Annotated in this window: 53 protein-coding genes, 1 tRNA gene and 3 pseudogenes (2 of these 57 only partly in view); 20 read left to right on the forward strand and 37 right to left on the reverse strand. The window is 43.9% G+C overall.

Going from position 1 to position 57,671, the window contains the following annotated elements:
• Window positions 1-2,826: the 3' portion of a carbamoyl-phosphate synthase large subunit gene (gene carB / locus N0824_RS05510; RefSeq protein WP_108936009.1), read on the forward strand. It extends 420 nt beyond the left edge of the window; the window shows 2,826 of its 3,246 coding nt (coding positions 421-3,246); the start codon falls outside the window, past its left edge; the stop codon is at window positions 2,824-2,826.
• Between the two features lie 162 nt (window positions 2,827-2,988).
• Window positions 2,989-4,389, forward strand: a complete 1,401-nt coding sequence (locus tag N0824_RS05515; protein ID WP_108936010.1) for a TldD/PmbA family protein — start codon at window positions 2,989-2,991, stop codon at window positions 4,387-4,389.
• Window positions 4,390-4,760: 371 nt separating this feature from the next.
• On the opposite strand, the gene tatA is transcribed toward N0824_RS05515, so the two are convergent.
• The 4 genes from tatA to N0824_RS05535 all read right to left on the reverse strand — a co-directional run bounded on the left by tatA (window position 4,761) and on the right by N0824_RS05535 (window position 8,323).
• Window positions 4,761-4,937 (reverse strand): twin-arginine translocase TatA/TatE family subunit, encoded by a 177-nt coding sequence (gene tatA / locus N0824_RS05520; protein WP_002769654.1) that lies wholly within the window; start codon window positions 4,935-4,937, stop codon window positions 4,761-4,763.
• A 166-nt stretch (window positions 4,938-5,103) separates the two neighbouring features.
• A complete protein-coding gene (gene lpdA, locus N0824_RS05525; RefSeq protein ID WP_108936011.1) occupies window positions 5,104-6,534 on the reverse strand; it encodes a dihydrolipoyl dehydrogenase in 1,431 nt (476 codons plus the stop codon).
• A gap of 429 nt (window positions 6,535-6,963) precedes the next feature.
• Window positions 6,964-7,575, reverse strand: a complete 612-nt coding sequence (locus N0824_RS05530) for a DUF3782 domain-containing protein (RefSeq protein ID WP_108936012.1) — start codon at window positions 7,573-7,575, stop codon at window positions 6,964-6,966.
• Window positions 7,576-7,837: 262 nt separating this feature from the next.
• Window positions 7,838-8,323 carry an orange carotenoid protein N-terminal domain-containing protein gene (locus N0824_RS05535; RefSeq protein ID WP_108936013.1) on the reverse strand — a complete coding sequence of 162 codons (486 nt, stop codon included), beginning with the start codon at window positions 8,321-8,323 and terminating at the stop codon, window positions 7,838-7,840.
• Window positions 8,324-8,456: 133 nt separating this feature from the next.
• On the opposite strand from N0824_RS05535, the gene queG reads away from it, so the two are divergent.
• Both queG and N0824_RS05545 read left to right on the forward strand, forming a co-directional pair.
• Window positions 8,457-9,404: a tRNA epoxyqueuosine(34) reductase QueG gene (gene queG / locus N0824_RS05540; protein ID WP_108936014.1), complete on the forward strand. Its 948-nt coding sequence runs from the start codon at window positions 8,457-8,459 to the stop codon at window positions 9,402-9,404.
• Window positions 9,394-10,032, forward strand: coding sequence for an HAD-IA family hydrolase (locus N0824_RS05545; protein WP_108936015.1), 639 nt, complete (start codon window positions 9,394-9,396; stop codon window positions 10,030-10,032). Before queG ends, N0824_RS05545 begins: the two co-directional genes overlap by 11 nt.
• Window positions 10,033-10,106: 74 nt before the next feature.
• On the opposite strand, the gene N0824_RS05550 is transcribed toward N0824_RS05545, so the two are convergent.
• A tRNA-Leu gene (locus N0824_RS05550) sits at window positions 10,107-10,192 on the reverse strand.
• A gap of 171 nt (window positions 10,193-10,363) precedes the next feature.
• On the opposite strand from N0824_RS05550, the gene ndhL reads away from it, so the two are divergent.
• The 6 genes from ndhL (at window position 10,364) to N0824_RS05580 (ending at window position 14,213) form a co-directional block, all read left to right on the forward strand.
• Window positions 10,364-10,603 (forward strand): NAD(P)H-quinone oxidoreductase subunit L, encoded by a 240-nt coding sequence (gene ndhL / locus N0824_RS05555; protein ID WP_108936016.1) that lies wholly within the window; start codon window positions 10,364-10,366, stop codon window positions 10,601-10,603.
• Window positions 10,604-10,622: 19 nt separating this feature from the next.
• A complete protein-coding gene (locus N0824_RS05560) occupies window positions 10,623-10,928 on the forward strand; it encodes a DUF3007 family protein (protein ID WP_002763321.1) in 306 nt (101 codons plus the stop codon).
• Window positions 10,929-10,932: 4 nt separating this feature from the next.
• Window positions 10,933-11,361: an ATP-dependent zinc protease gene (locus N0824_RS05565; RefSeq protein ID WP_108936017.1), complete on the forward strand. Its 429-nt coding sequence runs from the start codon at window positions 10,933-10,935 to the stop codon at window positions 11,359-11,361.
• Window positions 11,362-11,612: 251 nt separating this feature from the next.
• Window positions 11,613-12,536 (forward strand): restriction endonuclease, encoded by a 924-nt coding sequence (locus tag N0824_RS05570; RefSeq protein ID WP_108936018.1) that lies wholly within the window; start codon window positions 11,613-11,615, stop codon window positions 12,534-12,536.
• Between the two features lie 75 nt (window positions 12,537-12,611).
• On the forward strand, window positions 12,612-13,193 hold the full coding sequence (locus tag N0824_RS05575) for a phycobiliprotein lyase (protein ID WP_108936019.1): 582 nt from the start codon (window positions 12,612-12,614) through the stop codon (window positions 13,191-13,193).
• Window positions 13,194-13,460: 267 nt separating this feature from the next.
• The gene (locus N0824_RS05580; RefSeq protein ID WP_002760473.1) at window positions 13,461-14,213 is read left to right on the forward strand and encodes a phycobilisome rod-core linker polypeptide; all 753 of its coding nucleotides are present in this window, start codon (window positions 13,461-13,463) and stop codon (window positions 14,211-14,213) included.
• Window positions 14,214-14,302: 89 nt separating this feature from the next.
• Here the strand turns inward: N0824_RS05580 and mnmA are convergent, their stop codons facing one another.
• Window positions 14,303-15,361: a tRNA 2-thiouridine(34) synthase MnmA gene (gene mnmA / locus N0824_RS05585; RefSeq protein WP_108936020.1), complete on the reverse strand. Its 1,059-nt coding sequence runs from the start codon at window positions 15,359-15,361 to the stop codon at window positions 14,303-14,305.
• 105 nt (window positions 15,362-15,466) lie between these two features.
• Between mnmA and N0824_RS05590 the strand changes: the two genes are divergently transcribed.
• The gene (locus tag N0824_RS05590) at window positions 15,467-16,099 is read left to right on the forward strand and encodes a hypothetical protein (RefSeq protein WP_108936021.1); all 633 of its coding nucleotides are present in this window, start codon (window positions 15,467-15,469) and stop codon (window positions 16,097-16,099) included.
• Between the two features lie 385 nt (window positions 16,100-16,484).
• Here the strand turns inward: N0824_RS05590 and N0824_RS05595 are convergent, their stop codons facing one another.
• On the reverse strand, window positions 16,485-17,462 hold the full coding sequence (locus N0824_RS05595; RefSeq protein WP_108936022.1) for an alpha/beta fold hydrolase: 978 nt from the start codon (window positions 17,460-17,462) through the stop codon (window positions 16,485-16,487).
• 347 nt (window positions 17,463-17,809) lie between these two features.
• On the opposite strand from N0824_RS05595, the gene N0824_RS05600 reads away from it, so the two are divergent.
• Entirely contained in the window at window positions 17,810-18,664 is an 855-nt protein-coding gene (locus N0824_RS05600; RefSeq protein WP_108936023.1) for a universal stress protein, read from the forward strand.
• 3 nt (window positions 18,665-18,667) lie between these two features.
• On the opposite strand, the gene N0824_RS05605 is transcribed toward N0824_RS05600, so the two are convergent.
• From N0824_RS05605 to N0824_RS05615, 3 genes and pseudogenes are all read right to left on the reverse strand, one after another.
• Complete coding sequence (locus N0824_RS05605) at window positions 18,668-18,910, reverse strand: hypothetical protein (RefSeq protein ID WP_016515549.1); 243 nt, start codon at window positions 18,908-18,910, stop codon at window positions 18,668-18,670.
• A gap of 82 nt (window positions 18,911-18,992) precedes the next feature.
• Window positions 18,993-19,492 (reverse strand): annotated as a pseudogene (locus tag N0824_RS05610) (IS1 family transposase); the annotation flags it as partial.
• Between the two features lie 153 nt (window positions 19,493-19,645).
• Window positions 19,646-19,858, reverse strand: a pseudogene (locus N0824_RS05615) (IS1 family transposase); the annotation flags it as partial.
• Between the two features lie 28 nt (window positions 19,859-19,886).
• On the opposite strand from N0824_RS05615, the gene N0824_RS21240 reads away from it, so the two are divergent.
• A complete protein-coding gene (locus N0824_RS21240) occupies window positions 19,887-20,237 on the forward strand; it encodes a hypothetical protein (RefSeq protein WP_108936024.1) in 351 nt (116 codons plus the stop codon).
• 229 nt (window positions 20,238-20,466) lie between these two features.
• Here the strand turns inward: N0824_RS21240 and N0824_RS05625 are convergent, their stop codons facing one another.
• On the reverse strand, window positions 20,467-24,231 hold the full coding sequence (locus tag N0824_RS05625; RefSeq protein WP_199224882.1) for an FAD-dependent oxidoreductase: 3,765 nt from the start codon (window positions 24,229-24,231) through the stop codon (window positions 20,467-20,469).
• A 575-nt stretch (window positions 24,232-24,806) separates the two neighbouring features.
• On the opposite strand from N0824_RS05625, the gene N0824_RS05630 reads away from it, so the two are divergent.
• Window positions 24,807-25,775 carry an integron integrase gene (locus tag N0824_RS05630; protein WP_108936026.1) on the forward strand — a complete coding sequence of 323 codons (969 nt, stop codon included), beginning with the start codon at window positions 24,807-24,809 and terminating at the stop codon, window positions 25,773-25,775.
• Window positions 25,776-26,735: 960 nt separating this feature from the next.
• Here the strand turns inward: N0824_RS05630 and N0824_RS05640 are convergent.
• From N0824_RS05640 to N0824_RS05655, 5 genes and pseudogenes are all read right to left on the reverse strand, one after another.
• A pseudogene (locus N0824_RS05640) lies at window positions 26,736-28,250 on the reverse strand (hypothetical protein); the annotation flags it as partial.
• A 55-nt stretch (window positions 28,251-28,305) separates the two neighbouring features.
• On the reverse strand, window positions 28,306-28,482 hold the full coding sequence (locus N0824_RS20920; RefSeq protein WP_002735384.1) for a hypothetical protein: 177 nt from the start codon (window positions 28,480-28,482) through the stop codon (window positions 28,306-28,308).
• Window positions 28,483-28,546: 64 nt separating this feature from the next.
• Window positions 28,547-29,101, reverse strand: a complete 555-nt coding sequence (locus tag N0824_RS21245; protein WP_233256365.1) for a hypothetical protein — start codon at window positions 29,099-29,101, stop codon at window positions 28,547-28,549.
• Window positions 29,102-29,307: 206 nt separating this feature from the next.
• Complete coding sequence (locus N0824_RS21250) at window positions 29,308-30,099, reverse strand: biotin/lipoyl-binding protein (protein ID WP_233256366.1); 792 nt, start codon at window positions 30,097-30,099, stop codon at window positions 29,308-29,310.
• Between the two features lie 554 nt (window positions 30,100-30,653).
• The gene (locus N0824_RS05655) at window positions 30,654-31,175 is read right to left on the reverse strand and encodes a DUF2062 domain-containing protein (RefSeq protein WP_108936028.1); all 522 of its coding nucleotides are present in this window, start codon (window positions 31,173-31,175) and stop codon (window positions 30,654-30,656) included.
• 64 nt (window positions 31,176-31,239) lie between these two features.
• Here N0824_RS05655 and mnmE point away from each other — a divergent pair, with 64 nt between their 5' ends.
• Window positions 31,240-32,613 carry a tRNA uridine-5-carboxymethylaminomethyl(34) synthesis GTPase MnmE gene (mnmE, locus tag N0824_RS05660; RefSeq protein ID WP_108936029.1) on the forward strand — a complete coding sequence of 458 codons (1,374 nt, stop codon included), beginning with the start codon at window positions 31,240-31,242 and terminating at the stop codon, window positions 32,611-32,613.
• Window positions 32,614-32,675: 62 nt separating this feature from the next.
• Here mnmE and N0824_RS05665 read toward each other — a convergent pair whose 3' ends face one another.
• From N0824_RS05665 to N0824_RS05675, 3 genes are all read right to left on the reverse strand, one after another.
• The gene (locus N0824_RS05665) at window positions 32,676-32,972 is read right to left on the reverse strand and encodes a hypothetical protein (protein ID WP_002738090.1); all 297 of its coding nucleotides are present in this window, start codon (window positions 32,970-32,972) and stop codon (window positions 32,676-32,678) included.
• Window positions 32,973-33,084: 112 nt separating this feature from the next.
• Window positions 33,085-33,393 carry a DUF4164 family protein gene (locus tag N0824_RS05670; protein ID WP_002760170.1) on the reverse strand — a complete coding sequence of 103 codons (309 nt, stop codon included), beginning with the start codon at window positions 33,391-33,393 and terminating at the stop codon, window positions 33,085-33,087.
• Window positions 33,394-33,506: 113 nt separating this feature from the next.
• Window positions 33,507-33,782 carry a hypothetical protein gene (locus N0824_RS05675; RefSeq protein WP_002737292.1) on the reverse strand — a complete coding sequence of 92 codons (276 nt, stop codon included), beginning with the start codon at window positions 33,780-33,782 and terminating at the stop codon, window positions 33,507-33,509.
• 346 nt (window positions 33,783-34,128) lie between these two features.
• On the opposite strand from N0824_RS05675, the gene alr reads away from it, so the two are divergent.
• Both alr and N0824_RS05685 read left to right on the forward strand, forming a co-directional pair.
• The gene (gene alr / locus N0824_RS05680) at window positions 34,129-35,325 is read left to right on the forward strand and encodes an alanine racemase (RefSeq protein ID WP_108936030.1); all 1,197 of its coding nucleotides are present in this window, start codon (window positions 34,129-34,131) and stop codon (window positions 35,323-35,325) included.
• Window positions 35,326-35,748: 423 nt separating this feature from the next.
• Window positions 35,749-37,053, forward strand: a complete 1,305-nt coding sequence (locus N0824_RS05685; protein ID WP_108936059.1) for a cytochrome P450 — start codon at window positions 35,749-35,751, stop codon at window positions 37,051-37,053.
• Window positions 37,054-37,143: 90 nt separating this feature from the next.
• Here N0824_RS05685 and N0824_RS05690 read toward each other — a convergent pair whose 3' ends face one another.
• The 5 genes from N0824_RS05690 to glyS form a co-directional block, all read right to left on the reverse strand.
• A complete protein-coding gene (locus N0824_RS05690; protein WP_108936031.1) occupies window positions 37,144-39,135 on the reverse strand; it encodes an AarF/ABC1/UbiB kinase family protein in 1,992 nt (663 codons plus the stop codon).
• A gap of 121 nt (window positions 39,136-39,256) precedes the next feature.
• Window positions 39,257-40,348, reverse strand: coding sequence for a glycosyl transferase (locus N0824_RS05695; protein WP_108936032.1), 1,092 nt, complete (start codon window positions 40,346-40,348; stop codon window positions 39,257-39,259).
• A gap of 224 nt (window positions 40,349-40,572) precedes the next feature.
• Window positions 40,573-41,646, reverse strand: a complete 1,074-nt coding sequence (bchI, locus tag N0824_RS05700; RefSeq protein ID WP_108936033.1) for a magnesium chelatase ATPase subunit I — start codon at window positions 41,644-41,646, stop codon at window positions 40,573-40,575.
• A gap of 83 nt (window positions 41,647-41,729) precedes the next feature.
• Window positions 41,730-42,119, reverse strand: a complete 390-nt coding sequence (locus tag N0824_RS05705; protein WP_108936034.1) for a hypothetical protein — start codon at window positions 42,117-42,119, stop codon at window positions 41,730-41,732.
• A 1-nt stretch (window position 42,120) separates the two neighbouring features.
• The gene (gene glyS, locus N0824_RS05710) at window positions 42,121-44,250 is read right to left on the reverse strand and encodes a glycine--tRNA ligase subunit beta (RefSeq protein ID WP_108936035.1); all 2,130 of its coding nucleotides are present in this window, start codon (window positions 44,248-44,250) and stop codon (window positions 42,121-42,123) included.
• A 132-nt stretch (window positions 44,251-44,382) separates the two neighbouring features.
• Here glyS and N0824_RS05715 point away from each other — a divergent pair, with 132 nt between their 5' ends.
• A complete protein-coding gene (locus N0824_RS05715; protein WP_108936036.1) occupies window positions 44,383-44,967 on the forward strand; it encodes a tRNA-(ms[2]io[6]A)-hydroxylase in 585 nt (194 codons plus the stop codon).
• A gap of 28 nt (window positions 44,968-44,995) precedes the next feature.
• On the opposite strand, the gene N0824_RS05720 is transcribed toward N0824_RS05715, so the two are convergent.
• Complete coding sequence (locus N0824_RS05720; protein ID WP_108936037.1) at window positions 44,996-46,186, reverse strand: GNAT family N-acetyltransferase; 1,191 nt, start codon at window positions 46,184-46,186, stop codon at window positions 44,996-44,998.
• Window positions 46,187-46,222: 36 nt separating this feature from the next.
• The gene (locus N0824_RS05725; protein ID WP_108936038.1) at window positions 46,223-46,903 is read right to left on the reverse strand and encodes a RibD family protein; all 681 of its coding nucleotides are present in this window, start codon (window positions 46,901-46,903) and stop codon (window positions 46,223-46,225) included.
• A 91-nt stretch (window positions 46,904-46,994) separates the two neighbouring features.
• Here N0824_RS05725 and N0824_RS05730 point away from each other — a divergent pair, with 91 nt between their 5' ends.
• Entirely contained in the window at window positions 46,995-48,920 is a 1,926-nt protein-coding gene (locus N0824_RS05730) for an ATP-binding protein (RefSeq protein ID WP_108936039.1), read from the forward strand.
• A gap of 41 nt (window positions 48,921-48,961) precedes the next feature.
• On the opposite strand, the gene pheA is transcribed toward N0824_RS05730, so the two are convergent.
• From pheA to N0824_RS21545, 3 genes are all read right to left on the reverse strand, one after another.
• Window positions 48,962-49,816, reverse strand: coding sequence for a prephenate dehydratase (gene pheA, locus N0824_RS05735; RefSeq protein WP_108936040.1), 855 nt, complete (start codon window positions 49,814-49,816; stop codon window positions 48,962-48,964).
• Between the two features lie 114 nt (window positions 49,817-49,930).
• Window positions 49,931-50,497, reverse strand: coding sequence for a hypothetical protein (locus N0824_RS21540; protein ID WP_306438737.1), 567 nt, complete (start codon window positions 50,495-50,497; stop codon window positions 49,931-49,933).
• Window positions 50,498-50,600: 103 nt separating this feature from the next.
• Window positions 50,601-50,963 (reverse strand): hypothetical protein, encoded by a 363-nt coding sequence (locus N0824_RS21545; protein WP_255420511.1) that lies wholly within the window; start codon window positions 50,961-50,963, stop codon window positions 50,601-50,603.
• A gap of 18 nt (window positions 50,964-50,981) precedes the next feature.
• Between N0824_RS21545 and N0824_RS05750 the strand changes: the two genes are divergently transcribed.
• Window positions 50,982-51,470, forward strand: a complete 489-nt coding sequence (locus N0824_RS05750) for a universal stress protein (protein WP_108936041.1) — start codon at window positions 50,982-50,984, stop codon at window positions 51,468-51,470.
• Window positions 51,471-51,479: 9 nt separating this feature from the next.
• Here the strand turns inward: N0824_RS05750 and lepB are convergent, their stop codons facing one another.
• The 8 genes from lepB to N0824_RS05795 form a co-directional block, all read right to left on the reverse strand.
• On the reverse strand, window positions 51,480-52,055 hold the full coding sequence (gene lepB, locus N0824_RS05755) for a signal peptidase I (protein WP_108936042.1): 576 nt from the start codon (window positions 52,053-52,055) through the stop codon (window positions 51,480-51,482).
• On the reverse strand, window positions 52,055-52,888 hold the full coding sequence (mazG, locus tag N0824_RS05760; RefSeq protein WP_108936043.1) for a nucleoside triphosphate pyrophosphohydrolase: 834 nt from the start codon (window positions 52,886-52,888) through the stop codon (window positions 52,055-52,057). The genes lepB and mazG overlap by 1 nt, the downstream gene beginning before the upstream one ends.
• Window positions 52,889-53,379: 491 nt before the next feature.
• The gene (locus N0824_RS05765) at window positions 53,380-53,751 is read right to left on the reverse strand and encodes a hypothetical protein (protein WP_108936044.1); all 372 of its coding nucleotides are present in this window, start codon (window positions 53,749-53,751) and stop codon (window positions 53,380-53,382) included.
• 694 nt (window positions 53,752-54,445) lie between these two features.
• On the reverse strand, window positions 54,446-54,847 hold the full coding sequence (locus N0824_RS05775) for a phosphomannose isomerase type II C-terminal cupin domain (RefSeq protein WP_108936046.1): 402 nt from the start codon (window positions 54,845-54,847) through the stop codon (window positions 54,446-54,448).
• 125 nt (window positions 54,848-54,972) lie between these two features.
• Entirely contained in the window at window positions 54,973-55,269 is a 297-nt protein-coding gene (gene gatC / locus N0824_RS05780; protein ID WP_108936047.1) for an Asp-tRNA(Asn)/Glu-tRNA(Gln) amidotransferase subunit GatC, read from the reverse strand.
• Window positions 55,270-55,430: 161 nt separating this feature from the next.
• Window positions 55,431-55,952: a photosystem I assembly protein Ycf3 gene (locus tag N0824_RS05785; RefSeq protein ID WP_002803355.1), complete on the reverse strand. Its 522-nt coding sequence runs from the start codon at window positions 55,950-55,952 to the stop codon at window positions 55,431-55,433.
• 255 nt (window positions 55,953-56,207) lie between these two features.
• The gene (locus N0824_RS05790; protein WP_108936048.1) at window positions 56,208-56,879 is read right to left on the reverse strand and encodes a discoidin domain-containing protein; all 672 of its coding nucleotides are present in this window, start codon (window positions 56,877-56,879) and stop codon (window positions 56,208-56,210) included.
• 397 nt (window positions 56,880-57,276) lie between these two features.
• Window positions 57,277-57,671, reverse strand: the end of a protein-coding gene (locus N0824_RS05795; RefSeq protein ID WP_108936049.1) for a hypothetical protein. 772 nt of this gene lie beyond the right edge of the window; only the last 395 of its 1,167 coding nucleotides appear in the window; its start codon lies off the right edge, out of view — the gene reads right to left on this strand; the stop codon is at window positions 57,277-57,279.

Genomic DNA, 57,671 nt, shown 5'->3' on the forward strand with positions numbered 1-57,671 from the left:
GTTCCCGTCTGTCCTTCGGGGATTGCCAACAATTTAGAAGAGGCAAAAGCGATCGCCCATCAGATCGGTTCCTATCCCCTCATTATCCGGCCGGCCTTCACTTTGGGGGGAACGGGGGGCGGTATTGCCTATAACCAAGAAGAATTTGAACCGATGGCCCAGTATGGTCTAGATTGTTCGCCCACATCGCAAATTCTCGTCGAAAAATCTCTAATTGGCTGGAAAGAATACGAATTAGAGGTAATGCGCGATCTAGCCGATAACGTGGTGATCATCTGTTCGATCGAAAACTTTGACGCTATGGGGGTCCATACCGGCGACTCGATTACGGTTGCGCCCGCCCAAACCCTAACCGATAAAGAATACCAACGCCTCCGGGACTATTCTAAGGCAATTATTCGGGAAATTGGCGTAGAAACCGGCGGATCGAACATCCAATTCTCGGTTAATCCCACTAACGGCGACGTAATCGTGATTGAGATGAATCCCCGGGTATCCCGTTCTTCGGCCCTGGCATCGAAAGCCACGGGATTTCCGATCGCTAAATTTGCCGCTAAACTAGCGGTAGGCTACACTTTAGACGAAATTCCCAACGATATCACCAAAAAAACCCCGGCTTCCTTTGAACCGACTATCGATTACGTCGTCACCAAAATTCCTCGCTTTGCCTTCGAGAAATTCCCCGGCTCCCAACCGATTCTAACCACCCAGATGAAATCCGTCGGGGAAGCCATGGCTATCGGTCGAACTTTCCAAGAATCCTTTCAAAAAGCACTTCGCTCCCTAGAAACGGGACGTTTTGGCTTTGGTTGCGATAAAGTCGAAACTCTCCCCCCCCTCTCGGAAGTCCGGGCCAGTTTGCGGACACCTAACCCCGAACGGGTTTATAGTATCTATCATGCTTTTAAATTGGGCATGAATGGCGAGGAAATCCACGAACTAACCGGGATTGATCCCTGGTTCCTCGATAAATTGGCCGATTTGATGGAAACCGAGAAGTTTCTCAAACGAACTCCCCTGAAAAGTCTCCGCCAAGAGGACTTATTTGCTATTAAACAACAGGGTTTTAGCGATCGCCAAATCGCCTTCGCCACCAACACCAGCGAGGACGAAGTGAGAAGTTATCGCAAGGGTTTAGGTATTATTCCCGTTTATAAAATGGTGGACACCTGCGCGGCAGAATTTGAAGCCCTAACACCCTATTATTATTCCACCTACGAACAGGTGGAATCGGAAGTTTTACCCTCCGATAAACGCAAAGTGATGATCCTCGGTGGTGGACCCAATCGCATCGGCCAGGGGATAGAATTTGACTACTGTTGTTGTCATGCCGCTTTTTCCCTCAGTAACGCCGGTTTTGAGACGATTATGGTCAACTCTAACCCGGAAACTGTCTCCACCGATTACGATACCAGTGATCGCCTTTACTTTGAACCCCTGACTAAAGAAGATGTCTTAAATATCATCGAAGCGGAACAACCAGAGGGTTTAATTATTCAATTCGGTGGGCAAACTCCCTTAAAACTGGCGGTTCCCCTGCAAAAATATTTAGAATCGCCTAATTGTCCCGTAAATACCAAAATTTGGGGAACTTCACCCGATTCGATCGATGCCGCCGAAGATCGGGAACGGTTTGAAAAAATCCTCCGACAATTAGATATACGGCAACCCCCCAACGGTATTGCCCGCAGTTTTCAAGAATCCCAAGCGGTGGCTAAACGCATCGGTTATCCTGTGGTAGTACGTCCGTCCTACGTTTTAGGCGGTCGGGCGATGGAAATAGTCTATTCCGATAGCGAATTGGAACGCTATATGAAGTATGCGGTACAGATAGAACCGGATCACCCGATTTTAATCGATAAATTCCTCGAAAATGCCATCGAAGTGGATGTGGATGCTCTGTCAGATGCGACGGAAACAGTCGTTATCGGGGGATTAATGGAACATATCGAACAAGCGGGCGTACATTCGGGCGATTCTGCCTGTTCTATCCCCCATACGTCCCTGAGCGCCTCGGTTTTAACCACAATTCGACAATGGACGGTGGAACTAGCGAAAGCTTTAAAAGTAATCGGTTTGATGAATATCCAGTATGCGGTACAGGGGGAGACAGTTTATATCTTAGAAGCGAATCCCCGCGCTAGTCGTACCGTTCCCTACGTTTCCAAAGCAACGGGAGTTCCTCTGGCAAAAGTTGCCTCCCTCGTCATGTCAGGCAAAACCCTGACGGAATTGGGTATCATCAGCGAAGCAATTCCCCGTCATATTGCCGTAAAAGAAGCGGTTTTACCCTTCCAGAAGTTCCCCGGTGCTGATACTCTCCTAGGTCCCGAAATGCGTTCTACAGGGGAAGTAATGGGGATTGACAGCGATTTTGGCAAAGCTTTCGCTAAAGCGGAAATGGCCGCCGGCGTGATTTTAGCCACCAGTGGGACGGTTTTTGTCTCGATGAACGATCGCGATAAAACCCCCATGGTTCCCGTGGTTAAGGATCTGCAATCCCTCGGTTTTCGCGTCGTCGCCACTTCGGGAACTCGTGAAGTTTTGTTAGAAAACGGTTGCGAAAATATCGATTTAGTGCTAAAGATTCACGAAGGCCGCCCCCACGTTATCGATTGGATCAAAAATGATTGGATTCAGTTTATTGTCAATACTCCCAGTGGTGAAGAATCCCAAAACGATGGCCGACAAATTCGCCGTACTGCCCTCGATTATAAGTTACCAATTATCACCACTATCGCTGGGGCAAAAGCGACGGTAGCGGCCTTAAAATCCCTGCAATCCCAACCTTTAGAGGTGAAAGCTTTACAGGATTATCTCGCCTAATTTCAGTTATCAGTTATCAGTTATCAGTTAGAAAGGGGATATAGGGATTTAGGGAAATTTCAGCCAAATGCCCCACTACCCCATCACACCCCACACCCCACACCCCACACCCCACTTCCCAATTCATAATTCATAATTCATAATTCATAATTCATAATTCCTATGACCGATACTCTAAACGATTATAAAAACCTAATTAGCGAACTGATTAACCGTTATAAAAACCGCGTCGATTTCCTGACAATTCGTCTGGAAGAAGCGCGGGGGACTAATATTCTGCTGCGTTCCGAACGAGTGGAAACCCTCAGCGAAGGTATTGCTATCGGTGGTCAGGTACGCGCTTGTTATAAAGGAGGTTGGGGATTTGCCAGCTTTAATCAATTATCCAGTTTACAGGAACGATTAGAAGATGCGATCGCTGCTGCCCGTTTAATTGGGGAAGAAGAAACCCTGATTGCTCCGGTAGAACCTGTAATTATCTCCTGTGAATTGCCTTTAACAGGAACAGATCCCCGTTTAGTACCATTAGCCGATAAAAAAGCCCTCTGCGATCGCTATAATAACTTACTGCGTCAACACCATGCCAGTATTGCCACCACTTCCGTCCGTTACAGCGATAGCAGTCAACATATTCTTTTAGGCACTTCTGACGGGACTTTAATCGAACAAAAATGGTCAGACTTAGAAATGCGTTTTTCGGCCACCGCTAGGGATGGGGACAGCGTACAAACGGGCCGGGAAACCACGGGATCCCGAAAAGCTTTCGAGGATCTGATCAATTTAGAAGAACAGGTGCAAGGGTCGGCTAAACGGGCCCTACAAGCCCTAGTTTTGCCCCCTGTCAAGGGCGATACCTACACCGTCGTCATCGATCCCATTTTAACCGGTCTGTTCGTCCATGAGGCTTTTGGCCACCTTTCCGAGGCAGATATGTTATACGAAAATCCTGACCTTTTGGAAGTGATGAGTATGGGCAAACGTTTTGGACCAGATAACCTGCAAATCTTTGACGGGGCCTATCCAGAAGGTCATCGGGGCAGTTATTTTTATGACGATGAGGGAACCCCCGCAACCACGACTCAGTTAATTAAAGATGGGGTTTTGGTGGGAAGACTGCATTCGCGGGAAACGGCGGGCAAATTAGGCGAAAAACCGACCGGTAACGCCCGTTGTCTCAATTATCATTATCCGCCCATTGTCCGCATGACCAACACTTGGATTGAACGGGGAACCACTCCCGTTCCAGAGTTATTTTCGGGGATAAAAACGGGAGTTTATGCCCAAAATTGGCAGGGAGGCATGACTAACGGCGAAATGTTCACTTTTAGCGCTGGGGAAGCTTGGATGATTCGCGATGGAGAAATTGCTGAACCGGTTAAAGATGTGACTCTCTCCGGTAATGTCTTTAAAACCCTAGCCAATATTGAGGCAATTGGGGATGATTTCTACTGGGACGAGTCGGGAGGCTGCGGAAAAGGGGGTCAAAGTGGTTTACCCGTCGGCTGCGGTGGCCCCAGTCTCCGTATCCGCGATGTGGTGGTGGGGGGAGAAGCCGATATTTAGTGAACAGTAAACAGTAATCAGTGCAAAGAAAGTGGGAAACTACTATTTAGGGTCTGCTGAAAAAGTTTTTCCTGGGGGTAGGAGTCAGGAGTCAGGAGTCAGTAGCCGGTCGTTTCAGGCTTTGTTGCCCTTGTTTTTTGTACCAAGCGATGTACTACAAGAAGGATAATGCAAGGTTTTTGAAAGTCCCAATCCTATTTTCGCAGCAGGAACATCGGACTTTAACAGGTCAAAAGCTTTATTTTAAAAGGATTTTACCATTATTCAGCAAGCCCTATTTAATAGTAATAACTGATAACTGATAACTGATAACTGATAACTAATAACTAATAACTGATAACTGATATAGTGGAGTTTCATACGGGCGAAATCTATCTCATTTTCTCGTCACTGTCTTCGCTTTCTTGCTCATCTTGATTGATTTCTTCCTTAAATCCCCGTAAAGTTTTCCCCAAAGCTGCCCCAAATTCGGGTATTTTTTTCGGTCCAAATATCAGCAGAACAACCACAGCAATAATTACTATTTCTGGCCAACCTAATCCAAACATAATCTTGAAAGTAAAAAGTAAAAAAAGAGAAAGAAGTCAGAATTCAGGAGTCGGAAACTTGGAGAATTGCCAGATTCTGTCTTTTGCACGAGTGCCTGTTGCCTCTTGCCTTCAGAAGCTGATAACTGATAACTGATAACTGATAACTGATAACTGATAACTGACTCTATGCTGCCACTTCAGCGCGTTTATAAGCTTCGTCGAGGACTTCTGAGAGAGTCGGATGGGTGTGGATGCGGAAAGCGAGTTCATGGACGGATTTACGTTCAGCGATCGCATTGGCCGCTTCTTGAATTAAATCCGATGCGTGGATACCGATAATATGAACACCGAGTAATTCCCCCGTATCCTGACGATAAACGACTTTAGCGATGCCTTCCGTTTCTCCTTCCGCTAAAGCTTTAGAATTTCCCTTAAAATAGGTCTTGACAGCAGCCACCTTATACCCTTCTTGCTGTGCCAAAGCTTCTGCTTGCGGTTCCGTTAAACCCACATAACTAATTTCGGGGTGGGTAAAAGCAGCGGCGGGAATACTGCGATAATCGATGGTTTTTGGGCGATTACAGATATTTTCAATGGCTATTACCCCTTGACCCGAAGCAGCGTGAGCTAACATCATTTTACCCGTAGCATCGCCCACAGCCCAGAGATGGGGAATCGGTTCACCGTCCTGAATTACCTGCATTTTGTCATTAACGGCAATAAAACCGCGTTTATCCAGTTCTACCCCGACAAATTCCAGTCCGAGATTCTTTGTCGCTGGGACTCTTCCTGTAGCAACTAAACAAGCATCTACTTCTAAAATTTCGATCGCTTCTTTGCTTTTTGCGTCCACCAGTTCAATGGCCACAGGATTCCCCGGTTTAATACTTTTTGCCAAAACTCCCACATAAGTCTCGATGTCTCTAGGTTTAATCAGAACTCTTTCCGCGATTTTCGAGATTTCTGGGTCAAATCCAGGCATGAGACTATCTAAAGCTTCGATCATCGTCACTTCACAACCCAAAGCGGTGTATATATCCGAAAATTCCAGACCGATATAACCACTGCCGATAATTGCAATCCACTTGGGTAAAGTTTCTAATCTAACGGCCTCATCGCTGGTAAAAACCGTTTTATGATCGATCTCGATCCCCGGTGGGACAAAGGGAACCGACCCCGGACAGAGCATAATATCCTTAGCGGTGTAGATTTTTTCGCCACTATCCCCGATGACGCTAACTTTTTGCGGGCCGGCGATTTTTCCCCAACCGTGGATAGTATCAACCTTGAGACGTTTAAGACTATTAGTGAGATCGCCTCTAATTTTACTGACAAGGTTGTTAGCATGATCGGCAATTGTCGGACGGTCAAAATTAACGCCACCGATGGCAATACCTAGACTTTTCAGATGGTCACTATCGGCTAATTCCCGCACTCGTCCCGAGGCTGCCAGTAAAGCTTTAGAGGGAATACAACCGCGATTGACACAGGTTCCTCCCATATCTTTGGCTTCGATAATAGCCGTTTTTAGCCCACATTTGACTGCGTGTAGGGCTGCCCCGTGGCCACCAACTCCAGCACCGATAATAATTAAATCGTAGTCGAATTCACTCATAGTCTCTCTGACTCTCAAAGTTAGCATTATCCCATTTTACGATCCACTGCGATCAAGCGGTGCTATCCCGGTCAAAAACTGGAGCCAGTTTTTAGCCATAAGTCTCTTGTGCATTGAAACTGGCTATTGACAATTTTAGGACAAGTCGTTACTAGACCTCTGGTAAAAATCAAAAATTGTTGTTAGGGTTAGCAGTCAGTCGTCAGTAGTCAGTAGTCAGGAGAATTTAAAATGCTCTATTCACAGATTTTATGCCATTTAATCTTTATTTTTGCCGTTTTTGAATCCTCAAAAATTAATTAGGCAAGGCGTTACTGAATCAAGATATGAATACTAATTCTGCATCCTATCCATAGGTTAGTCTAGTCTTAGGTTGGAAAAATTAGACCTGCTGCCAATACTTTGCCAGATGAAAGACTCATCTTTCTCCTACCATAATTTAGGCTCGAAACCAGAATCATTAATGATTTCTACCGTTTCTCCCGATGGTTTAATCACAAATAAACCTTGTTTATAGGCATAACGATCTACTCCTTCATCTATTTCTATTCCCGCCACTGCACCATAAGCTTGATAGTTTTTATAATGGGGAAATGCTTGTTTAAATCGACTTAATTTTTCTAAAAACTCGTTGACATCATCTTTCGATAAACGAGACTTACATTCTACTAAAACTACCTCGGTTTCATCGACGGCTAAAATGTCAATCTCCATGGCTATTCCTTGCCGTTTTACCCTGGCACGACTATAGGTTTCTTTAACATCGATACCTTTGGCACGAAATAGGCTAATAACAGCAGGTTCGACTAATTCCTCGACAAATCTTCCCCAGCGAGTGGTTAAACTATCCACCGCACGACTGGTATTAGCCACTGTTTTCTCTAGATCGGCCAAACGGCGATCGGCTTCGGCGGATCGGCGATCGGCTTCGGCCTTGGCTTCGGCAGCCCGGCGATCGTATTCTTGGCGTGATTGTTCAAACTTTTCGTTAGTTTTCTCAAAAAGTTTATAGATATCTTCGATGGTAATCGGTTGAGACATGGTTATTTGTTTTAATCTTTCTTATTTTACTATAATTGTACTAGCAAAGTACAAGTCATTTTGGGGACAAGATAAAGTATGAAGGTATTGGGCATCGACTGGCTACTGTTCCGCAGTTCCGGTGTTCCCTAAAATCGGAGACTTCCCATCTCACCATGAAGATAAATGCTCTCGATAAAAAACAACCCCTAACCTCTCGGCTAGGAGTTATGGATCAAGGTAGTTGTTTTGTCAAAATTAAAGATAGAGATGATTTGAAAAACTAGGCCAGAGGATCCACACCCATGTCCACTACAGCATTGCGTAAAACGGTGATTTGTTGGCTAAAGTCCAGTTTTTGCAGAGCGGTGAGGACGATATTTGCCTCGCGAGTCATTTTGTAGTTAGCGGGGACGGGAACCACGGTTCCTTCCTTCATCATTTCCGCTAATTGATACCAGAAAGCTAGTTTGGTGTTAACACTGAGAACACCGTAGGAGCGGGTAATCGGATTGCTGACTTTTTTAACCAAATCGCGCATGGTTTCTAATTGTTCAGTGTGGGACATGGCTTTAATTTGGTTCAGTAGTCCCTCGGCAAATTGTAAACGAGCGGCTCCCGGTGCGGCGGGGGTAATAGAGCGACCCATTTCCGTATAGGCGAACCAGAGAACGGCTAGTTTATCATCGGTGTTCAAACTTTTATATTGAGCGGTGGTGCTAGGAACATCGATCGCTAAAGTGTTGAATGCAGATGCAGTGTAAACCATAATAAGCCTCAGAGGTGATTGTTTATTTAATTTAGAGACTTGCTTACTGCCTTATCTCTTTACCTGCCCATTATGTAACAAAAAATTTAGGATTGCAAATAATTGTTACAAATACTTGACTTAAGATATTTCTATGCTGACAGAAACACAAATCAAAGAAAAAGCGCTAGAGTTGGGCTTCCATGGGGTCGGTATTGCCTCTGTGGACAGCCAAGACTCGGCGGTATCCCATCTAAAAAGCTGGTTAGAGCGGGGTTATCACGCTGATATGGATTGGATGACTAACCCGAAACGACAGGATATCAAAACTCTTTGGCCAGAAGTGCGATCGCTAATTTGTCTCGCCCTTAACTACTACACCCCCCAGCAACACAGTCAAGAGCAAAACCATGGCAAAATTTCCCGTTATGCTTGGGGACGGGATTATCACAAAGTATTAAGTAAAAAATTAAAAGCCCTCAGTCAATGGTTAGAAAGTCAGGGAGAGCAAATTCAAACCCGTTACTATGTGGATACTGGACCGGTACAGGATAAAGTTTGGGCGCAAAGAGCAGGGATCGGCTGGATTGCCAAGAATGGTAACTTAATTACCCGCAATTACGGCAGTTGGGTGTTTTTGGGCGAAATATTAACTAATTTACCTTTAGAACCCGATCGACCCCATAGCGCCCATTGTGGCACCTGTAGCCGTTGTTTAAGCGCCTGTCCCACCCAAGCAATAGTTAGTCCCCATGTGGTGGATGCTAATCGCTGTATTGCCTACCATACCATTGAAAATCGTTCTGTAACTTTGCCTACAGAAATTGCCAAGAATTTACAGGGTTGGGTAGCTGGCTGCGATATCTGTCAAGATGTCTGTCCTTGGAATCAACGTTTTGCCCAAGTTACCGACGTGGAGGATTTTCAACCTCGTCCGGAAAACCTTTCGCCAAGGTTGGATGAATTAGCTAATCTAACTATAGAGGAGTGGGATCGTCGTTTCATCTCGTCAGCCCTACGTCGAATCAAACCCCAGCAGTGGCGACGTAATGCCCAAGCTAATTTAGCTCATTCTCCTAACCCCCTACAAGATGACAATTAAAGTGGTCGTGTTCGATTTTGATGGTACTATCGCCGATACCCACGATACTTTCGTGGAGATTGTCAATCGTTTGGCTAAAAATTTTGGTTATCAACCCGTCAACGAGGAAGATTTGGCCAGACTAAAAAACCTTAGTTCCCAAGAAATTATTAAACAATCCCAAGTTTCCCCCGTTAAAATCCCTTTTTTACTCTATCGAGTTAAACGGGAATTAAATAAACAAATTGAATGTCTGAAACCCTTCCATGGCTGGCATCAATGCCTCGCCACTCTTAAAGAAAGAGGCTATAGATTAGGAATAATAACTTCTAATACCAAAGAAAACGTCACCATATTTTTAGATAATAATCAACTCTTAAATTTATTTGATTTTATCTGTTCGGGAACGCCTTTATTCAGCAAACACAAAATTATTGATCGCCTGATCCGACAAAATAAATTCTGTCCCGATGAAATGATTTATGTCGGCGATGAAACCAGAGATATTACTGCTGCCAAAAAAAGTCAAGTGCAAGTGGTGGCCGTCGCTTGGGGCTTTAATTCCCCTCAGATTCTCACCCAATTTAACCCCGATCATCTCATTCACCATCCCCTAGAATTATTGGATATTTTAGATAGGGCTGGCTGAAAAAGTTTTTACTGGGAGCATGGACATTTGTACTATAATATCCAACACTCAGTTTAAATATAGACTTCGATCGATGGGGGCAGAGAGACTCGAACTCTCACGAGCTTATAAGGCTCAACGGATTTTAAGTCCGTAGCGTCTACCATTCCGCCACGCCCCCGTTATTTAACCAACAGTCTTTTATCATATCATAAATAATTTAATTGGCAAGAGTATTTTTAGCAATTATTTTAGCCCGCCAATTCGATCGCCGCAAAGGGGGAAAGACAGGGTAAAATAATCAGCAGGTGAATTGCCGTTCACCGACAGCCATTGAGAAAAATCAATCCTTATGCAATCAATTCTGACGCAAGAAACCATTATCATCGCCCTGATCTACCTATCTCTCAGTGTCTTGTATTTGCTCGTCATTCCCGCCTTTATCTACTACTACCTCAATACACGCTGGTATGTGGCTTCTTCTTGGGAAAGAGGGTTTATGTACTTTCTGATGAGCTTTTTCTTCCCCGGGATGCTGTTGTTAAGTCCTTTCCTTAACTTCCGTCCCCAACGTCGTACCCTAAAAGCTTAAGTTATCACCAAAAAAACCCATGAGACGCATAGATGTCATCGGGATCGGTATAGGGATGTTTGCTATGGGCGGCATCCTCTACATTATCCTGCAAAAAACTGGTTTAGATAGCGCTTCGGCGGGAATTTGGAGTCAAGCGGTGTTGGTAGGTGGTGTCATCGGTTGGATTTTTACCTATCTGTTTCGAGTCGCCACCGATAATATGACCTACGGCAAACAGCGCAAAGATTACGAAGATGCCGTCTTTAAAAAACGTCTGGAAGCGATGACTCCCGAAGAAATCGCCCAAATGCAGCGGGAGATTGAAGAAGAAAAAACTAAATAGACGGATGAAACCCGATAAAATCATCATCGGTTGGCGAGAATGGCTCGATTTACCCGATTTAGGCATTACCAAAATTAAAGCCAAGATTGATACAGGCGCTCGCTCCTCGGCCCTACACGCTTTTCATCTGCATCCTTTTGCAGATGGCGATCGCAATTGGCTGCGCTTTCAAGTTCATCCCTACCAAAAAGATAGTCACCACACTGTCACCACCACCGCAGAAATCCTCGAATGGCGACAGGTAAAAAATTCCGGTGGTCAAAGTCAACTACGTCCCGTTATCAGAACAAGTGTATTACTTGGCGGTCGTCAATGGCCGATCGAATTAACCTTGACTAATCGCGATGTCATGGGTTTTCGGATGTTGTTAGGACGAGAAGCACTGAAAAAAGGCTTTCTTGTCCATCCGAATAGGTCTTTTTTACTGAGTTAAGTTATATTTAGTTATCAGTTATCAATTATCAGTTATCAGATGTGAGTTTTCAGTTCACTGTTTACTGTTTACTGATCACTGAAAAGGCTTTTCTGGGAAGTGGGTAATTAGGGAAGTAGGGAGTGGGTTTTTAAAGTTCGATTGGGATTTAATCGCACTATTAAAAACAGATTTGTTATTATTATCTATCTAAATTCTTGGAGATTGTTGCTGTATAATTGTGATGACTGCCCCCGCTTTTCATCTGAACTATGACCATTCCCGATTTTCAATCGATTATGTTGCCCCTATTAAAAATACTTGCAGATGGCAAAGTTTATAAATATCGAGAAATTATTGAAGCCTTGGTCAGAGAGTTTCAAGTCACGGAAGCGGAAAGAAAAGAAATGCTTCCCAGTGGACAACAAGAAATTTTTGCTAATCGAGTCGGTTGGGCAAAAACCTATTTAAAGAAAGCGGGATTAATTGACTCACCCCAAAGAGCAACTTTTGTAATTTCTGAGAAAGGAAAAGAAATATTATCTCAAAATCCTGCTCGAATTGATGCCAAATTTCTGAGACAGTTTCCTGAATTTCAAGAATTCAATCGAGTCAATAAGCAAAATGAAACTATTACTCTTGAAAGCAATTTATCAACTTCTGATCAAGAACAAAATCCAGAGGAATTACTAGAAAACTCCTATCAAGAAATTCGTCAAGCATTAGCAACAGACTTACTTTTTATTCCGCGAAAATTATCCCCAGATGCTTTTGAAAAATTAGTAGTAGAATTACTGGTAAAAATGGGTTATGGTGGCTCGATTAGAGATGCTGGTAAAGCGGTAGGTAAGAGCGGGGATCAAGGGATTGATGGGATAATAAAAGAAGATAGACTCGGTTTAGATATAATCTATATTCAAGCCAAAAGATGGGCTGATAATAATGCCGTTGGTCGTCCAGAAATCCAGAAATTTGTCGGGGCATTAGCGGGACAAGGAGCCAAAAAAGGTATTTTTATCACTACTTCCTATTTTACCAAAGAGGCTTTAGAATATGCCCCCAGAAATGAGATAAAAATAGTGCTGATTGATGGGGAAGAATTAGGTCAATTGATGATTGATTATAACTTAGGTGTATCGACCCAAAAAATCTATGAAATCAAGAGAATTGATCATGATTATTTTGGGGATGAATGAGAGAGAGAGGGGGACAAGGGTTACAGAAAACGACGATGGCGTTAAAATAGATGGAAAAAATAGAGGATAAAAACTATGGACGGGATGACCTTTTTTCAGAAAAGTGCGGGACAGTGGAAATCTCAGCGCACCACCCATCATTTACCCTTTCGACGCTCAGAAACCGGCGATTCCGAGATTTATGTGGAAGCTTTAAGCGCCGATAACCCGAAAATTATCGCTATCTGTGAAATGCACGAAGTCGATCCCGCCAAGGCGGTGGGGGGTGCCTTTGTCAGTTGGGATGGTTCGATGCAGTGGGACAAAGAAGACGAAAATCATCAAGGAACCACCGTTTTTGCGCTAATTCCCGACGAAGATAATCCCCAAGCTGGTGTTCTCCTGCGGGAGCGCGGTTATGCGGAAATCGTTCCCGTGGCGGGCCGTTATCACATTGATGAACAGGAAGGTTTAGTCTTAATTACAGAATACGAAACTATGACCTCGATCGAGCGTTTTTGGTTTGCCGATACCGATTTACGTCTCCGCACTAGCACAGTTCAACGTTTTGGCGGTTTTAATACGGCCACTTTTTGTGCTGAATCCCGCAATCAGTCATCGGAGTCAGTCTCTAGTGATTCCCCCGAACCTTCATCCTATTCGATTAGTGGCTGGTAAATCTAGGAGACAGGAGACAGGAGACAGGAGACAGGAGATGGGGAAATGGGGAAATGGGGAAATTCAACTAATACCCCAACACCCCCCGCAACGCGCACGCAGTGACCACCCCAACACCCAAAATCCCAACCCCCAACACCCCGGATGGTAAGCAAGTTTTCTTAACAATTGTAAGAATTTTTAATATTTCTTTTCTAGTTGGCACCTACTCCCTTATCATTAGGAGGAAAGTTTTTTAAGCATTTCTAAGGATACGGAGGTTTACCCTTGGCCATTCCTCTTTTAAATTACGCCCCCAAGTCCCAAAACGTGCGGGTAGCTGGTTATGATGTCGGTGGAGACGAAAAACCGAGAGTTTACACGACGGAAAATGTCCTCTCCCCTGGCGACCTGGACGATTTAATCGAAGCCGCTTACCGTCAGATTTTCTTCCATGCCTTCAAATGGGATCGGGAACCCTTCCTCGAATCCCAATTACGCAATGGACAATTATCGGTGCGGGATTTCATTCGTGGTTTACTGTTATCGAAAACCTTCTATAACAGCTTCTACGAGAAAAACAGCAACTATCGCTTTGTCGAACAGGTAGTACAAAGAGTTCTCGGTCGCGATGTCTATAGCGAAAGAGAAAAAATTGCTTGGTCGATTGTCGTTGCCACCAAAGGGATTCAAGGTTTTGTCGATCAACTTCTCAACAGTGACGAGTATCTGCAAAGCTTTGGTTATGATACCGTTCCCTACCAACGTCGTCGCACCCTAGCCAGCCGCGAAATTGGTGAACGTCCATTCAACATCACCTCGCCTCGCTACGATGGCTACTATCGTGGTATTTTGGGCTTCCCTCAAATCGTTTGGCAGAATGCTGTACGTCGCTATGTTCCCCAAGAGCAAAAACCCAAAGCCGGCGATCCTTCCAGCTTCTTGGCTATGGCCCGGGGTCTCGGTAGCGCCAAAGGCAATCCTGTACCAAGAGTCTCCGCTATGAATATTAACATCGAGGCTTCTGTACCCCGTCGTTAATTTTTAGCTCAACCTGCCGGGGAGAGTCCCTAATTGGCAGAATGACCCCCGAACCATAATCAGGTTATTCTGTGAATTGGTGGCTCTCCCTATGGGGTGGCTCCTGAGATAATCCCCCCACCGAGAACGATTTCCCCTTCATAAATCACGGCTGCCTGGCCCGGGGTGATACTAAATTGTGGTTCATCAAAAACCAGTTTCACTTGATTATTTTCTAGGGGAATAACATTGACGGGAACGGCCGGAGAACGATAACGTACCTGTACTTGCGCGCGGATAGGGGTGGTGGGTTCGGCAATAGAAACCCAGTTCATCCGTCCGACAAGACAATCGGCACTAACGGCACTTTCGCGATTACCGACGATAACCCGATTCATGACGGGATCGAGTTTTACCACATAGAGGGGTTCGGCGGCGGCGATGCCGATGCCTTTGCGTTGTCCGATCGTATAATGATGGATACCGCTATGTTTACCCAAAACTTTGCCATCGAGATCGACGATATCGCCCTCACTAACGGCGATATACTTATCCAAGAATGATCGCATAGTTCCGTGAGCTTCAATCAAGCATAAATCCTGACTATCGGGTTTATCTGCTGTTTTTAAACCGAATTCCTGGGCAATCCTGCGGGTTTCTGCCTTGGTTTGTTCGCCCAAGGGAAATAAAGTTCGACGCAGTACATCTTGAGTTAGATCATAGAGAAAATAGGATTGATCTTTATTTTTATCGACGGCGCGCAGCAGTTGATAACGGTTATTTTCCGGAGAAAAACGAATTCTAGCGTAGTGACCAGTGGCAATAGTGTCCGTTTGCAAGGTTTCCCTAGCATAATGCAGCATCGGGCTAAATTTTACCGATTTATTGCACTGAGAACAGGGCAGCGGTGTGATTCCCGCTTCGTAACCGGAAACTAGATAATCAATAATTTCTTTTTGGAAAAGCTCGCGACTATCGACGATATGATGGGGAACCCCCAACTGTTCACAAATAAAGGCCGCATCTACCATTCCCTCGGAGCAGCATTGACCTTTACCCTTCATTAACCACAGGGTCAAGCCAATAACATCATAACCTTGAGCGTGTAAGGCGGCAGCGGCAACAGAGCTATCTACTCCCCCCGATAGACCGACAACAACTTTTCCCATAAACCTTGTAATGATTTTTAACCAATATACTTTCTAGACTAGCATTTCCTCCTTTAAAATTTGGACATGGTGTACCCAAATTTCCTGTGAGGACAAACCAGCACAATGAGAACAAACCTACTGTTTTTCTCGGCTTTATTTTGGTTAAAAGTCGGGATAATCGCTCAAGCAACCGTGCTGCTAAAAGCAAACTTATCTTTTGCCCAGAATCTTTATCCCGGTCGTCGTTTGCCCCCACCACCGGCGGTTAGACAACCAACTAAACGTTCAGACAGTCCCAGTGCTGTTAATTGTTCCCAATGTTCACCCTTAAATTTGCCCCCAGTTAATTCTCCTTCAGTTCGTCCTCTGGTGGCGGACCCAGTTTCTGGTAATCAACCCCTGAGAGAATACGTTTTTCAAGCTCCCGCTACCGTGCGTCCTGCCGATGCTACGGTTATTAATAATCATCGTCAAACTGTCAATCCACCAGCACCCAGACCTCAAAATCGCGCCAATAAACCCCCCGCACCACAGCAGCGGGTTATTGCCGCTAATCAACTCTTTCGCGTGGAAGTTAGGAGTAATAGTGCGGAAGCGTTGGCAAAAATTAAAGAAATTGAACCCCTCGCATTTATCCGTACGGGAGAAAATGTTATTCAAGTGGGGTTATTTCAGCAACAATACCAAGCTAAACAACGGGTACAAGAGTTAACTAAACAGGGTTTTAGCGCCCAGATTATTACCCTCAATAATTAGGGTTTGCGGCAAAAAGTCTGTTGGTGGGGTGTAGGGTGTGGGGTGTAGGGTTTTATTCTCCCCCGTTCACTCCAATGGCTGACACTTTTTGATAGCAAAAAAGTCTAAAAGTTTTATCCAACAAGGTTTTCACATTTATTCAGCAAACCCTAATTAGGTAATAATTCTCTAGGATTTCAGCTAATCTCGATCGAATCTCTTGCCTTTTGCCTATCCTAACCAAGAAGTTAATTTTGCCCTATTAAGTAGTCGGACATAAATTCTGTTGTCTATCTTAAGAAATGTAAATTGATGCAATTCTTACTGACTACTGACTCCTGACTCCTGACTCCTGACTCCTGACTCCTTACCCCACAGTTAACTTTACTTTTGTCCAACTACTTACTTAGCACACAGAGTTAATTTTGTCAAGCAAAATTCTGACCGCATTGATGATCACATCCGGTTGATTCATCCAGACAAAATGACCACTTTTATCTGCTTGTATTTGCAGAAAATCTCCGGATAACTTGCCTAATTCCAGGTGCATCTCCTCCCGGAGTTGGTTGGCACTTTTGAGGGGAATAAAGCGAGTCCAAAGGGAAGGTTTAAAAAAAGAATTAGCTTTAATACTAACTATCGGTAAATTACCGAAATTGTTAGCCTTACTCACCTGACAAGCGCTTTGGTCGAGATTAAGCATTTCTCTACTCATCGTCATCCAGTGTTTAGCGCGACAGAAAGAACGCTTAACTCGATCACAAGAATCTGGGGAAAAGCGACGTAGTTCTGGTTTTAATAATTCAAAAACTCCTAGAACTCTCAAAACTCGGATAATGCCTAAAATTGAGCCGATAATCGACATCCAAAATCCCGAGATAAAAAATAATTTTAATGCCTTTAATGCCGGCGACATTTTCAGCATTCCCTGCTCGTGTAAACCATCGGTGAGTACCAAACCTACTACTTTTTCTGGGAACAGATGAGCATAAAGTCGAACATTATAACTGCCAAAAGAATCACCAATTAAAATATAAGGCGGTTCTATTTGTGCTTGGGTTAGTAATTTATCTAATTCCTGAACAATTTGGTAGCTAGTCCGGGGATAAGGACTAGAATCGCTCCAACCATAACCCGCTCGATCATAAATACAAACCCTAGCTAATTGTGATAATTCTTCTATCAAAAAATATCCCTCAATTCCCCCTAAACTATGGTCAATAATAATAGTGGGACTAGCTACTCCTGCTAGACAAAAATGCAGGCGATATTTACCCAAATTAATCAAATTACCCGGCGGTGCTTTTTGTTCTTCTAACCAAACAGATAACGTCTGATAAACTGTTGTCGCTACTAGGAGAATTACTCGAATTGATAAAGACATAACTAGACCTCTTGTAAAAATAAAAAATTCTCGTGGTTGCTGGAGAATTAAGCATGAATAATCATCAATTAAATGGTCGATTTAGCTGTGATTAAAAGAGAGTCCCAGCATTCCAGCCAAAATATAGTATAAATGAATGCCTGACACCGTGATTTTAGGCCAAGTATTGCCAGTCAATTAAGCATAAATACTTAAAACAGCCTCAAATGCGAGCTGCTACGCAGTGCCTTCGGCATCGCATTTACCGAAGAAAAAGCGCTTAATAAGTTGTTAAATTTCGAGAACAACATTAGCAGTATGCTGAAAATTGGCGAAAACCATTAAGATCATAGACCGAGTTTAATCTTATGCTAGAGAAAATACTATACGCTGATTCCGGCGCAGGTCAAACCCAAGAAATGCTACAAGCATTGATGGATCTCCCCGCTATCCGGAAAGCGTCGATTACCATTCTCCGGGTTGTTCCCCCTCAGATTACCACCGAAGCTCTGGCCAGTAAATGGGAAGAGGGAACCCAAATGCTGACTAAAATCCTGCAAGAAGTCAAAATTGAACCCAGCAAAGTTTCCACTATTCTGCGTCAAGGAGATCCCAAAGATACCGTCTGTCAAGTTGCCGACGAAATCGGTGCTGATTTGATCCTGATGGGTTCCCGAGGACTGAAGCGACTGGAGGCAATTCTAGAAAATTCCGTCAGTCAATACGTCTTTCAACTGACTAATCACCCGATGTTATTAGTAAAAGACGATATTTACGTCAAAAAAATCAAAAAGGTGATGGTAGCTCTCGATAAGTCTAGTTCGGCTGATTTAGCTCTCGATTTGGCTATTTATCTCCTGCGGGATTATCCTTCAGCGGAGTTAATTCTGGCCCGCGTCAACCCCGACTTAAAGCCAGAATTTGCCCCCACTTCCCCCAAAGAAATGGAAGAAAACCCAATTTTAGGGCCAGCAGTGGCAAAAGCGAAACGGATGAATATACCCTATCGCTGCGTGGTGACGGGGGGTAAACCGGGAGAACAACTCTGCAAACTCGTCGATGATTATGGTGTCGATCTCTTACTGTTGGGGTCGCCCGATCGCCGTCCTTCCGTGGCTAAGAGTTTACCGGATCTCGATCGCCTTCTCGGTACTTCCCTCTCGGATTATGTGCGGGTTAATGTCAATTGTCCCGTCCTTTTAGCTAGAAAAGAAGGGATTTAGCCCTTATTGGGTGTAGGCAGGTAAGTCTTGACTCATTTGATTTAAGTTGCTGGCAATGGCTTTCATCGTCATAAAAGCCGAGCTAAAGGCGATTAGCTCATTTAAGGGATAACTTCGACTCTCAACCCGCAAACTCAGTAATTGCTTCTCAAGAGATTCAATTTCTTGGATGAGCAATCCTAACTTTGGTGGGTTGAGAATTACCTGGGCAGCGATCGCAGTTTGTTGTGCGATCGCTAAAATCATCAGCCATTTTTACTTTTTTGGTGAGGACGGTGGGCAGACGTTTGGAGCGTTTTGCCCGGGCGTTGCTGAATTAAGCTATGAATCAGTAAGGAATAGGCACTTCTTGAAACTTCAGATAATGAATTAATAAACGAATAGAGTATCCTAACATTTCTGTAGACTTAGAATAGCAGAGTGTTTGGCGATGCAATCGGGCTAGATAATGTCTTAAACGTGTGTTCTCACCCTCTACTCTGGTCATATAAGTCTTACTAATTATATGGTCGCCCTCTGCTATAAAACATGGATAAACTGACCATCCATCACTCACATAAAAATAGCATCCCCAAGACTTAACTAATTCCCATAATGGGCGAAACGTTTCGCTACTATGGTCTCCGATTACCCAACCTAAAATTCCTTTTTTAAAGTGGTCAACGGCTCTCCACACCCAGATTTTGTTTTTTTTGAGCCAACAAAGGTTTCCAATTCATCCAGTTCCCCTACTTCAGGAATTGTTTCTGGGTCATAGGCGACTGGCAATAATTCTCCCACAGATTTTACCCAATTAATTACGGTCGTATGATGAACTCCCTTGGTTCTTCCGAACTTACACTGTAGAAAAGTCCCCAAGCTCCCTCTCTGTCCAGCAATGTTCTAAAGTTGATAAATATCAATCTAACAAAAACTCAAAGCCTTATTGTACAAGCTTTACAAGCATAAGTTGTTGATAGTTTTGCATGACAGGTTCGGTAGAGCCACTCCCTTTAGCCTTTCTATTCCTCTAAATCCCATCCCATTAACATAGGCAGTTAGGCATTCTCGCTTCGTTTTTTCGTCATAGCCTTTCTGTTTTTCATAGTTATTAATAAATTGACGGCCACAGGTTACACAAATATGATTTTGTTTACCTTGTTTATTGATGCCATTTTTACGGATATGGGTAGATTTACATTCAGGGCATTGCATTTTGATTTCCTCCATTCATATCTCTATTATGCAACGCCCTCAACTGGATGCTTTACAAGATGGGCTACAGCAACCGCTTCCTGAACCGATACGACAAAAGTTTTTACCTGAATTACAAGCGGTCGCACAACGAACTGCGATCGCTTTTGATGAAATGGCTGAGGCGATCGCTGCCCAGGTAATTCTCAACCCACCAAAGTTAGGATTGCTCATCCAAGAAATTGAATCTCTTGAGAAGCAATTACTAAGCTTGCGGGTTGAGAGTCGAAGTTATCCCTTAAATGAGCTAATCGCCTTTAGCTCGGCTTTTATGACGATGAAAGCCATTGCCAGCAACTTAAATCAAATGAGTCAAGACTTACCTGCCTACACCCAATAGGTAATAGGCAAATATTATCAGCCTGAAGGATCTCTGCTCTCAGGGCTGTATATTCAGTAGAGTGTAGGGTGCGTTAGGCGGCTATCAATTTAGTCAAAAAACTAAAATTAATAATTCGCCGTAACACACCCTACAAGATCGGCGATCGCACTAACGGTCGCGCTCACCGGACACAAAAAACCTTTAAACTCAACCGACCATATTTGTCCGTTCCGGTGCAGCGCGCTTGTTAGGTCTGGATCGTATTCATCACGTTCACGGGCGAGATCAGGTCAAACACAACCGTCTCTGGCACCGCATCGGCGTTTGGATACAGTTCGAGGTACCGGGCGATGTCCTTTGCCTGTCTGATGCGGATCGCCTGACCCACCTCGCGCACGTCTTGGTAAAAACTGTCAACGATGTCGCGTAGTGCTGGTACGACAAAACCATAGCTATCCTGTAGCACATCAATGGATGGCTCCAGCACACCTCGACCAAAGACGGTTTCAGGATAAGGACCCTGCCCAGTAACCGATGCGTTGATCTGGACATCCATAAAAGTCATGTTCCCGATATCCTCATAGGTCGCAGTTTGTGATGGCAGACAGAACAATACATCGGCGGATGTCCATTCAGCAGAGGATTTGCCTTGCGGGGGGGCGTACATTAGGGTGGAGGCGTTCGGTACGAATGCAGCGTGATTGTAGGCACCGTCATTGACCACGGTGTGCTGTACAGAGAACTGCCAGATAAACATCGTTAGCACTTGCTTTAGGCAGTCAGCGGTCTTGACCTCGCTGGGGAATCGCTGCGCCCGACGGTTGCCGTCGATATAGTTGAATGACGGGATTAACTTATCGAAGAATCGTTGCAGTTGCACATCTGCTGCAATCTCGCGATCTCCCCCCGGATATTGCACATTGACAAATGCGTTGACGAACCTGAAGATTGCTTTGAACCACAAGCTGGCATCGTGCACATAGGGGTAGGAAAACGGTGTTTCGGAAACCCCACGTTTCGCAGCATCGATCGGAATTGCTAGATCTAGGAAACGAAAATCACTATCGTTGTAAATCCGATTTTGCAATTGATAGTTGCCAATACGACCGCAAGAGAAGATTAAATCGTAAATGAAGCCGATGTTGTATACGCCGGGAGTGCCATTGATAGTTCGGGTTGTGGGGAATGGTTGGGCTGTCGGATCGTAGTCATGATTATAGATGGTTTGTTGGAACTCGACTGTCTTGACGACATGAGGACTCAGCAATTTGAACACAGGGTGTTGCTGGAACGGTTCGCTGGAAACAGGTTCGGTGAGTGGGTTGAATACCTCTTCCGAGAACAATGAGATCGACACCATCGCACAGATCTGGTGGGTCAGCAATTGATGAAAGCCAACATCATGGAGGGTTTGTCCGGCGCAATTGGTTTGCATTTTTGCCAGCAACCAGGCATTGGCGGCATTAGTCATATTGGGGGTGAATAGCTCGCCGCCCAATTCAAGCTGGATGCCCAGCGGCATCAGTTCGTTTTGCGCTGTGACTGTGAAAAATACGATTGGCTTGGCGAGGTAGTAGCCTTCGGGAATTACTGTACATGCTGACAAGTAACGACGATAATCTGCGATGTACTGAACATTCTCGATTGGCCCCAGGTCTTCCGGGTTAGGTACCTCAGCCGTGGCGATAAGCTGTTTGACCTCAGATACATTTACTCGTGTCAGCAGGTTCGGCATGAAACCGGCTAACTGCTGGCGTGCGAATTCATCGTCGTCCTTCAGCCAGAACTCTGGAGCGGGAATAGCCTGGAAATTGTTGCCATAATAGATGTCTTCTAACATATCTACCGCATTGTCCGTGCGGATAGGCTTCGGTGGTAATTTCGCCCGCTGCGCCACGTTATCGTCCCACAGTGCATTCAACATCTTGAGGACTTGCTTGTCCTGTGTCGTTGCTTTCATAGTCTGTGGCACTGTGTTGTAGTCGGCAATGAATGCAGGGACGAGACCTTCAAAAACGTAATTTGTATTCCCATAAATGCTGCGATCGCCATTGGGTGGCACTGCCGCCGCATTGCGATCCACCAGATTGTATTGATAGGCATAACTCATCTGGTTTGCGGTACTAGGATCGCCTTCGATATCGGGTGTTGTGTAAGTACCCCAGATCTCCTTCATCTGTTGAATTTTCTCCTTTGCACCCGCCTGCTGGAGGATATTCAGTACAGCGTTATAGGCTGAATCCAGCGCGCCGACGATCCAGCCGTGATGCACAGAGCAACCCTCCCCAGCAAAGTTGAGGCAGCCATCGAATTCTGGAGTTAACAGGGTGGGGTAGAGATACTTAAATTGATTGGGGTTAAACAGCACAAATGCGCCACCCCCAGCGTGTTCGTCCCAAAACCAGGTTTTTGTGGTTCTACCGTCGTCGTATCCGGCAAAGTGTTCGTAAACATCCACATCTGGGTAGAGATACTGAATTCCTTTAAGGCATTCTTCGATACGTTCGCGATCGCTTAGCGCTCCAAGTTTGCGGGCATCCATCGCCCAACAATAGATCTGTAGAACGCCCTGCTGGGCATTGTATCCATAGGATGGATAGATGATCTGGCGGTTGGGTCGGTCGGTGGCAGCAGCACCGTATCCCCCCTGTCGCTCTCCGGCTTCAATCCAGAACTGTTTTTTGAAGGTCAAAAATGCCTTGAATGCACTCATATAGTTGGATTCGCGGATTGCCTGCGCCTTGGCAAAGGAAAGACTATTGAGCAGGTTCAGCCGATCTGCGCCATTCAGGTAGCAGCCGTTGGGTAATGTGGCGATCGCATAAGGGTATACATGTTCTGAATCCTGTGAGGTAGCAAGGTCGCGAACGACCAACCGCATCCCACCATGACCATCATATAGCTCGGCATCGTGCTGCAATGACACCGCCTTGTGCCGCAGGTAGACCCGCTGGCGCTGGTTGGCACTAACAAGTTCTGGCGGGCTGGACCCAGCAGTTTGTACATTCTGGCTGTCCTTGGCATGGGGTGGTTGGGCATCTGGGGTCAGATTTGGTGGATTGTAAGTATAGGAACCATCCGGTTTTGCCGGGAGCATTCCGACCTGTATCTGTGCGATCTGACCATCCTTGCTTGACACTGCATCCGCCAGATCGAGGACAATGCGACAGGCATCGGGAAAATGCTGCATTCCCTTATCAACCGTCAACATATAGATGGCATTATCCCCGGGTCGATACGGATCTTTGCTGCCGCCCCAATCGTATACAGCTATCACCATCTCTACAAATGACACTGCATACATACCGCTGCCAACATTGGTGGTTTCTAGGAAACTGGCGACCGACCACGGCAGCAGGTCGTTCTTGGTACCCATCTGTGGATCGTAGTATTCGCCCATATCACCCAACCGAAACTGGGTGGTGAGATAGTCCCACATCGAGTACTGGTCAAATTGCATTAACAGTTCAAAGCCTTCCGCGAAGGAACGGTTGATGGCATCAAGGAACGGCTTGTTAACTTGGTCTAGTACCTGGTTAATGGGCAAATACTGATTTTTCTGGGAGTCTAGTTTGGGTGTCAGCCAAATGTCGGGCACGTCGCCACCAGTTGATTGACCAAAGTTGAACCCGTTCAGCACCGACTGGCTGCTGGTGGTGAACGTTGGCATATTGTTGTACCGGAGTCTTTGTTGGGGCGAGTTGTAATAGAACTTCCGCCAGTAGACTTTTTTGTCACCTAAACCGTTGCGATCCAGTACAGCATTGACAGCAAGCGCCACTTGTTGCACTGGCAGCATATCTGCGGAAAATTGCGGCAGCCGCATACCGCCGACTTCACCGTAAAGACCGGCCTTTTCCATGTCATTCGGATCGTAATCTGAGGAATACCAGGTGTCGATCCGCCCCCCAACCCGGTCGCTGCTTTCAAAGATGTCGCACTCAATGCCGAGAGATCGCAGGATTAACCCTGCGAAGAGTCCAGCAAAACCTCCGCCGACAATACCAACCATCGGATGATCGGTAGGGTTCTCTCGACTGCAAGCCTCAAATGTCTGCTGAAATCGCTGTGCATTCTCACGGCTGCGCTGCCTACTGACAGTAAAACGATAGTCCGAACCATAATTCCTCAACACCCAGCGAGAAAACGCCGATCGCAAGGAGCCAACGTTAGCAGTAACCGGGGGGGATGCCGATGAGGGTGAGTGAAAGGAGAGGTAGCTCATAAGTTCAAGGTTTGATCTTTAGAAGTTTGGGCCTTGCTGATTTGAGATATGAATCTTCTTTTGTGGGATTTTTAAAACCTAGACCCAAACTAACTTTTGGATAGGTGCAAGGTTGTCATTCATACCTTGATTCAGCAACGCCGAAGTTTGAATATCGAATGCTAGGGGACTACGATTTGATATAGCCCATGATGGGTTCACGTGCGACCTAACTATATATTATGCGGAAATTTTCCGTATATCACGCTAAATACGCACTTTTTAAAGAATCTTTCCGTATATTACGCTCAAATGGAGTGATCGCAAGAAGTTTTCCGTATAATATTACGATAAGCGTGTTATGCCGATTAGCGTACTCTGTGATGAACCCTCCCCCACCCCGAAAACTCCTAGACGTAGTGCGTGAAACCATTCGCCTCAAACACTACTCCTACCGCACCGAACAAACATATCTGGACTGGATTAAGCGTTATCTGCTCTTCCATCAGAAAAAACATCCTCGTGAGATGGGAAAAGAAGAGATCAAGTCCTTTTTGACCCATCTTGCCGTTGATAAAAACGTTGCCGCCGCCACCCAAAACCAAGCCCTCAACGCCATCCTTTTCCTTTATCGAGAAGTTCTTAAAATTGAACTGGAAAATATCGGTACATATTTACGGGCAAAAGGTCACAAACGTCTGCCCACCGTCCTCACCAAAGAAGAAGTGCAAAACGTCATGAAGCACCTCAGTGGTGTAGAGCATATTATCGTTCAACTGCTTTATGGTAGCGGGTTGAGATTGGCTGAAGCCCTCAATTTGCGCGTCAAGGATGTAGATTTTGCCCAAAATCAACTGATTATCCGCGATACCAAAGGCAAGGAAGACCGCGTAACCCCCCTACCCCAACGCCTTCAAACCTCTCTCAAAGAACATCTCCAAACTGTACAACGCCTACATCGACAAGACTTGGAAAGAGGTTACGGTTCTGTTTATTTGCCCTACGCCCTGGCGCAAAAATATCCAACAGCTGACCGTGAATGGATTTGGCAATATATTTTTCCGTCCTACACCCTATCCCAAGACCCGCGTTCCAGCGAAACTCGCCGCCATCATCTCCACGAAAGCACCATCCAAAAAGCTCTCAAACAAGCCGTTCAGCTATCTGGCGTACCTAAGCGAGTCAGTTGCCATACTTTTCGCCATAGTTTTGCTACTCATCTCCTGCAAAATGGCTATGACATTCGCACGGTGCAGGAATTGCTTGGCCATAAAGACGTGAGGACGACAATGATTTATACCCACGTTTTAGCCAGAGGTGGCAGAGGTGTGAGAAGTCCCCTTGATGATTGACTGATTGGTGATGACAGATAGTCTATAATTCACATAATATAGCGTTTTTCAGTCTGCTGAGGTACAAAAGTTATGGGTTTTAGGCAAAAGGCAAAAGGCAAGAGGCAAAAGGGAAGAAAAATAGGTGTACCTCACTAGCTTAGGAAACGCTATAAACTAGGAAATTATTAGATTATGACTACTACTGTTATCGATATTGGAACCTTAATTATTAGTAGCTAAAAATGGCTGATGATTTTGATGTTTTACCCGATGATATTATTAACAGTTTTGAAAGAGAGTAATTTTAAAATATGGTTCTTCCGAACTTACACTGTAGAAAAGTCCCCAAGCTCCCTCTCTGTCCAGCAATGTTCTAAAGTTGACAAATATCAATCTAACAAAAACTCAAAGCCTTATTGTACAAGCTTTACAAGCATAAGTTGTTGATAGTTTTGCATGACAGGTTCGGTAGAGCCTAAAATATTTACTAGATACTCATATTTTGCTTTGGTGGTTAGATAATAATAAAACTCTGAGTAAGTCAGCAAGACAAATAATTTCTAATTCAGAAAATGCTATTTTTGTTAGATAGTAGGTGCAGTGGTCACTGTCATTCAACCGACACGGGGTCGAGCGAGCCTCGGTTAAGATTGCCGGTCTCGAACAAATTTTCACAGTTTTAGCAACCAAATGAATTACCAGCGGTCGCAACGCGCTCGCTACGCGAGACCGCACAATAGACTGCGATCGCTGACTAGGTCATTCTCAACCCACCAAAGTTAGGATTGCTCATCCAAGAAATTGAATCTCTTGAGAAGCAATTACTGAGCTTGGGGGTTGAGAGTCGAAGTTATCCCTTAAATGAGCGGCCTTGCTGATTTGAGATATGAATCTTCTTTTGTGGGATTTTTAAAACCTAGACCCAAACTAACTTTTGGATAGGTGCAAGGTTGTCATTCATACCTTGATTCAGCAACGCCAAATATCCTTCCCGATGGCATCGGCTGCTACAATCGCACCGATGCGAGCGATCGGCGTAAACCCCAGCCAAGCACAACTGAAGTAGGCGAAAAAATAAGCCAGACTGCTACTAAAAGGATTATAACCAAAGGACTTGACCAACAGGTAAATACAGAGAATCGTCAAACTCAAGGAAACAGTGGCCGCCCAACCGATTGCGATCGCTCGCCCCCTTGTCGGTTGAATGACAGTGACCACTGCACCTATGATCACAATATCTGCCACTTTTTCGTAAGCAGAAGGATAGGGAAACTCGATGTGACGAATAATAGCCAGTAACAAACCAATAACCACGCCAAGACTGACAATTTCTCTCAGGCGTTTTAGGGATATAGGGGCCCATTTGGGAAAGGTAATCAGGTGTCTTCGCCTGAAAGTTGCAGTTACTTTGGTTTTATCGATTATCCTGCCTCCTAATCCCTCGCATTGTTGGATAAATCGAGATACAAGTTGAATAAATTGATAAAACTGTAGTGATTCTTGAACATCATACCGATCAATCTCTCCACTTGTTCGGAGATGATCAAGTTTACCCCCAATATTCGCTAAATCTTCTTCTAATTCTGTCAGGTAAGGGGTAGCTAAGATTTTTTTGGCGTTACTCAGATCCCTCAAGCTATCAAAGCTGTCGGTAAGATGAGTCGCCAATTGGTTTAATTCATCACTGAACTGATGCACTAAATTTTGTTCATGCTTTTCGCCCTTAAAAGCCATCAGATCAGCTAATTGTCGAGTCAATTGGTTCTGAATTGCCAAGATTTCACTCCAATTTTCTGCCACCAATATCTCACTACCGAATTCATGGGTTGCTTTTGTGAGTATTGAAAGGCTAGTTTGTGTTGATTTTTTAATCTGATTGAGTAAGTTAAGCTCGTTCTGCTCAATAGAGAGAGGATAATCCCGCTCGTCGACCTCAGTTTTTAGGTAGCGATCGAGGATTTTTTGGAACAAGTGCGGTATATCTTGAAGGATTCCCATCAAGTTCCGGTTGAGATCGGATCGAGTATTCTGGGGCCAAAATAGTAAGGCCACAGCAATTCCCACAGCGATTCCGATCCAGTTATCGATCAGGCGCGACCGCAAATAGAGCCAGATATCTTGTTGTGCTGATGTTCCTACCACTCTCATGGCAATTAAAGCGCCCAGTAGTGTGGCTTGGGAATAAGCGGCTTGCCATCGGTAAGTTTCACAGATCAGGGCGGCTAAAATGTAGGTGAGAGAGGGAATGACAAAAAAACTTGAGCCTTGGATTCCGTAGGCGTTCACCAGGATAGCGGCAATGATTCCCCCCAAAGCACTTCCCCCCAAACGCCCCAAACCTGCCGCAATCGCACCTCCCATCGATGGCTCAATCAGTACAGAGACATACCCAAAGACGGGATAGACAAAGTTGTCTAATACATTTCCTCGGTGCCAAAAGAAACTCGTTAAGAGAGCAGCACCCAGGGAAAATTTCAATCCCTGTCTGATCATTAGCCCGTTTTTACTGTCCAAGGTATCTCTATATCCTTTTTCGACTTACTCATTGTTACCCATTAATCGCTCGCTCAATCCCATATAAAATTAGTGCCAAAAACGTCACCAACCAAAACCAAAGCTGAGGAGGCTCACTATGGATCAAGATTACTAAGACAAACGCTGCGGCGATAATCCACCACTTAAACCACCAAGTCCACCATTGAGAACGTCTTTTCGGATTTTCCATATTAGGTTTAACCGTTTATTCTAGTCGTTGTTTCTTTCAGCTACTTACGCTCGCAAGATTGTGGTTAACGGTCGTACACCCCTGTAATCCAGCGAAAAGCAGGGGTTATGTAACTCACCAAAGAACGCTCTTCTACCACGGCATGGACATCTGCGGTAGTCCCGTTGGTAATTGTTTGGGGCGCTCCCTTGGCTTGGGTCCAGTAAAAACCACTCGGTGTATTGCGATCGACCTTCAGCGCTAAAGTGGCTTTGATAACACTTGCATTGACGGGTATAGGCTTATCGCGATCGTCTTCATCTCTACCCAGAAACAGCTTGCTGGCGAGTTCATGACTTCCGACTATATTTGCCAGTTCTGCCACAGTTACTGGCTGCTGATCGACGGTAATTACCTTAGCAACGATACCCCCATAGCGTTCGCGATCATAGAGATCGGGAACGACTTCTACTTCCTTGCCCGGTTCTAATCGTTTGGCATCACCACTCTTAAACAAGGCCACCACGTTGGTCTTGGCCTTTAGATTGGAGACTTCTAACGTACCTATGCGCCCCCCCGGAGCCAGGACTTCCCCCGGATTAACAGATAAGTCTAAAATCTTGCCGTTGTACAGACTCACTACATTTTTGTTGGCTTGAATAGTGGTTCTTAACGTATTAATCTCTCGTTGCTGGTCAGCGATCGCATTGTAACGAAGAATATCACTGGCTGTATCTTGCAGGTCTATTTGCCGTTTTTCTGTGTTTAGTATATTATTCTGGGCCGCCCGTGTTCAACTACTGGCAGGCTTTCATCAACCCCCTTCAGGCGGTCGCAACGCGCTCGCTACGCGAGACCAAGTTCTATTTGGACGCGATTGATACTATTAGAAGCCTCTAGATTATTGAACTGAAACAAATAGGAGGGAAAATCTAGCTTGGCGACAGCCCCCTCTTCGATAAGTTTATCGTAGGCGGCTAGTCTTTCATCCGTTGAGTTCTGGAAATTTTTAAGATATCGAGCATGGGAGAGATAGGCTTCTCGCTGTTTTTGATTACTGGATAATTGAACTTGAAGTGCTTTAATCTGAAGCTGATTCGCCTTTTGCTGGCGATCTATTGAGGCTGCATTCAATTGGCGACGACTCACTTCAATAGAGTCAACTCTTTTATCCTGCTGCTTGAGATCTGCTAACCTATCCTTTTTATCCTTTAATTCTGTTTCTAATTCAGGAAACTCTAAAGTTGCCAGTAATTGCCCTTTTTTGACAGAATCTCCCGGTTGAATCAGGAGGGTTAACACCCGCCCACCTTGACGGGGTTCGATATTAACAATAGAACGAGGAATCAAAATGACCGCTCGTCCTTGAACAGGAGTCGGAATCTTGCCAACTATCGCCCAATAACTCAGTCCTCCGAGCAAAAGACCCACCGGCATTAAGCGCAGGATTATCTCCCCTAATCTTCCTGTTGGCTCCGAATATTTAAACGGTTTTTCCGAATCAATTTTAGGATCAATTCCCGTTTTTATTTGATTATTATCCTGATGTTCTATCCTAGCCTGCTTTGTTTTCTTCGCACCCATATCTGGCTGCTGATGATTCTGAGCAGACATAGATTCGGCTTGATTTTTTGCCATTGTAATGAGTAAAAATCACTTAATTTGTAACATGATAAACATTCAGAGAATATTACTTTAGACTAGGAAAATCCTCTGAAAAAATCGCTCAAGCTATTTTTGAGATATGATAACTAGGCTACCTCGAAAGATTTACCGAAGGCTCAAACCTTTAAAATTTCCTGTAAGAAACCTAATAAAGTGGTACACTTGATGTGACCTAAAACAACCTAATAGGCATCAAGTGTTTGAGTCCAACACTCCGACTAGAGAGATAATCTATCGAAGGAGTTTACACCATTCCAGTTTCTAACTTACATAAGGCGTATAGTCTCATTGTAACCGTTCAGGGGGGGAGATGTCAAGCCGCCAGTGGCATTGACTCTGTGGAAGGACTCTCCTGGGGCAGCAGAGAAGGAGAAGAACTCCCTTTCTTAGGGGCGCAAATCGCTTCGGTCATGAATTATTCACAGGGCTACCTCCACTGCGCCAATTCCTGGTATCAACCGTAGGTGCTTCTCATCCATGCCCCTTAGATTACCAGATTTCGTCCCCCCCTGAACGGTGACAATTTATCAGCGTTTTCTCCTTGTTTGTCGGCGGTGATGCCATTGACTGAGGAGACGATAACTAACAAAATAAGTGATAATGCTCGCCAACAGACCTGTAATCAAACTGCCAAAAAATAGCGTTAAGAGAAATTTACCGCTCAAACTCCCCCAATTTTCCGCCCAACTTTGGTTAGAGGCAAAAATACGACTATCGATCGCTTGATTTCCTGGACCTAAAAATAATTCTCCCAATTTATAATTAAACAAAAACAGGGGAATATATGTAAAAGGATTACTCACCCAAGTGGCTGCCGCTGCCGCGATTTTATTGCCCCGCACACAGAAAGCTAAAAAAATCGCAATAATGATCTGTAATCCCATCCAAGGAAAAGCCCCAGAAAACACCCCCACCGCTAACCCGCGAGCGATTTCGATCGGATGTCCCTGCAATCGCACCAAGCGAATCCACCAGTAGCGATAGGAGCGCGTCAGACGATTAATTAGGTTATTCCCTTTATTTTTCGCTTTTAATGACCGTGAGCGCATATTTTCGGGATAAATGCTGACAAAATTGATACCAACTTCAATTTTAGCAAGGAGTGATTAAGAGATGTTGAACACAGGGGATACGATCGCCGCCATCGCTACGGCGATCGTTCCGGAACAGGGTAGTATCGGTATTGTCCGTTTATCTGGTAGTGAGGCAGTGGCGATCGCTCGTCGGCTTTTCCATAGCCCCAATCGTCAAAAATGGCAAAGTCATCGTCTTCTCTACGGTTATATCCGGCATCCCCAAAGTCAGGCAATTATCGATGAAGCTTTACTGTTGCTCATGTTAGCGCCCCGCTCTTTCACCCGCGAGGATGTGGTGGAATTTCACTGTCATGGCGGCATTATGCCCGTACAACAGGTGTTACAGTTATGTCTAGAAAATGGGGCGCGTTTGGCCCAAGCGGGGGAATTTAGCCTGCGTGCCTTTCTTAACGGCAGAATTGACCTAACTCAAGCCGAAAGCGTCGTCGATCTCGTTGGGGCGCGTTCTCCCCAAGCAGCACAATTTGCCCTCGCCGGGTTGCAGGGGAAACTCGCGCAACCGATCCGCCATTTGCGCGCCACCTGTCTCGATATTTTGGCTGAAATTGAGGCCCGTATTGACTTTGAAGAGGATTTACCGCCCTTGGATTGCGAGGCGGTTCTCCATAGCATAGAACAGGTTTTTTGTCAAGTAAATTTAATTTTAGCCACCGCCGAGCGCGGGGAATTGCTGCGTAGTGGTCTGAAAGTGGCGATCGTGGGACGGCCGAATGTGGGTAAATCCAGTTTGTTAAATGCTTGGAGTCGGAGCGATCGAGCGATTGTCACCGATTTACCCGGCACTACCCGCGATATCGTCGAATCTCAGCTAGTTGTGGCGGGAATCCCCGTACAAGTCCTCGATACGGCTGGAATTCGCTCGGCCAGCGATCGAGTCGAACAAATTGGGGTGGAACGTTCCCGCCAAACGGCCCGGTCTGCTGATTTAGTTCTCTTAACCGTTTCGGCAGAGTCCGGATGGACCGAAGAGGACGAGGAAATTTATCGCTCTGTCAGCGATCGCCGATTAATTTTAGTGATTAATAAAATTGATTTAGCTCATCCCGAAACGGTAATTTATCCAGCAGAAATTGAGCGAGTTGTCAAGCTTTCCGCCGCCCAAAATCAGGGTATTGAAGAGTTAGAAAAAACTATTATTAATGCTGTCCAAAATCAAGAAATACAGGCGGCTAATTTGGATTTAGCCATTAATCAACGACAGGCGGCCGCTTTAACTAGGGCGAAAATTGCTTTGCAACAGGTCAAAAACACAATTGACCAAAATTTGCCTTTTGATTTTTGGTCGATCGATCTGCGTACTGCCATTCAAGCTTTAGGAGAAATTACCGGCGAAGAAGTGACTGAATCGGTACTTGATCGCATTTTTAGCCGTTTTTGTATTGGTAAATAAGCAATGAGGAAATCTGGTCAACTGTGTTGGGTTAACTGTAGTCTTGTTGAGGATTGTATAACTCAGATATTACTGGAAAAAAAGACTTTCCAAGCGGCCGTAATAATGGCACTTCCCAAAAGGATAATCAATGTCCAGACCTGATTTTTTTGGGTTCCCTCTACCGATCTGAGCCGATTGTCGATGCCTTCAATTTTCCCGTCTAACACTTTAATATCCCCTTTGAGATCAGCTATTCCTATTTCTACTTTTGTCAAGCGTTCATCAATCTTATCGAATTTTTGACTAACTTCCTTGATACTGTCTTTAATTTCTTTAAGGACGACATCCAGGGAATAAGTGACAGTTTCGTTAGACATTGGCTAAACTCCTATACTGCATCTGGTTGGATATAATTTTATCTTAGTCTAGGCTTTAAGAAAATTTTCTTTCAGGAGCGATTAACTGTAGTCTTATTGCGGATTGGATAACTCAGATATTACTGGAAAAAAATACTTTCCAAGCGGCCGTAATAATGGCACTTCCCAAAAGGATAATCAATGTCCAGACCTGATTTTTTTGGGTTCCCTCTACCGATATTAGCCGATTGTCGATGCCTTCGATTTTCTCGTCTAACACTTTAATATCCCCTTTGAGATCAGTTACTCCTATTTCTAGTTTGGTTAACCGATCTTCTACCTTGTCAAATCTTTCGTTAACCCGCTTCTCAAGCGAGTCGATCTTTCCCTCAATCCTTGTGAGGACAGCTTCTAGGGAATAAGTAACAGTTTCGTTAGACATTTGGTAAACTCCTATACTGCATCTGGTTGGATATAATTTTATCTCAAGTCTAGGCTTTAAGAAAATTTTCTTTCAGGAGCGGTTAACTGTAGTCTTGTTGAGAATTAGAGAACTCAGATATTACTGGAAAAAAATACTTTCCAAGCGGCAGTAATAATGGCACTTCCCAAAAGGATAATCAATGTCCAGACCTGATTTTTTTGGGTTCCCTCTACCGATATTAGCCGATTGTCCATGCCTTCGATTTTCTCGTCTAACACTTTAATATCTCCTTTGAGATCGGTTAATCCTATTTCTACTTTTGTCAAGCGCTCATCAATCTTATCGATCTTTCCCTCAATCCTTGTGAGGACAGCTTCTAGGGAATAAGTAACAGTTTCGTTAGACATTGGCTAAACTCCTGTACTGCATCTGGTTGGATATAATAATTTTATCTTAGTCTAGGCTTTTTGGCATTCCTTACCCTATAGTTAACTTCACTTCTGTCCAACCACTGAGATAGTGTTAGGTGAAAATTTCCCTACTTTCTTGTCACTGATTACCCGTTACTGTTCATTCTCTAGGAAAAAACCCTAACTGCCAATTTTTTCGGGAACTTCCTAACATCCCATTCATCTTAAAGCCTAGATTCCGCCTGGAAAAAGGAGGAAATCCAGAGGAGTTTCCGGCTTTTTTCCTAGCCCTCTCGGTTTTCTTTTGGTATAAATTGGGTTATGCGTGCAAAGGAGTGAGCGAGTGACGTTTAGCATCGAACCAAAAATTATCAATCCGCCCAAAAACCGTCATGATTATCAATTGTCGGAAGTAATTCGCTATCGTGCTTGGGTAGAGATTGATCGATCTGCCCTACAACAAAACGTGCGAAAAGTCAAGGCCTTATTAGCCCCAAAAACGGAATTAATGGCGGTAATTAAAGCCGATGCTTACGGACACGGGGCAGTTAAGGTGGCTAACAGCGTTTTAGAAGCTGGAGCGCAGTCTTTAGCCATCGCGACTATCGGGGAAGGTATCGAACTACGCGAAGCGGGAATCGTTGCCCCAATTATGATTTTAGGGGCAGTGAACACCCCGGAAGAAGTGGCAGCCTTAGCCCATTGGCAATTGCAACCCACCCTGGTGCAAATCGAACAGGTACAAATTTTTGCCACCGTGATGAGACGCTTAGAACAGCGGCTGCCGGTTCATATCAAACTAGATACGGGGATGTCTCGCTTAGGTACACAATGGCAAAACGGCACAAAATTCGTCGAACAGGTTTTAGAGGCTCCTAACCTGAAAATTGCCAGTATATACTCCCATTTTGCCACGGCTGACGATCCCAATCCCGAGATCATGCAGTTACAACGGCAAAGATTCCAACAAGCGATCGCCGAGTTAAGATCAAAAGGTTATCATCCCCCCTGTCTGCATTTAGCCAACTCTGCCGCTACCCTAAGCGATCAATCTCTGCACTACGATCGAGTTAGAGTGGGATTAGCTCTCTACGGTCTTTATCCCGCCGATCATCTCACCGATAAAGTCCCTTTGCAACCGGTGCTACAAGTAAAAGCGCGCATTGCCCAAGTCAAAACCATTGCCGCCGGCTCGGGAGTGAGTTATGGTCATCAGTACATAGCGGCAAAAGACACCCGTATTGCTGTGGTCGGTATCGGTTACGCCGATGGAATTCCCCGCAATCTCTCCAATCGTTTAAAAGTATCCCTGAGAGGACGTTTAGTACCCCAAATCGGCGCGATAACCATGGATCAGTTAATGATTGACGTGAGCGAGATTCCAGAGGTAAAAACAGGGGAAATCGTCACCCTTATCGGTAAAGATGGCCCGCAGTGCATCACCGCCGACGATTGGGCGCGGGATTTAGGTACAATATCCTGGGAAATTCTCTGCGGGTTTAAGCATCGTTTGCCGCGAATTACTATTAGCAATGGCTAATTAGGCTTTGCGGCAAAAAGTTTTTCGGTGGGGGCAGGGTGTAGGGTGTAGGGTGTAGGGTTTTAGCGATTTTCATCTGGTAAATTACCTAATTTTCAGGGAAAAAGTACCTGAATTTTCCACCCGATCACTCCCATATCTGGTACTTTTTGGTTGACAAAAAGTCTAAAAGGTTTACCCAACAAGGTGTTCACATTTATTGAGCAAACCCTAATTATGGCGGTGATCTTAAAAAATTTCAATTGGCGGCAATTCTTATTATTGACTGGTGAGATGTGTAATTAACTTTGCTTAGGTACTTGCCTTGGTCAAGTGCGATCGCTGATTGCCAGGCTAGATTAGGGGATGAATTCTCCGGTGCTTTAGGTTAAAATAAACGGGGTTAATCGACGGCAAATGATTAGTTTTACCCTAGAGGCAGCGATGACTATAAGCAAAGATCTACCCTTACCCCCCGGCAGTTTCGGATTACCCCTATTAGGAGAAACAATCGCTTTTTTGACCGATGGGGATTTTGCCAGTAAACGTCATAATAAATATGGTCAACTTTTCCGTACTCATATTTTTGGCAGTCCCACGATTATTTTATCCGGTACCGAAGCTAACCGGTTTCTCCTCAGCAATGAGAATAAATACTTTGCGGCCACTTGGCCTAAAAGTACCAAAACTCTCCTGGGTAGCGCATCTTTAGCGGTGCATACAGGAGATGTCCACGCTTCCCGTCGTCGCTTAATCTATCAAGCTTTTCAACCCCGGTCCCTAGCAAGTTATATCCCTACGATAGAAACAATTACCGCTCGCTATTTAGAGCGTTGGCAAACCGCAAAAACCCTGTCATGGTATCCTGAATTAAGAAACTATACTCTCGATATCGCCTGTAAATTATTTGTCGGTCTTGACCAGGGTTCTGCTACCAAATTAGGGGAAGCTTTTGATACTTGGTGTGCGGGACTATTTACCCTTCCCCTTCCCCTTCCCTGGACAGCTTTCGGCAAAGCATTACGCTGTCGAGAAGAATTACTAGAAGCCATAGAAACTATCATTTTAGAAAGACAAAAAAATGATGACTTAGGCCAGGATGCTCTGGCTATCCTTTTACAAGCTAAAGATGAAAACGGTCAAAGTTTATCCCTAGCGGAATTAAAGGATCAAGTGCTATTATTACTCTTTGCTGGTCATGAAACTTTAACCTCCGCTATCGCCACTTTCTGCCTACAAATGGCACTGCATCCCGATATTTTTCAGCTTGTCTTGGAGGAAATAACTAATTTTGATCTATCCAGTCCTTTAAGCGTCGATACCCTCAAACAGATGACCTATTTAGATCGCGTTTTAAAGGAAGTTTTACGTTTTACTCCACCCGTGGGAGGAGGATTCCGTCGGGTAATAGAAGACTGTCAATTTAACGGTTATCATTTGCCGAAAGGATGGGTAGTGCAGTATCAAATCAGCAATACCCATAAAGATAATAATATTTATTCCCATCCTGAAACCTTCGATCCCGATCGCTTTTTAGCCGAAGAAAAACCCTACGGATATATCCCCTTTGGTGCGGGATTGCGCGAATGTATCGGCAAGGAATTCGCTCGTTTAGAGATGAAAATTTTAGCCGTCCGTTTAGTAGAAAAATACGATTGGCAATTACTCCCCAATCAAGATCTGACCCTCACCTCTATCCCCACTCCCCACCCCCGGGACGGTTTACAAGTCACCTTTAAACCTCGTTAACTGGCTAGGATAAAAAAACTTTAAAAACAGTTTAACGTTTTTCTCGGAGCCGTGAAATTTATTTCACGGCATTTATTGACCGAACAGAGGTTAATCGGCAGCGGGTAAAGCTTTCGATAATTCTCCATTTTGCTGATGATTTGGTCTATCGAATTCGAGAACTAAGTAACGAATTAAACGCGCTAGGGATTTTTGTAGCAAACCTTCAGCAATTTTTTGTCCCATCTGTTGGGTTTCCGGTTTAACGATTAGTTTCGTCATCACTGGCACCATAGCCATGGCATCAAATCCTTTCGTTTCCTGTAAAATATTAAAGATGTTGCGAAGATGCTCAAAACTCTTAGCATCACCTAACAATTCTGGGGGAGTTTCTTGCACAGCTAAACCCACCTGTTCCCGGAAATTAACCGTGAGATTAAACCAAGTGCGACGACCGAAGTTATCGAGCGCATTGACTAACTCATTAACTAATTTTTCGCGGATAAATATACCCCTGTCTGAAAGGAGAAAATCTAACGCTTGATCGGTGACTTTCTCGAAGTTAAAATCATTAGAATCTTTAGCATTACGCAAGAGATTTTCTAAACGATTCCAGCGAAAAGTACCATCTTTAAACAATAAATCACGCAGGGAATCTCGCAACTCCGTGGAAGGATCGGTGAGCAGACGTTTAGCAATATAAGGGTAGGCTTTACTCAGTACCTTAAAATTAGGATCGATGCCAATCGCTATTCCCTCTAAAGTCACCATCGAGCGAATAATCAGGGCATAATAGGCAGGAACTCGAAAGGGAAACTCATACATCATCGCCGACATTTTATCGGTGATACTTTTAAAGTTTAATTCTGCCACACTCGCCCCTAAAGCATTACCGAAAACTTCCGAAAAAGCGGGAACGATTGGCTCTAAATTGGTGGTGGGTGACAGGAAGTCTAACTTAACATAATCCTTGGCCAAAGACTCAAAATCCCGGTTGACTAAATGCACCACCGCTTCGATTAAACCGTAGCGTTGATAGGGTTCAATATTGCTCATCATGCCGAAATCAAGATAAGCTAATTTACCATCGGGAGTTGCTAATAAATTACCCGGATGGGGATCCGCATGGAAAAATCCGTGTTCAAGTAATTGACGCAAAGAACACTGCACCCCCACATTAACTAAGTGGGTGGCATCAATACCCTGGGCCTGAATTTCTTTGATATTAGTTAATTTTGTGCCGTCCACCCATTCCATGGTTAAAACCCGTCTCCCGGTATATTTCCAGTAGATTTTGGGGATGTAAATTTCGGCAATGTGACCATAAAGTTGAGCGAATTTTTCGGCGTTTTGTCCCTCGTGAAGATAATTAATTTCTTCAAAAATACGAGCGGCTAATTCGTCGGTAATTGCCACTAAATCGGAGCGAAGTCTTTTAATATTACCTTTCACCCAAGTCGCCAAACTACGCATGATATAAACATCTAAAGTTATACAGCGAATCAAATCGGGACGCTGTACTTTAACGGCGACTCTCTCTCCGGTTTTTAATTTACCTTTGTAAACTTGTCCTAGGGAAGCGGCCGCTATGGGATTGGGGGATAATTCTGCATAGATTTCTTCGGGACAATAACCTAATTCTTCTTCGATAAAACGATAGGCAATTTCGTTAGGAAAAGAGGGAATTTGATCCTGGAGAGTGGTTAATTCTTCTAAATATAAAGGTGGTACTAAATCAGGCCGGGTAGAGAGAGCTTGACCGATTTTAATATAGGTCGGTCCCAATTTGGTCAACATTTCCCGCAATTGTACGGCCCGTCTAATTTCATTTTTTGGCGATTTTCCCCGCAGTTTATCCCACCAGATACCGATGACAAAAGATAAAACCGGCAGGGCAATTTCGATTAATCTCCCCAAAACGTCTAGAGGTCGCCGACGGTAATAGTCGTTAATAACTTGGGGATTGTAGCGCCAACTTTCGGCTACGTTGTCATCCATGGGGCCGATATCTTCCCGATGCTCTTCGGGAATATGGACCGGCTGCACTTCAACGGTAATCGCTTCTGGGGTTTGCGTCTCCGGGGAGATCATCTGTTCGGACATAGTTCGGTGACGGGGCAGGGTGATTTGTAAACTATTGTAACAAGTATCGGCTTGCTGCCCGATCTTGTTTCTGTCTCCCTAGTTCTATGTTCAGGTTGGCCGTCAACTTTACCCTGGAGGGTTATTGCCTCTCAAAGTATTCTACAATAGCTCTCGCTATCGATTCTGCACCATCTTTAGCCAGTTTAACCTTTAATCTGGGCGGTTGGGGAGCTTGGCGTAAAAAGTCCCAATTACCTTGAAAAAATTCCTCACTGCTAATAATTTGATGATAACTATAATCTTGGATCCCAGCCAATAAAATCGCTGCTTCGGCGAAACCTTCTCGCATCAGGGAAACAATCGGAACCTCTAATTTTAAAGCCTCGGCAAAGGTACTATATCCTGGTTTGGAAATAATTCGATCGCACAGGGGCATAAAATCCACAGGACGATATCTCCGATCTGGTTTATCCTGTAAGCGGACTAAATTGGGCAATTCGGGCGCGTTTTTTTCAAAAGTGATAAATTGCCAATCGGGAAAACTGGCGAGGTTATCATAGGGAATTGCTTCTAATCCTAACCCCCCAAAACTCAATAAAATAGTTTTTTCTTTAGGGGCATTTAGCTTAAATTCCTGTCGTAATTGTTCTTCACTGTAGCGGGGTGTACCCCCGGTTAAATTTGCTTCTGTAACGTGAGGAAATGCTGTCATTGCTTCCGCTAAAGGCAGTTTAAACAGGCGATCACATTGATTATAACAACCACTAATCCAATCACTAATACTGGCGAATTCTTCACCCCAATCACGATAGATAAAATCCCAGCCAAAGTTACCAATCATCCAACAAGGAAGCCCCGCACTTTTGGCAATTAGTGCCGCTAAAGGCGGTAAATCGGCTACAACTAAACCCACACGATTAGTTTTAATAAAATTAACTTCACTAGCAATAATTGCCCTTGATTGAGCAATTATTTGTTCTAATTTTTCTTTAGTAGCTAATTTATCCATCGTTAAACTATCCGATTGGATTACCCCCACATCAAACCCCCGATGTCTTTGAATATATTCTCCGGATATATAGGAATCTAATAACCAGCGCGGAGCAGTGGTGACTAATATCGGCAAAATTTCGGGATTAAGTTCAATAATATTAGCTACCACCGAAGCACTGCGGACAGCATGGCCAAAACCATGATTAGTAACGGCAAAATAAACAACAGGACGAGACATATAGCAGTTATCTTAATGGTCAGATAAGAAGTTTTCCTTTTGGGGAGTCGGGATACTCCGAGACGATGCCCTGTCAGATCATACTTGATCTATACGATAAACGCTGTAATATCTAAGTAAAAGGAAAAAAGCGATTAAAATTCTCCCAGTCAGAGGTCAAAATAATGCTTTCATCACTTTTGACTATTAAAAAACCCTCTCTTCGGGGAGAGGGTGAATTAGATTTAGGAATTTTCTTCTAATCCAAAGACGCGATTAAAAGCTTTCAAGACTTTATAACCAGAATCGATCGATTCTAAGGGATCTTTCCGCAAACGGTGACGTAAACAGAGAACAATTACCCGACGGATATCATCTACCGTCACAGTTGTCCGTCCTTCCAAAGCGGCCAGAGCTTTAGCGGCGCGATTGGTAACGATATCACCGCGCAATCCATCCACGTCCAACTCGGAACAAACCTCGGAAATTTTCACCCGCAGCTCATAATCAAGCTCCACGGAAGGCAAAAGATTCTGGGCCTCCACGAGCTTTCTTTGCAGTTCTTCCTGTTCTAAGTTGTATTTCTCTAAAAACGAGAGAGGATTGCCATCAAATTCCGCACGCTGTTCCACGATTTTGACCCGTAGAGGTGGTTCTTTGACGGTGTGAATCTCGGCGTGCATTCCGAAGCGATCGAGCAGTTGTGGGCGCAATTCTCCCTCTTCTGGGTTGCCCGATCCCACCAAAACAAACCGGGCCGGGTGACGGATGGAAATTCCTTCCCGTTCCACCGTATTCCAACCACTAGCGGCCGAATCTAATAGCACATCGACGAGGTGATCGTCAAGTAAATTGACTTCATCCACATAGAGAATGCCGCGGTTAGCTTTGGCCAGCAAACCAGGTTCAAAAGCTTTTACCCCTTCTGACAGGGCCTTTTCGATGTCAATCGTGCCACAGACCCGATCCTCCGTGGCACCGAGGGGCAGATCTACCATAGTGACTTTTTTCTTGGCAATGGTCAAGGGGATGGCCTCGTCCACCCTTTGCCGTACCTCATCGCTCATTAAATCGGGATCATTGGGGTCAGAATTAAAGGGATCGTTAGCAACTACGTCAATTTCCGGTAAAAGGTCGGCTAAAGCCCTAATCGTGGTCGATTTTCCCGTACCTCGATCTCCCATGATCATCACCCCGCCAATTTTGGGGTCGATGACGTTGAGCATTAGGGCCAATTTCATTTCTTCCTGGCCGACAATAGCGGTGAAGGGAAAAACCACGCGGCGAGTTTTCGGAGGAGCTTGGGGAGTCACGGTCATAAGTGGATTCAAAAGTCAATAGTTGTTGCGTAAAGAATTATATCTAGTGGGGATTCTAGCCGTCAGCTTTCAGCAAATCTTTATTATTGTAAGTCTTTTTTCCTGCTTTTTAAGATCCAGCGCCAGAGGGGATGACCTGGCCCTTTGTCCCGGATTTTCTGCACCCTTTGCTCTAAGCGCAGTTTTTCTCTGGGGGAAAGTCCTAAAATAATGTTGCGACTTTGCCAGACTAACACTGCTCCTGTAATGGCAACACAAAAGGCTAGACCTATAGAAGCCCAGTAATTGAAAGCTAAAGCGTATCTTAGGGCTGTCCAAGTAAAATATTGCCGCATTAAGGCTATATCATCTCGTAAAACCCATAAACTAGCCGAACCAATCCCTAACCAACAACCCAACACGAATAACCAACGACCCCATACCGTCAGTCGATGTAATCTTTGGACCTGTTGCTGTAGTTCAGAATCGGCCATTTTAGTTGACAATTGCCCCAAAATCTGCTAGGACTCGGGCGTGATTTCGCAGTAAACCCAACAAATTTAAACGATTGCGACGGACAGATTCTTTTTCGGCCATGACTAATACACTATTTTCGCCATCAAAAAAGTCAGCCACCAAGGGAGAAATTGCCGTTAGAGCAGTGACGAGACGCTGATAATCTCTTTGCTCTTTTGCGCTGATAGTTTCGGGAATTAGGGCAATTAAAGCGTCATAAAATGCTTGTTCGGAGGATTGTTCAAATAAATCCCTATCGATGATTCCCTTGGTTTCTAGGGTAGTTGTATCTAAATCTCCTTTTTGTGCCAAACGGGTCGAGCGATTGACGGTTTCATAGATGTTGGCTAACTGACCATCCTGACGAATTTGTGATAAAAAGCGGGCGCGTTCACGGGTATCTAATAAATTTTCTAAAGCGCGAGACTTATACTCTGGATCGTTTTCCCCTAAAACTGCATTAACGAGATCATAATCTATCCTCAAATCATCAATTAAGAGAGTTTGCAGACGTTGTAAAAAGAAATCTTTGATCAGATTGACTGGGTTGGGTTTATCGGGATGACTGGTAACAAAATCCTTAGCTATCTGCTCAATTAAGGCCAAAAGATTGATATTAAAATTGGCTGACCAGATAATACTAATTATTGCATTGGCAGACCGACGGAGAGCGAAGGGATCTGAGGAACCAGTGGGCAGCATTCCCAGTCCAAAAATACCGACTAAAGTATCTAATCGATCAGCAATTCCCACCACTTGACCGGTGATTGTTTCCGGGAGTAGATCCCCGGCATTGCGAGGCAGATAATGTTCAAAAATGCCCCGGGCAACTATAGCCGATTCACCACTAATTAAAGCATATTTTTCGGCCATTACTCCCTGTAATTCAGGAAATTCATAGACCATTTGGGTAACTAAATCCGCTTTACAAAGCATAGCAGTGGACTCTATATCACTGCGACTTTGTTCATCGAGATTTAACTGTTCGACGATCATCTGGGCAATTTCCATAATCCGATCGACTTTATCGCGCATGGTTCCCAATTCTTCTTGGAAAGTGACGTTTTCCAGTTGGGGAAGGAAACTATCTAAGGGTTCATCACAATCGGCAGTATAGAAAAATCTGGCATCGGCTAACCGTGCGCGGATAACCCTTTCATTTCCTGCGGAGATAATCTCAGATTTCTGGGGATCGCCATTAGAAATAGTGATGAAATAGGGTGACAAACCCTGTTTAGTCTTGACTGGGAAATAACGCTGATGTGTCACCATCACGGTAATAATTACTTCTGGGGGTAATTCCAGAAATTCATCGTCAAATTTGCCGACAATTGCCGTGGGATATTCGACTAAGTTAGTTACTTCTGCTAATAAATCTGCGGGAATTTCTGCCACTCCCTCCAGTGTTTTGGCCAGGGTGGTAATCTGACCAGTAATTATCTGTTGACGCGCTTGCGGATCCGCTTCCACAAAAATCGATCGCAAACTGGTTAAATATGCCTGGGGATGACTAATAGCTAGGGATTGCGGGTGTAGAATGCGATGACCAAACGTTAATCGATCGCTGGTTAAAGTGGTAGAGCCATTAATTAATTCTAGGGGCAAAACTTCCCCATCAACTAAAGTTAATAACCAACGAATTGGCCGGGGAAATCTTAAGTCTCCATCTCCCCAACGCATGAAACGTCTTCCTTCCAAACGGGTAATCCATTGGGGAATTAATTCGCTTAAAATCTCGGCTGTTGGACGACCCGGAATCGTTTTTTCAATATAGACAAATTCTCCTTTGTCTGTGGCACGAATGGAGAAAGCGTCGGTTCTAACTCCCTGTTTTCGAGCAAAACCCTCACCAGCGGGGGTAATTTGACCATTTTTGTAGGCGGCACTAACTGGGGGTCCTTTGATCTCCTCGCTGCGATCTTCTTGCTCCCTCGGTAATCCTGTGATTAACACGGCCAAACGGCGCGGGGTTGCGTAAACTTGAATAGCAGTCGCGTCCAGAGATTCCGTCTCTAAACTCTTGCTAACTCTTTCCTGCAATTGTGCGATCGCGCTATCGACAAAATCTGCGGGTAGTTCTTCTGTACCGACTTCCAGTAAAAAATCCATCTGATTGATTGGCCGTGTTTATGCTTCACCAATCATCTAGGCTATCACAGAAGCCGTGTCCTTAGTTTTTGACTGGTGTTGTTCGACTTTTTGGGTTAGGGTGAAAGATGCAGCAAATTGGAATCAGCGACGATGGGAAAGATTAATTTATTAGTCACTGCCACCTCTGAGGATTGGATAGAACAGGCAATTAATAATTTAGAGATTATTCTGCTCGATCATTCCCATTGTGAGCGAAAAGCGGCAGGAGTGGCCTTAAATCTCATGTTTCGTTATCCTTCCTACGCTTCCCTCGTGCGGAAATTAACGGCGATCGCGCAAGAGGAATTAGAACATTTTGAACAGGTCAATCAATGGTTAGATAAATGGGGAATTCCCCTCGCTCCTTTGAATTCTCCCCCTTATGGTGCTAAATTAAAGGCCCAGATTCGTCACCAAGAACCCGATCGCCTTTTGGATTCGCTGTTAATATCAGCTTTAATCGAGGCGCGTTCCCACGAAAGATTAGGTTTATTGGCAGAATATTGTCCCGATCCTCAATTAGCTCAATTTTATCGCGGTTTAATGGCTTCCGAAGCCCGTCATTATGGTATTTATTGGCTCTTAGCAGCGGATTATTTTGAACGGACAGTGATCGAGCAACGTTTAGAAACTCTAGCGGCGCTCGAAAGTGAGATTTTAGCCAATCTGCACCCGGAACCTCGTATTCATAGTTGATTGCACCCAAGTACAAACCCTATCTAAATTACTCATTGAACTCAATTTCTCTCTTAGAAAAGGGTAAATCTTGATTGATTGCATCAATTTCTTCCTGTTCCATTTGATTAATTTCTTGGATATAATTACGGAGAATTTGAGTCATTTTGCCATGATAAAAACGGTGTAAACTGTGATTAGCAGTGGCGGGAAAACCCCGTCTTTTTTTGTGTTGTCCTCCCGCTCCAGGGTCAAACATGGTAATACCTTGACTAATTGCCCAATCGATCGGTTGATAGTAACAAGCTTCAAAATGTAAACAGTCGTACTCTTGAAAACTGCCCCAGTAACGACCATAAAGATTAGTATCTTTGCGAATACAAAAAGATAAACCCACCGGTTTAGTATCCTTTTCATTCTGGTAGGCAGTAATCAAAACCACTCGCTGACGATAATTCGGATATAATTGTTCAAAAAATTTCTGTGTCAGATATTTACTTCCCCAGTAAAATTTATCACAGGTACTGCTATAAAACCGATAAATTAACGGGAATAAATGATGGGGAATTTCTTCGGCGGCCAGAGTTTTAATAATTAACCCCGCATTAGTCACCGCTTTCCGTTCCCGTTTAATGTTGCGCCGTTGATTAGCATTAAAAACCGTCAGGTAATCTTCAAAATTGTGAAAACCTTTGTTATTCCAGATATAACTATGGTGTAACCAGGGAGTAAAGCCAAAATTTTCCATTAAAATTCGCCATTGGGTATCCACAAAAAGAAAATGACAACCCGACAGATGATTTTGATCACAAAAATGATCAATCGCCCCTATCATTAAAGCAGTAATTTCCAGTTCATTTTCCCCCGGAGCAATTAAAAAACGATAACCCACCGCCGGAGTAAAAGGAGTCATTCCTAACAGTTTCGGATAGTATCTAATCCCTAAACGGTGGGAAAGATCTGCCCATTGGTGGTCAAAGACAAATTCACCGTAACTATGACTTTTAATATACAAAGGAGCGGCGGCAATTAACTCAGTACCGCGCCAAACTGTGAGATGAGCAGGTTGCCACCCGGTGCGTCCCGTGGCGCTGCCGGAAGTTTCGATATTATGTAACCATTCCCACTCTAGAAAGGGAGTAGTTAGGGGTTGAGCGAGAGCATCCCATTTTTGTTGGGGAATCTCACTCATTTTATCAATCCAAGCCACAGAATATTGAGGTTTAAGCTGTTCTACCATGGGACAAGATAAGTCAACCTTTTTATTTAAGGTAATCTAGTTTTGAGATTTGTGGGACTCCCGTTCAAGGGAATAATGTAGGAAAATTTCTGCTTCCACGGTTTCCACGCTCAAAAGTTGTAATTTTCTGGCAGAATCAGCCATAAATCCAGTGCCTCCCAGGGGAGTTGCCGCTTTATTGCCTCCTAACAGCAAAGGACAAATGGTTAGATGGATTTCATCGATTAAATCTTCAGCTAAAAGAGAGGCAATTAATTCACCTCCTCCCAGAATCGCCAGTTTTTTGATACCTAGGACGGTAAATTGACTAAAAATAGCCTTCCAATCACCGCAGACTAAGACAAGCTCAAATAAACCCCGATTTTCCCATGCTGCCACTTTTTCCGCTGCCGTGATTAACCAGCGTGGGAAAGGCTGCTGAAAAAATTTCATCTGGGGATCAAGCTGGCCTGAATGAGAACAAACGATCTGTATCGGCTGCGGGGATAATCCCCGTTGTTGACGGTATGCGAGAAAATCGGGATGACGGATAGGAAGACTGGTGTGATAAGCACGCAGGGTGTTAGCACCGAATAAAGCGGCATCCATGGACGATAAATGTTGTTCTAGACGCATTTTATCGGTAGCAGAGGCAAATCTGGCCGCTGACTGGTAGGCGTCGGCAATTTTACCATCGGCACTCATGGCTAAAATAACGGTGGTGTGAGGATGATTCATGGCAAATGATGAGGGATATCACCTGGTCTGATTGGTGAATAGGCTAGTATAGTCTGGAGTTTGATAGCAAGAATCAAACCAATTTCTGCCTATGTCTATCGGTCAATCCTCCTTTCGTCGTATTCTTCTCTCTCGCTTACTCCTGGTTAGTGTACCTGTACTACTAATGGGGGTTTATGTTACCTATCGTAAGGCGCGATCGGCTTTTTTGGAAACAGCCCGTCAAAATCTTACCGAAAGTGCCGTCAGAAAGGCAGATAATATTGATCAATCAATTCAATTTTTGCAGGCTAATCTTATCACTGCTGGCGAAAGTCTGGTTTTAAAACAGGGAACCTTAGCCGAAAAAGAAGCTTTTTTACAACAATTCACGGCGCAGCTTCCTAATCAGATTAACTGTGTGGGATTAATTGATATTAAAACCAAGAAACCTTTATTAAATCGAGCCTGTGAACCAGAAGTTATCAAAGTTTTGCCTCTAGAAAGATGGACAGAAAAACGGACTGGCTTTGCTGGTAATATCGAAAATATTTTAGTGAGAAGTTTACCCAAGCAATTTCTCACTAAATCTCCCAATAATAATCGTCAATTAGAATTAGTTTTTGCCGTTCCCATCTACGATCATCAAGGACAATTACAATCTAGTCTGATTCTGCAAACTTCTCTACTTTACAGTGAGAAGGTTTTACCCGGTTCTTTATCGGGTTATCCCGTGGTTATTTCTGAAAATGGCATTATTCTCGCTCATCCCTATTTTGATCGCATTGGTAGCCATATCAGTGAAGAAGCTGATGCTGAACGTCTCAATCTGATCATCAATAATGCTGTTAGAGGTCAACAGAGATTTCTCCATTTATTTTCTTTCGAGAAAGATGGCAAAGAATTAGTCGCTGGCTATAGTTCCCTCCCCAGTCCAGTTACGAGAGAATCATCCCAAAAATGGATAGTTTTAGCCATTAGTCCCCTCTCCCAAGCTCTCGCTCCTCTACAACAAATTTGGGAGGCAATTTTTTATCTAATTTCTGGTTTATTATTAGCTTATTTAGTAGTTATTGTACTTATTGCTAGGGATTTAGCTATACCTTTAGAAAAACTGCGAGATTATGCCTTAAATATTCAGAAAATTCCTTCCCAAAAGATTACACTACAAAACTTTAATATTCGAGAAATTAATCAGTTAGCCTCGGCCCTAGAGGAAATGCTCGAAAGGTTACGTCTTTGGGGAGAGGAAATAGTTAAGAGTCGGCAAGAAGCGGAAAATGCTAATCAATTAAAAAACCAATTTTTGGCGAATACTTCCCACGAATTACGCACCCCTCTTAATGGTATTATTGGCTCAATTCGTTGCGTTATGGATGGATTTTGTAGTAGTGAGCAGGAGGAAAAAGAATATCTGCAACAAGCGGATAATGCGGCCGTACATCTTTTGGAAATTATTGATGATATTCTCAGTATTGCTAAAATAGAAGCGGGCAAACTTTCCGTTAATCCTGAACCAGTAGATTTACACCAAATTATCAATGAAGTTATTAATTTACAAACAGCATCGCTGCAACTTAAGTGCTTAAAATTAAATTTACTTTTCTGTCCAGAAAATCTGATAGTTTATGCTGATACCACTAAATTAAAACAGGTAATTTTGAATGTTATTTCTAACTCAATTAAATTTACTGATAGAGGCACAATTTCTTTAATAACTCACTTAGAACATCCACAGGCTATTATGACTATAATCGATACAGGAATCGGTATAGACCCCCAGCAGCAATCAAAATTATTCCGTCCTTTTGTGATGATTGATGGTTCCACAACTAGAAAATTTAGCGGTACGGGTTTAGGATTGGCTATTTCTAAGAATTTGATGAAAATGATGGGGGGAGATATTACTATCTCTAGTCAAGGTCAAGGTTTAGGAACAACCGTGGAAATTATTCTTCCTCTAGTTGCAGAAAAAAAGCTTGATTCTACCCCAGAGGAAAACTTATCTTTGCCGATTCTTCCCTCTCTTAAAAGTTAAAATATCTCTATTTAACTCCTGTAATTTCTGGGGAATTTAGTTTATAATTCCTCTAAAATTTCTACAGGTAAATTAACCACCTTATAAGCACCAAAAACCTCGATCGCATCGGTATAATTGGTTAATTCTTCTAAAGTTGCCGCGATTAAATGCTGTTGATCTGGATTAATTTCTAGATCGATAAAAAATATGTATTCACCTAAAGATCGTTTCGTTGGTCGCGATTCGATCCGAGATAAATTAAGCTGACGTTTGGCAAAAACTTCTAAGGGTTTGACTAAAGCACCCGGTTGATCTAAAACTTGAAAAGCGAGGGACATTCGTTCACCTTGGGGATGGGAAGTTAAAGCCATTACCCAAAAACGGGTACAATTATCGGGATAATCATTAATTGGTTGTATTAATATTGGTACATTATAGAGTTTGGCAGCCCGGGGAGAAGCAATAGCAGCCGAATTAGTCTCTCGATCGAGAATTTGAATCGCTTCTGTGGTAGAATTTGTGGGAATAATCGGCACGGTAGGTAAATTATTTTCTAGCCATTTTTGACATTGGGCTAAAGCTTGGGGATGGGAATAAACAGTTTTAATTTCTGTTAGCGATTGTCTGGGAGATAGAAGTGCATGGGAAATCGGTAAAACTAATTCTTGTTGAATCTTTAACCCGGGTAATTGCCATAAAGCATCAAGAGTCATTACCACACTTCCCTCGGTGGAATTTTCCACCGGGACTACTGCTAAATCGGCCTGATTTTGGACAACCGATCGCAAGGCCAAGGCAATGCTAGGATAGGGTATTAATTGATGAGGCTGGGGTGGTAAACTGTTAGCATATGCTAAAGCGGCTGTTTCTGAATAGGTTCCCACCGGCCCCAGATAAGCGATCTTTACAGTCATTTAGATTATCCCCGCAAGCAATTTTTTCTAGCTATTACAGCCTTTCTCATCCACATCAAGTATAACCTAATTTGGTATTGACTCCTATCCCCTATCCGATGAATTCTGTTATCATCATCTCAAGTCAGCTTCACTTTGTTTGATGGTCAATTGACTGATTTTTTGGCGAGTTTCCTCGATGGTTAACCCTTGGGCTAAATCTCCCAATTCTTTGAGCAGATCATTAGTCAAGGAAAGAGATATTTGGCTATCCTGGCCCGATAAATAGACAACTTTGGCTAATTCGGCCAGTTTAACTTTTTTGCTGGTGCGATTTTGGTAACTGACCGAAAACCCGTTAATCTCCGCAGCTTCTTGCTTAATCATTGCCGACTTTAAACGTTCCTTGAGATGTTCCATCTCTGTATCTAAAATCTTCCATTGCTGGTAAATTTCCCAATAACGATTAGTTAATCTTTCCAGATTCTCACCCGCAGGATCGGGAGTAATTAAATGGGAAAGCTGCAAAAGACGATGATGGATTTGGGCTGTATATACGGGGTCTTTTTGTGCATATTCTAGCTGGGCCGCAGTTAAAGGTCTTTTGCCCCAATTACCCCCCTGTTCACTTTTATCAATAGCGGGAAAATGACAAAGACATTCGACCACGGTTTTCAGTTGATAATTGGGTAAGGGAGCAATATATAGCGTTTTTCAGTCTGCTGAGGTACAAAAGTTATGGGTTTTAGGCAAAAGGCAAGAGGCAAAAGGCAAAGGGGAAGAAAAACAGGTGTACCTTACTAGCTTAGGAAACGCTATAGCAGGGAACCTTTTGAGCTAACTCTAGGGTACAGGTAATTTTTTTAACTTTGCTTTTACCGCCCAAAAATTTACAATCATAACTAGCATTGTGAAAAACCTTTTCTATCCGGTCAACCAGCATGATTTTAGTGATAAAATAGTTAGTAAGATCGGGTCGATCGAGAACATCCAAAATTGTCACCCGCTCACCCGTTAAGTCCGTGGAATCGGCAAGAATTTGAATCAGAGACAAACGGGGAGTCTTGCTATCGTAATCGGCCACTTCCGTATCTAACCAAAGAATGGGAAAATGAGAAAAGTGATCGATCGCATTCCTAATAGCGTCGGATTCCGTTAAATAAGGCATGGTTGCAGAGGTGGAAAAATGTATCAAAAAATCTTGATAGCAATAGATTTATCAGAGATGGGGGAGAGTGTTTTTAAGGAGGCTGTATCCTTAGCCAGTAAGTACGAAGCTAACCTTCTACTACTGCACGTCCTTTCCCCTGAAGAAGATTATAGCCCTTTACCGATTCCGCCCAATTTAGCCGATATTTACCCCGCCCAGGGTAATGATCTCACTCTCGATTTTTGGCGGCAACAATGGGAAGAATTCGAGCAGAAAGGGGTAGAAATGTTGCAAAAAAGAGCTAATCAGGCGGGAGAAATGGGTGTAAAGGGAGAATACCGGCAAATTTACGGTCATGCCGCCAAAACTATCTGTAAAGTGGCGCGAGAGGAAAATATTGATTTAATTGTCATCGGTCGGCGTGGGCGATCGGGTCTAGGAGAGTTATTCTTAGGTAGTGTGAGTAATTATGTTCTCCATCATGCCCCCTGTTCCGTCTTAATTGTTCAACATCCTCAGGACTAAAAATTCCGGTTAGCTATTCCCCCCTAAAATCCCCAAACGATTAAAAGGAAAAAAGCGAAAAACCGCCCTACCAATCACGTTATTTTTCGGTAAAAACCCCCAGATATGGGAGTCATTGCTGTTATTGCGATTATCTCCCATGACAAATAAATTATTTTCCGGCACGAGCAAAGGCATTAAATTATATTGAGGCGGTTCGAGAATATAATCCTCTGCCAAGGGTTGATTATTCAGGTAAATTTTGCCCTCCTTGACAGCAATCACATCCCCTGCGGTGGCAATCACTCTTTTAATAAAAGCTTGGTCCTTTTGATATCCCTGTAATTGTAATTGTGCCGGCGGTTCAAAGACGACGATATCCCCCCGTCGAGGAGGATGGAAATCGTAGGAAAGTTTTTCCACCACTAAGCGATCGCCCTGTTCTAAAGTGGGTAACATAGAATCAGAGGGGATAAAACGAGGTTCAGCCACAAAAGTGCGAATCAGTAGGGCTAAAACTAAAGCTATAGCGATAATTTGCAGATTTTCTCGAATAGAAGCCCAAAAACTCTTAGATTTGTCCTTATTAATTTCTTGCTCTTGCATTATTGCCAGGATGATGGTTGGTTTAACTTAGCTTTCGCTTGCTGCCAAAAAACTGTTAATTCCTCTAGTGTATAGTCATGGAGAGGCTTTTCTGCCACAGATTCCACTAGGGAAAAACGTTGAATAAAACGCAGATTAGTCTCTTGTAAAGCGATACTGGGGTCTAAATCATACCAGCGAGCAAGATTGACAATAGTAAAGAGTAAATCGCCTAATTCTGCCTGTTGATGCTCTTTATCGCCCGATTCTAGGGACTCTTGCCATTCTGCCAACTCTTCGCCGAATTTTTCCCAGACTCCTGCGATATTTTCCCATTCAAAACCGACTCGTGCCGCTTGCCGAGAAATTTTCATCGCCCCCATCAAGGGTGGTAAAGTTTGGGCATAACGGGTTAATTTGCCGCTAATAGTCGGGTCATTTTTTTCCTCAGCTTTGATTTTCTCCCAATTTTGACGCACCTGTTCGGGATTTTCTAGGGATAGCTCCCCAAAAACGTGGGGATGACGACGAATTAATTTATCGGTGATGCCTCTAGCCACTTCTTCTAGGCTAAAATTACCCTCATCACTGGCAATTTGGGCTTGTAAAACCACCTGTAGCAGTAAATCGCCTAATTCCTCGGCAATGGCAGTTTTATCACCGCTTTTAATCGCCGCTACCACCTCATAAGCTTCTTCGATAACGTAGGGAATCAGGGTTTCCGGGGTTTGCGCTAAATCCCAAGGACAGCCGCTTTCTGGGTCTCGTAAACGGGCAACAACGCTGATTAAATGGTTTAATGCCGCTAAGATGGCCTTGTAACTGGGATTGTCGGTTTCTGGAAGGCTAGACATCGATTTTTTCCGGTTTTCTCGCCCATTATACCGGTTAGTTATCAGTGATCAGTGATCAGTGATCAGATGTGAGTTTTCAGTTAACTGATTACTGTTTAAGTAGTCTTGCAAAATAAATTTCCTAGTACAATTATTTGTAGGATGGGTTAGCGGTAGCGTAACCCATGCGGGCGTTGGGTTTCATGCTTCAACCCAACCTACGTTCTAATTTTGCTTAGGTACTTATCAACCACAGCAAAAAAGCTCTCATCTCCCTATCTTCTAATATTCAGTTACGGCCTTTCTCATAATAGATGAAGTTTAACCTAATTTGAGCGAAGACCGACTCCCCATTATTTAGATAACTGCTTTAGCTCAATAACGATGAAAAAACCCGGTTTTACCGGGTTGCACTAGCTTGGAGTGTGTATAGTCAACCGATAAAACAGTTGAAAACTTAAATAAATCTAAATAGAAAAAAGGTAAGCAATTCCGCTGTAAGAAAATCAGATTTAATGAATCATCCCGCAAGTTAGGGGACAAGAAGCATAAACAGCTTGATGAGAGGTTTTTACCTCACCGTGTAACCAGTGCAGCCAGCTAACTTCATGGGGATGAACACCTTTTGCTGCTAATAAAGCGGCACTAATTAGGATAGCCAAAATATTGATACCAATAATCATTCCCGCCACTAAAAGCACGGAACTAATCGGTAAAACTGACTGTAAGATAATCGCCGACAATGCTCCCACTGTCATCATTAATACTACTAAAGGAAATCCCACTACTAATAAACAGACAGTGAGGACGAAACTCCAGAGAAGAAAGCTTTTTAGCATTGCTAAAGAAACGTAGCCCCAGTTATTTCTTGCGGTTAATTGCATCTTCCTGACCTCTTACAAACTTGGTGGTCTAACTTTTCTGCACGTCGGCTCAAAGTTGATGAAGACCAGTATAGGAAAAACACCGAAGAAAATGAGCTATTCGCAATATAAATTTACAATCATCGCCGATCATCTATGTTATACGTATCGAACTATTACAAGAATCGGCGAGAGGTATCGAAAACTTTACAATCGGTTTCTGTTGATCCCCAATCCAATTTCCTGCTGAAATCCTTGATCCCCGTCGATAATCTTTTCTTGTTTCCCTGTCCTCAGATTTTTCCTCGTTTCCTTGTAACAAATCTTTACAAGTACCTCTATAATTCTCAGAAAATAGGTGGACGACAGTAACCAGTAATCAGTAACCAGCAATCAGTAAACTGAAAACTCGCATTTGTCACAGAATTGACATCTGGCTGTTATAGTCCTGACAAATGAGAGTTATATGCTAAAGTTAATCCAGCAAAGGAATAAATTATTTCCCCTAGCCCAGCTTTCCTCAAGCTTCCCACACAGGGTCTAGGGGAAGTTTATTTTTCTGCCATGGAGGAAAACCGCTACCCGGCCCGAAAAGGAAATTTTTCTAGAAATTGACAAGCCTTGACAGCAGGGAAGACAGTCAGGCAGAATAACCTAAAAAGGTTTTTGGGGCGAAAATATAGTTTCTTGCCTTTCTGTCTCCCTAAACAGGGTCTTAGCTCTGATGACGAGCATAATCATCCTGAAAACGCACTATATCATCCTCTCCTAAATATTCCCCATTCTGCACTTCAATTAATACCAATTTGATTACCCCGGGGTTTTCCAGACGGTGAGTGGTACACTGCGGCACATAGGTGGACTGATTAGCACCGAGAATTTCCTCGTTATCTCCACAGGTGACTTTTGCCGTCCCCGAAACCACAATCCAGTGTTCACTGCGATGGTAGTGCATCTGTAAACTGAGACGATGACCCGGATTCACTTCAATTCGCTTGATTTTATAACCAGGACCCTCTTCTAGGGTGGTGAAGGAACCCCAGGGCCTAAATTCTGTTGATGCCGATTCTACGCTCGAAATAAGCTGAAATGGTGCCAGATCTTGGGATGCGATCATTATATTATGTCTCCTTGCTAGGTCTGATCTTAGTCCAAGATAGCAGCAAAAACCCTAGATGACATCTAAATCAGTGATCGGTCATCAGTGAACTGAAAACTCACATCCGATCACTGATCACTGATTTAGTCTTCGTCGCTGTTGAGAATACGGGGAACCCTGAAATAATCCCCTTCCGAGGCCGGCGATTCCTGCACTAAGACCTCGTGATCGCGATAAAGTCTATTACTATCGGTGCGAGTAATATTTTGCATTTCGATCGCTCGCGTGGTGGGTGGCACATTTTCCGTGTCTAATTCGCTTAACTGCTCGAAATAATCCAGTATCCCGCTTAATTGCCCCGCAAATTGTTCTTCTTCGCTGCTATTAATCTCTAAACGGGCTAAATGGGCGATTTTTTCAACTGTAGCTCGATCGATCATGGGAGAAATGGGGAATTATGAATGATGAATGATCAATTGGGGAGTGGGGGAGTGGAAATTATGAATTATAAATTATGAATTATGAATTGGGGAGAATAAATACAACCAATTTCCTGACTCCTAACTCCTGACTCCTGACTCCTGAATCCTGACTCCTCAATTTAGAAGAAAACATCAATTTCCGATCGCCCAGTGATTTTCAGCCAGTTTTGGGCTTCAATGTAGTTATTGGGGGCCAATCGGATGGCTTGTTTCCAGTATTCTGCCGCTTTGTCGTAGAGTGCTTCTGCTTCGGCCTGTCGGCCGTCTTCCCTGGCTTTTTCCCCTTGAAAATGGTAAATAACGGCGATATTATTCAGAGCGGAGGGCATTCTGGGATTAAGTTGGATAGCTTCTTCGTAGTATTCCAAAGCCTTTTCATGCTCGCCGTTACTAGCGTGGATAATGCCAATATTGTAGAGGATATAACTGCGATCATTAGGATCCTCTTCTAATGTTAAAGCTTCATAGTAATTATCGAGGGCTTCGGCGTATTCACCATCAGCTTGGGCAGACATCCCATCACGATAATAAACAAAGGCTTCCTTGGCTTTTTTATTGGCGGGGAGTATCTTTAAAATGATATCCGCCATGACGGTAAAAGATTTATCAATAAAATTATCGTTACGTTGAGTGCGTGGCATAGTTAGGACGATTAGGCAATCGAGATGACTATCTACCTTTATAGCACTCGCAAGCAACCCTAGGGCTGTTTTTCTAGTTTTTCCGGCTCGGGTTTTGATTTAGTGGGTCTTTGTCACCTCGGGACTCCTCCTGTTCTGACGGTCATTGATGCAACTTGACCGAAGATTCCGAGTAAGTAGGTTGGTTCTTGGCAAAGAAACCCAAGAAATACAATCCTAGGGTGTTATCGTGTAACCCAACCTACCATCCGAAAATTAAATTCTTTTTCTCAAACCAACACCCGCTAAACCCAAGGCTAACAGGGCAAGCGAAGCAGAAGGTTCGGGGATTGCCTTAAATTGAACCTCATTGATGGCAACACGATTGGCACCACCATAGCTGCTGGTGATATTGAATCTAACATGAGTCGCTTGGACTTTCTTAAAATCGACTAATTGTGCAGCTGCACCTCCTTGGGTGAAGGCACCAGTCCAAGCACCAGCGACACCGTTGAAGGAGATCGGATTTAAAGCAAAGAAATTCGTTCCATCAGTGGAGTATTCAAACGTCACGTTTTTAACCCCAGAACTTGACTGAATGCCAGTTGCATTCCAGAAACTAAATCCAGCCAGTTCACGGGTACCATTGAGATTAAAAGTAATCCCGATAGGATAAGATGGACCGAGAACCGACCGCCAAGAATTACCAGCAGCCGTGGTGGCGTGATTTCCCGTCAGACTTGGTATGTTACTGGGCAACCCTCTCCCGTTGACAATATCGTTTATGTTGTAACCGCCCGCAGTATTTGTGGTGGTACCGGTCAAACTCGAGACGGTGACACCAGGAATGCGATAGGGCAATGATGCCGCTTCGGCGTTTTGTGCCACGCCCAACATTAGGCCGAAGGTGGCTGTGGATAAAGCGAGGGACGCATTAGCGAGTTTCATCATGAAATCTCCTTAAGTTAAAGTTAAGTGGATACAGAGCATCCTCCCCAATCATATTTGTTTTTTTTTCTAATGTCTACTACTTTTGATACAGATTTTTTTTACTGTCTTATGGTAAGCAAATGGGGAGACAAGGAAAAGTAGCCTCTATGGTTGAGCCGATGATATAGGGGAAATCCCCCGATCCCCCCAATGGCTGGCACTTTTTGATTGACAAAAAGTCTAAAAGTCTTATCCAACAAGGTTTTTAGATTTATTCAGCAACCCCTAATTTAGATGGTCAACAGCTGATATTCTAAGTTTTATCTCTGAAAACAGCAAAAAAATCAGAAAGTCAGAAGCCAGAAATCGGGTGGGGAAGAAATTCTGTCTTCTGCCTTCATAGCGGGCAATCTGCCTACTGATGAGATTCTGGCGTTGTGGTTTTGGTATTGTCCCAATCCGAGAACAAATCATCGCTAAATAGATCATCAAGGGGCAGTTCTTCCTCAGAAGGTGGGGATTCTAGATCGCCGATTTCTTCATTCTCCCACATACTGAAGAAATCAAGTTCTTCTTGGTCAATCGGAACAGAAGCAACATTTTTGCCGTTAGATTCAACTTTAGGGGTTTCTGCGGCAAAAGGATCGAATAATTCGGGTATATCGCTGTCAGCAGTATCGGCAAATAAGTCATCTAGAGAATTTGGGGCAGCAGCGAATTTTTCTGAGTCGGTGGCTAATAAATCAGAGAAACCCGTGTCATTGCCAACGGTTTCTTGACTGTATATCTGATCGTAATTACCCGATAATT

The sequence above is a fragment of the Microcystis sp. 0824 genome (genome assembly GCF_003112475.1).
Taxonomy (GTDB): domain Bacteria; phylum Cyanobacteriota; class Cyanobacteriia; order Cyanobacteriales; family Microcystaceae; genus Microcystis; species Microcystis aeruginosa_C.

Bases quoted from the DNA above. Each gene is read 5' to 3' on its own strand.
- mazG (WP_108936043.1), bottom strand. From the start codon at position 52,888: ATGTCTAGCCTTCCAGAAACCGACAATCCCAGTTACAAGGCCATCTTA.
- mnmA (WP_108936020.1), bottom strand. From the start codon at position 15,361: ATGGGAAAAGTTGTTGTCGGTCTATCGGGGGGAGTAGATAGCTCTGTT.
- N0824_RS05515 (WP_108936010.1), top strand. From the start codon at position 2,989: ATGACCGATACTCTAAACGATTATAAAAACCTAATTAGCGAACTGATT.
- N0824_RS05630 (WP_108936026.1), top strand. From the start codon at position 24,807: ATGAACCCTCCCCCACCCCGAAAACTCCTAGACGTAGTGCGTGAAACC.
- mnmE (WP_108936029.1), top strand. From the start codon at position 31,240: ATGTTGAACACAGGGGATACGATCGCCGCCATCGCTACGGCGATCGTT.
- glyS (WP_108936035.1), bottom strand. From the start codon at position 44,250: ATGGATTTTTTACTGGAAGTCGGTACAGAAGAACTACCCGCAGATTTT.
- N0824_RS05790 (WP_108936048.1), bottom strand. From the start codon at position 56,879: ATGAAACTCGCTAATGCGTCCCTCGCTTTATCCACAGCCACCTTCGGC.
- N0824_RS05670 (WP_002760170.1), bottom strand. From the start codon at position 33,393: ATGTCTAACGAAACTGTTACTTATTCCCTAGAAGCTGTCCTCACAAGG.
- N0824_RS05695 (WP_108936032.1), bottom strand. From the start codon at position 40,348: ATGTCTCGTCCTGTTGTTTATTTTGCCGTTACTAATCATGGTTTTGGC.
- N0824_RS21250 (WP_233256366.1), bottom strand. From the start codon at position 30,099: ATGGCAAAAAATCAAGCCGAATCTATGTCTGCTCAGAATCATCAGCAG.
- N0824_RS05690 (WP_108936031.1), bottom strand. From the start codon at position 39,135: ATGTCCGAACAGATGATCTCCCCGGAGACGCAAACCCCAGAAGCGATT.
- N0824_RS05565 (WP_108936017.1), top strand. From the start codon at position 10,933: ATGAAACCCGATAAAATCATCATCGGTTGGCGAGAATGGCTCGATTTA.
- N0824_RS05750 (WP_108936041.1), top strand. From the start codon at position 50,982: ATGTATCAAAAAATCTTGATAGCAATAGATTTATCAGAGATGGGGGAG.
- N0824_RS05625 (WP_199224882.1), bottom strand. From the start codon at position 24,231: ATGGTTGGTATTGTCGGCGGAGGTTTTGCTGGACTCTTCGCAGGGTTA.
- N0824_RS05530 (WP_108936012.1), bottom strand. From the start codon at position 7,575: ATGTCTCAACCGATTACCATCGAAGATATCTATAAACTTTTTGAGAAA.
- N0824_RS21240 (WP_108936024.1), top strand. From the start codon at position 19,887: ATGCAACGCCCTCAACTGGATGCTTTACAAGATGGGCTACAGCAACCG.
- N0824_RS05720 (WP_108936037.1), bottom strand. From the start codon at position 46,186: ATGGTAGAACAGCTTAAACCTCAATATTCTGTGGCTTGGATTGATAAA.
- N0824_RS05705 (WP_108936034.1), bottom strand. From the start codon at position 42,119: ATGGCCGATTCTGAACTACAGCAACAGGTCCAAAGATTACATCGACTG.
- tatA (WP_002769654.1), bottom strand. From the start codon at position 4,937: ATGTTTGGATTAGGTTGGCCAGAAATAGTAATTATTGCTGTGGTTGTT.
- pheA (WP_108936040.1), bottom strand. From the start codon at position 49,816: ATGACTGTAAAGATCGCTTATCTGGGGCCGGTGGGAACCTATTCAGAA.
- gatC (WP_108936047.1), bottom strand. From the start codon at position 55,269: ATGATCGATCGAGCTACAGTTGAAAAAATCGCCCATTTAGCCCGTTTA.
- N0824_RS05765 (WP_108936044.1), bottom strand. From the start codon at position 53,751: ATGCAATTAACCGCAAGAAATAACTGGGGCTACGTTTCTTTAGCAATG.
- N0824_RS05655 (WP_108936028.1), bottom strand. From the start codon at position 31,175: ATGCGCTCACGGTCATTAAAAGCGAAAAATAAAGGGAATAACCTAATT.
- lpdA (WP_108936011.1), bottom strand. From the start codon at position 6,534: ATGAGTGAATTCGACTACGATTTAATTATTATCGGTGCTGGAGTTGGT.
- N0824_RS20920 (WP_002735384.1), bottom strand. From the start codon at position 28,482: ATGGAAAATCCGAAAAGACGTTCTCAATGGTGGACTTGGTGGTTTAAG.
- N0824_RS05605 (WP_016515549.1), bottom strand. From the start codon at position 18,910: ATGATTTTAGCGATCGCACAACAAACTGCGATCGCTGCCCAGGTAATT.
- N0824_RS05715 (WP_108936036.1), top strand. From the start codon at position 44,383: ATGGGAAAGATTAATTTATTAGTCACTGCCACCTCTGAGGATTGGATA.
- N0824_RS05600 (WP_108936023.1), top strand. From the start codon at position 17,810: ATGCTAGAGAAAATACTATACGCTGATTCCGGCGCAGGTCAAACCCAA.
- N0824_RS05775 (WP_108936046.1), bottom strand. From the start codon at position 54,847: ATGATCGCATCCCAAGATCTGGCACCATTTCAGCTTATTTCGAGCGTA.
- lepB (WP_108936042.1), bottom strand. From the start codon at position 52,055: ATGCAAGAGCAAGAAATTAATAAGGACAAATCTAAGAGTTTTTGGGCT.
- N0824_RS05685 (WP_108936059.1), top strand. From the start codon at position 35,749: ATGACTATAAGCAAAGATCTACCCTTACCCCCCGGCAGTTTCGGATTA.
- N0824_RS05535 (WP_108936013.1), bottom strand. From the start codon at position 8,323: ATGGTTTACACTGCATCTGCATTCAACACTTTAGCGATCGATGTTCCT.
- N0824_RS05545 (WP_108936015.1), top strand. From the start codon at position 9,394: ATGACAATTAAAGTGGTCGTGTTCGATTTTGATGGTACTATCGCCGAT.
- N0824_RS05560 (WP_002763321.1), top strand. From the start codon at position 10,623: ATGAGACGCATAGATGTCATCGGGATCGGTATAGGGATGTTTGCTATG.
- N0824_RS21545 (WP_255420511.1), bottom strand. From the start codon at position 50,963: ATGCCTTATTTAACGGAATCCGACGCTATTAGGAATGCGATCGATCAC.
- N0824_RS05675 (WP_002737292.1), bottom strand. From the start codon at position 33,782: ATGTCTAACGAAACTGTTACTTATTCCCTAGAAGCTGTCCTCACAAGG.
- N0824_RS05725 (WP_108936038.1), bottom strand. From the start codon at position 46,903: ATGAATCATCCTCACACCACCGTTATTTTAGCCATGAGTGCCGATGGT.
- queG (WP_108936014.1), top strand. From the start codon at position 8,457: ATGCTGACAGAAACACAAATCAAAGAAAAAGCGCTAGAGTTGGGCTTC.
- ndhL (WP_108936016.1), top strand. From the start codon at position 10,364: ATGCAATCAATTCTGACGCAAGAAACCATTATCATCGCCCTGATCTAC.
- N0824_RS05785 (WP_002803355.1), bottom strand. From the start codon at position 55,952: ATGCCACGCACTCAACGTAACGATAATTTTATTGATAAATCTTTTACC.
- N0824_RS05595 (WP_108936022.1), bottom strand. From the start codon at position 17,462: ATGTCTTTATCAATTCGAGTAATTCTCCTAGTAGCGACAACAGTTTAT.
- N0824_RS05590 (WP_108936021.1), top strand. From the start codon at position 15,467: ATGAGAACAAACCTACTGTTTTTCTCGGCTTTATTTTGGTTAAAAGTC.
- bchI (WP_108936033.1), bottom strand. From the start codon at position 41,646: ATGACCGTGACTCCCCAAGCTCCTCCGAAAACTCGCCGCGTGGTTTTT.
- N0824_RS05575 (WP_108936019.1), top strand. From the start codon at position 12,612: ATGGACGGGATGACCTTTTTTCAGAAAAGTGCGGGACAGTGGAAATCT.
- N0824_RS05570 (WP_108936018.1), top strand. From the start codon at position 11,613: ATGACCATTCCCGATTTTCAATCGATTATGTTGCCCCTATTAAAAATA.
- N0824_RS05730 (WP_108936039.1), top strand. From the start codon at position 46,995: ATGTCTATCGGTCAATCCTCCTTTCGTCGTATTCTTCTCTCTCGCTTA.
- N0824_RS05665 (WP_002738090.1), bottom strand. From the start codon at position 32,972: ATGTCTAACGAAACTGTCACTTATTCCCTGGATGTCGTCCTTAAAGAA.